Origin of the sequence: Pacificibacter marinus, from assembly GCF_900109555.1 — a bacterium.
Lineage (GTDB): Bacteria > Pseudomonadota > Alphaproteobacteria > Rhodobacterales > Rhodobacteraceae > Celeribacter > Celeribacter marinus_C.
On sequence record NZ_FNZV01000001.1, the window covers coordinates 632,543 to 674,142 of the forward strand.

A 41,600-nucleotide genomic window follows, 5' to 3' on the forward strand; every position below is an offset into this window, starting at 1 on the left:
CGATCCGTTCTCTGGCCAAAATGAATATGGCGATGAAAACAGCTGAGCCAAAGGCTTTAGGCTGACGAGAAACCCTTCGATAAAGGGCGCCAACATAAAGAACAAAAACACAGCGATACCACAGTAGATCCCGATCAGTTCGCGCCAGCTATAGCGGTTGATCATTATGCTGGTTTCTGAGGACTTGAAAAACTTACGTGCCATGGGTGTTCTTATGCCTTTTGTGCTGTCGCAAGTTTGCGGGTCATACGGAAATAAGCGATGCAAAACAGCGACAAGAAAATACAAATCACCACAGCGCGCGCTGCACCTTCGCCATACCTTTTGGATCCGATAGCGGTTTGATACGTGTCGATGATCATGGTTGTGGTGCTGCCGGACGGGCCGCCTTGGGTCAAAATCCAGATGATATCAAAGCTGTTGAACGTAGCGATCAACGAGAGCATGGACATTGTAATCATCGGGGGCATCATCAGTGGCAGTGTGATCCGGCGAAAGCGCATCCAACGGCTGGCACCATCGGTCCATGCTGCCTCATAGAGATCGCGTGGAATGGATTGGATCGCAGCCAAGAAATAGATGGTCACCATGGGGACGCCGATCCAAACATCCGTGACGATGGTCGCCCAATACGCCGATGTGCCGTAAGCCAGAAAAACAACGGGGCCGTCGGACAACCCAAACCGTTGAAGCAAGCCGGAAATCATCCCGAACTGACCGTTGTACATCCAACCCCACATGAAAATCCCGATTGCCATAGGCACGATCCACGGTGGCATCGTCAAAAGTCGGAATAGATTGCGACCAGGCACAGCGCAGTTCAGCAACACCGCGCCGAACGTTCCGATGACCATTTTCAGCAACACTGAAAAGAATGTCCATGTGAAGGTACGAATGATGATTTCCAAAAAGTCTTTGTCAAAGATCTTTAGATAGTTGCGCCAGCCTACATAATTCGTCGTTTTCCGCAGAGAGGCATCAGTGAAAGACAGCCGAAATGTTTCGATTAACGGCCAAGCTACAATCACCAAAACATATAAAATTGCGGGGGCCAGTAAAGCCCATGCAAAATACCAAGCTGCGCGATTCTGGGTCATGCTGAAGCTTTCCTGGTGATGAATGCATTGTCATATCGATCCCAGATCGGGCGCATATCAATCACTTGTTTTGTGCGACGCGCGTCATCCATCGTCAGTGCAAGAACACCGGCCTCAAGCGCATCAAGTGGTGACACAGGCAGCGGCCCACCATGCATTGTGTGGGCTATAACTTTCGATGCCATTTCTTCATCGGCACCGTAATGCTGGGACAATTTGCTTTCGCCGTAAACTTTATCAATCTTGGCTGTTTCAGTTATCACGTCTGTGACCTTGAACTTAGCACGGATAAAGTCGCCTTCGGCCTGACCCTTGGTGCCAAACACGGCAAAGCGGCGGAACTGGTCTGGGGCGTTCAGGTTGGTGTGAAAGTTCATACCAACACCATTTTCATATTCGATGATCGCAACTTGGTAATCAATGATATCGCCATCGTTATCAAAGACCTTATCGGACCCGTTCCAGCCAGATGGCTTGCGGTGATACAGCTCCAAATCGTTAGCGCCTTCGTTGCGTGGATCATTGGCTGGGATAAACGTTTTACGCCCGCCAAAACTGGCAACACGCTCGGGGCGCGCGCCGATCAAGCCGTTGTACAGGTCCAAATCATGGCAACATTTTTCCAGCATAAAGCTGCCGGACCATTTCTCATAGCGTCGCCAATCGCGCATAAAGAACGCCCCGTGATACGGGAAAATATGTTCGGCGGCTTCGACGGATACAATATCGCCAAGCATGCCAGCGTCACGCGCGGCAATCAGATCGCGGTACAGCGGCGCATAGCGCAACACCAAACCAACCATTAGATTTTCCGGCCCAAACTTGCCCATCAATGCTGCCAACTCATAGGTCTGCTCAATCGTTGACACGATAGGCTTTTCGGAAAACACTTTGTTTCCAGCCTCAAGGCCAAGACGAATGTGATCCAGATGCAGATGATTTGGTGAACCGATCATCAACAGGTCATACCCGCCCGCTTTGACCAGCTCTTCAGGAGACGCATAAGAGGTTCCAGCATGAATGCCATGCTCTTTTAATGTGGCCATGCCAGCCGGTGCAGGATCATAATATCCAACTATTTCAAAGTCAGGATCCATCTCACTAAAGACGTACCCAAGATACCCAAGACGGAAACCAAGACCGATGATGGCGACTCTCATGACGCACCTCTGTAAGAAATTCTTTTTCTTACTCTGGGTCATCAAGGCACGTACGGTCAAGAATTTTTCACATATTTGTGACAGGTTTCTCCGTTCTTGTAATTCCTTTTCACACCATGCCGAAAAAAAATGCAGGCCTGCACAGTAGAGTGCACTCCCTACAAGGCGGAGGCGCCATGCCGCTGCAACCCCAGAATAGCTGCCCCAACAAGGCCGGGCTCAATAGGGCATTCCGCAGGTACGACCAGTGATCGAGCGAATCGTTTTAGGCATTTTTCACGCACCGCGATATCCAGCGCCGCAATCAATCGTGACGAATTCGACATGCCGCCACCGATTGCGATAACCCCCGCTCCCAGCATATTTTCCATCACAGCCAAGGGGCCCGATAAAAGCGCAAGCCAGACCTCAACCGTTTTTGCGGCTATCGCGTCGCCCCTTTCCCATCCGGCCACAATCGCGCGGCTGTCCATGCGCACATCGTGCAGGTGCAAATGCAGTTTTTCTATTCCGCGCGCCGAACATACCGCATCCAAACACCCTGTCTGTCCGCACCCACATGCAAAGGCTGGCAACGTCACCGCAGGGTCATCGAACACCCGTTGTGCAATTGAGCCATGGCCCAATTCGCCCGCAAACCCGCCAGCACCGTTGATCAGTTGGCCATGAACAACCACGCCACCGCCGACACCCGTTCCAAGGATGAGACCAAAGACCACGTCGTGGCCGCGCCCAGCGCCGACCGTTGCCTCAGCCAACGCAAAGCAATCGGCGTCGTTCGCCAAAACCACAGGCAAACCCAAAATCGTTTCAAAGTCGATTTGCAAACGCCGCCCAGTTAAGCACGGGATGTTTGCGGCTGTCGCAATACCACTGTCGGAATCGATCACACCGGCCATCGAAAACGCCAAGACTTGAGGCCGGATTGTCGCACTGTCGATTGCAGTCTGCAGTACAGCGACAAAGCCGTCGAAATCGTCGGTCGGGGTCGCGATCCGCCCTTTGGGCACAACGTTTTCGGCACTATAGGCTTCGGCCACTTTGATGGTTGTGCCACCGATATCAAAACACAGGATCATGCAGTGCCTCCAACTTTACGTCCACCAATCCATGTGCTTGCCGCAGTTATCTCTGGGGTCAAACTCACAAAATCGGCATGAGCACCCTTTTCCAAATGTCCTCGGTCAGTGATCCCCATCGCGCGCGCAGGCGCCAATGCGGCAAGGTTTAGTGCTTCGCCAAGCGGCAACATCAGCGATTGGTGGACATAGCGCACCGCGTCAATCAACGCGATATCAGCCCCCGCAAGCGTTCCATCCGCCAGCGTCAATCGTCCGCCTGCTCGAAAAATCTGCCGACCGTTCAAAGTGAATTCCGTAAGATCACTGCCTATTGTTGACATAGCATCTGACACCAAAAACATCCCCGCCAGCCCCGCTTTGCCGCGCAAGGCGACTCGCATTGGCGCGTCTGCCACATGAAACCCATCTGCAATCAGTCCCGCCCACAGACGCCCATCATCCAACGCTGCTCCAACTAAATTTGGAGTGCGGTGCTCCATTTGCCCCATCGCGTTGAACAGATGCGTGACCATCGTCGCCCCGGCATCGGCATAGGCACGCGCGGTTGCGTGGTCGCACCCCGTGTGCCCAAGGCTGACCGTAATGCCAGCACGGGCAAGTGCTGCAACCTGATGTGTCGTGACAGATTCTGGTGCTACAGTGCAAATCAAATGATCCACTCCCTGTGCTGCCGAGACCAATACTGCCAAGTCGCAAGCATCCATCTGTCGGATTAACGCAGGATCGTGAGTGCCTTTGCGGGCAAGGTCCAAATGTGGCCCCTCTAAGTGCAGCCCCAAAAAACCGGGCGTGTTAAGTGCGGCGTGTCCCGCGTTGATCGCGGTTACCGTGGATTGCGCAGTGTCCGTGATCAACGTCACCATGACGGCTGTCGTTCCAAACTGCGCATGGGCGGTACAAATCGCGCCAATAGCATCAGTGGACAAATCGTTGTTAAACAACACACCGCCGCCACCATTAACCTGAAGATCAACCAACCCCGGCACAATTGCACCTGCAACCTGAGTGCCTTTAGGGGCATCCGTGGCAGGAACAATCCCCGCCACACGCCCCTGCGCAACAAGCAACGCAGCATTCGTGTGCCAAGTGGTCCCGTCGAAAATCCGAGCGGCGTGAAAAGCGGAGGTAGATGTCATATTGCAGACCTTACCAAACCGTGCCGCGCGCCGCTACGGGTTCAACGCGTGTGACGATGCCATCACGATGAAACACCATGTTGTCAAAAAGATTAGAGACGACACACGTGTGGTTTGGAATGACATGCACCTGCGCGCCCACAACGGGCAATGGCCCAGTGCAGTCGGTCAGATCAACGACAGCGTGCTCTTCGGACAATGACGTGATCCGCGCGCCAGGCAATCCAACAATTTCGCCATGGTCAGCGAACCCCAGTAAGTCAGAGGTCAACGCCTTTGATCCCGCGTCCAATACCGCTCGCGTCGGTGTCGGCCGTGACACAACGGTTGCCAGCACGTGCATGGCAAGGTCATCGACACCGCATTCACCGGCCCGCACCATAGAGCGGTCATTGTAAACATAGGTTCCTGCGCGGTGCTCGGTCGCGCTGGGCACCAGATGGGCGGAAAACAAATCGGGACTTCCGCCGTTGGACCGCATGGGGCAATCAATGCCAAGCTCGGAGAGCCGCGCCATAGTGTCTTGTAAAAAGGCCTCAACCGCTGCCGCGCCACCGACGGCAGGATAGGTCAAAAGTCCGCCAAACTGCAGACCTTTGGCATCTGTAATTTGCTGCGCCAAAGCAACGGCATCATTGGGCGATTGCACGCCGCACCGACCAGCACCCGTATCGCATTCGACCAAAACGATAAGTGGTTTTCCAGTTGTAAACGCCGCCGCCAGCCCTGTGATGGTTGTCGGATTATCCGCCACCACCCGCAATGTCGCCACTTGTTCATTGAGCGCTTTGAGGTGCGCGATCCGTGATGCGCCAAGGATATTATAGGTGATCAGGATGTCATCGAACCCTGCATCGGCAAAGACTTGAGCTTCTGTTACTTTTTGACAATTGATCCCAATGGCCCCCGCATCCAATTGCTGTTGGGCAACCGCAGGAATTTTATGGGTTTTGATATGGGGCCGAAACGCTTTGCCCTGCGCGCTCAGATAAGTTTGAGCACGGGCGATGTTCGCCGCAAGCCGATCTTCGTCGATCACAGGCATCGGGGTCAGCACATCCGTCAACGGAGTGCCCGCAGTGGGCCATGGGAAAGTCAAATCAGTCTTCCTTTGCAAAAGGGTTTTCGACGCGCGGCCAGATATCATCGCGCACGAAACGGTAAGGGTTGGTCGCAGGATCGTTTGGATAGGGTTTGCCCGCCGAACAATACAGAACCTCGGATGCGATAGGGGCAAAAGCCGCATAAAAGTGATTGGTGGATTTGATGACCAAAATCTTTTGCGCCAGCGGATCAATTCCAAGCGCGGTAAACAGCGACGGATCATAGCTTTGGGCGCGCACGGTGTTCAATATCACCTCGATCCCGATATCAACCCCGTCACCATCCAGCAATGCGATCCGTACAGCGGGCCCAAATGGCACCACGCTTTCGCCAAAGACCATGGCCGCATCTTCGGACACGGTGATAATTTTGACCAATGCATCCACGGGGTCCCCTGTCATCGGCGCAGATTTGGACCCAAAGCGCAGCGGGATCACCGCGCCTTCGCCTGCCGCCATGCAAAGCTTGACTGCAATCGGGTCCCAAATGGTGCCGATTGCCACATCAGTTGCGCCTTGGGCGATCAATTCGTGCAGTATCACTGTCGCATCCCCCGCGGTGCCACCGCCCGGATTGTCCCACATATCAGCTAACACGACAGGCCCATCATGAGGCTTCATCGCGGTAATCACAGCCATGCGTTCGTCCATTGACGGCATCATATGCTTGCCACGGTTCGCAAACAGTTCTTGACCCAGTTTTTCGGCCAACGCCGCACCATGCGCCGCATCACCATCCGTGACGACAACCATCTTGGTTCCCATTTCAGGCACATCGCCCGCCATGAAACCATGGACGGCAGACACCGACAGCACCTTGGGGTCTGTGTTTTCCAACGCGATCATCCGATCCACAAAGCTGCGCATCGGTTCGCGCGATGTCGGAAACACGTCGATCATCCGGCAGTCATACGTTGACATGACAGGTGTGATCTTGCCCTCAAGCGTATCCACGACCAACGCCCAAAGGTCTTGGGCGCGTTCTACAAAGTCAGTGTGCGGAAACTCTTTGAACACGACAAAGAAATCAGAGGCCGCCACACGTTTTGCGGTCAGGTGACTATGCGGGTCCAGTTCTGCACACACAAGAATGTCAGGGCCGACAATATCACGCACCCGCGCCAGCAAATCGCCCTCAGGGTCGATGCACCCTTGGGCCACCATCGCGCCATGCAATCCCAAAACAACCGCATCAACAGGCATCGCCGCCTTGAGTTGCTCTAAAATTTCATCACGCAACCCTTGGTGTGCTGGTCCTGACACAAGGCCCGCAGGATCAGCCCAAGCGGAACTTCCCTCGATCAGGGTCCAGCCCTGTTCGGCGCAAACCTTGCGGCCAACAGGAATCGGTGCCGTACATAATGTCGCCGTTGAGGGATGCATGCCGGGCGCTGCATAAAACGATTCCTCGAATGCGCGACGGTCAATGACGATGGGTGAAAACGTGTTGGTTTCTGTTGCCATCGCGGCCACAAAAATACGCTTTGAACTGGATGCGGTCATCATTATTCCTTGATATGCGGCAGGTACCCAACAAATCCTGCAATTTTCCAACGGCCATTTTGGCGACGACACCAATATAAGGTTTGCCAATTCATACGCTCATCTGGGCCATCTGTGCGTGCCAGATGCCCATCAAATTTTTTGCGGACCAATGCAGTGTCACCTGTAATTTCGATATCCTCCAAGCGTGTGGCGTTAAAGATACCTGCGCGCGGATCACCTGCATATACGCCCGCATCGTGCCCAACTCCAAACTCTTGCGCTTGCTTCAACCAATCCGTGCGGTAAGCCTCAAGCGTGGGATACGCCAGATCGAATTTGTTAGGGTCATCCTGAAAGTGACCGCTGACACCGGTAAAGTTCTCGGCAATGAAGTCTTCGGCCACAGCTGACCAGTCCGCCGCGATAAAGGCGTCGATGTCGCGCGGCACAAGCATGTCCCAGATCGCGGTACGATCTGTGTCACTGGCAGGAAATGGGTTGCGAAAAGGGTCACGCTGTGTCGTCATTTTAATCATCCTGTGAAATTCATTTCTACTTTGATACAATTTTACTGGAAAAATCCAGACGATTATGCCTGAATGAGCACAAATTACGAAAATGGATTTCGTAATCGGCTAAAATTTGATCTCGACACTGGGGCCTATAGTTCGATGCAGTCCCTGAAAATACGTGCATCGCGAAAGCGCGACAAGGAATAACATGAGCGATCCTTCAAAATTATCTCTTGCGGCAGGCACGACATCTGCCGGCAACCTGATTGTGGCACTTGCCGATGAAGATGGGAAGCTGTCCGCGATGGAACGAAAGCTCGCGGAATCGGTTTTGGCTGACGTGAACTACGCCACCAACGCGTCCATCATCGATATCGCTACACGTGCGGGCGTTTCGCCCCCCACAGTCACACGGTTCTGTCGCCGCTTGGGGTGCGCGTCCTTTTCAGATTTCAAAGTACAGTTGGCCAAAAGCGCCTATGTCGGCTTGCGCTATTTAAAACCTGAAGCTGTCACAACGACCCCAGCACAAGTCGCAGAAGATATCGTAACCAAAGCGCAAAACGCGCTTTATGAAATGCATCGCACGCTGGACTTGGATCGTGTCAATGCTGCGGTTGACCTGCTGTCAAAAGCGGAAATGATCTATGCCTTTGGCTCGGGCGGCAATTCATCGATGATTGTGAACGAGCTGCAAAACCGCTTGTTTCGATTGGGGGCGCGCATTTCAGCGTCAAATGATCACGGTATGAATCTGATGCTTTCAGCCGCAGCACAGCCTGGAACGGTTGTGTTTGGTTCATCAGTGTCAGGCCGCAACGAAGAATTGATAAGCTGCTTTGAGCTGTTGCGTGAGCGCGGCATTCCCACAATAGCGTTGACCCAAGACGGGTCGCCTTTGGCAGATGTGGCCGATGTGGTGATCCCGATCAACCTACCTGAGGGGCGCAATATTTTTCGCGCCACTTCCACGCGGTATGCGTCGCTGGCTGTGGTTGATATCATTGCCAATCTTGTCGCCTATCAAGATCGCGCCAAATCCACCCGCATTTTGCGCGGCATCAAAGAACAACTGGTCAAGCAACGAGATGGCGGCGACGACAGCCAAATCTTGGGCGATTAAACATGTCATTTGGCGTGTCAGCGGCTGCGCCAGTTTGATCCAATTTGCCGCGAACGAGGGATGAAATGTCATCACGTCTTGCTATCGTCACCGGAAGCGCCGGTGATATCGGTCGCGCTATCGCTGCGCGCCTGTCAAATGACCATGATATTATTATTTTGGCCGATCTTGATATCGACGCTGCCAAAAACGCCACCGCAAAGCTGGGTGATCAGTTTGTCCCGATGCAATTGGACGTCACCGATCCTGAAAGCTGTGCCGCACTGGCTGCGGCAACCGCGCCGATGGGCGACGTCGTGACACTGGTCAACAACGCTGGAGCGTCCTGTGCCGTCAGCTTGCAAAGTGCATCGCTTGAGGATTGGAAATTTGACCGCTCTCTTAATCTTGATGGCGCCTTTTTTGTGTTCAAGGCACTCGCCAAACAGTTGATCGCAGCCAAAGGTGCGGTTGTGAATATCGCCTCGGTCAATGGCATGGGCGTCTTTGGTCACCCAGCCTATTCCGCCGCCAAAGCAGGCATGATCCACCTGACCAAAATGATTGCTGTGGAATACGGTCAATACGGCATTCGCGCCAATACGGTTGCCCCTGGCACTGTGCGCACCCAAGCGTGGGAAGACCGCGCAGTCGCCAATCCCAAAGTTTTTGAAGAGGCCGCTGAACACTATGCCTTGGGCCGAATTGTGTTTCCTGCGGATGTGGCCGAGGCGGTTGGTTTTTTGGCCTCTCCGCTTGCCGCAGCAATTACAGGCGTTTGTTTGCCCGTGGATTGCGGGTTGACCGCAGGCATTCCGACACTCGCGCGCACGTTCAGCCAATCTGACGATTACAAAAAATAAGACCAACACCGACAGGACCAACCAATGACCTATTTTCTGGAAAATACGTGGCACCCCGACCCCGCGCCTGAAGGCACGTGGACCCTTAAGCTGACCAACCTGACGGATGCGCCACTTGCAGATTTCAAACTGTCGCTAACATCAATCACTCGCATCATGCCGACCCATGTTTTGACCGGTGCTAAATTTTTGCGCCGCGATGCTAATTTTCATGAATTTGCACCTGTCGATGCCACGCCCCTTGCTTCAGGCGACAGCTGGACGTTTGTTATCACAGGGATCAACCGGTCCCCATTCCACCGCAACGATGCCGCCAAAACGGCGTGGATCACGCACGCCGATGGTTCGCATACGACAGTTCAAGTCGGTGACCTAATGCATGCGGGTACGGCCCCCGTACGCCCTGAGTCCCGCTTACCAGAGGGCAAACTAACGCTGCCTTTTGCGCTTTTGCCATGGCCCAACACAATCACAGCCACTGCGAGCTCAGCCCCAGTCATCCTGCATGCTGTGGATGAGACATCGCTCGAAAACAAACGGTTGATGTTGCAAGTCGACGCGCTGCATTCACGGCTATTTCCTGCGGCTCAGCGCGCTTACCAACTGTCGCCTGCGCTTGGCAGTCGTGCGGTGCAATTCGCAGTTGATACCACTTTGCCTGACGAAGGTTACCGAATAGATTTTGCCCAAACTATCACCCTGACAGCCAATGCCGATGAAGGCCGCCGGTACGGATTAATAGCGCTTGCGCAAATGATGCACGGCACATTCACCGACCCTGAGTTTCAGTTTCCTGCAACAGGTGAGATTATTGATGCCCCGCGCTATGGTTGGCGCGGGTGCCATCTGGATGTGTCGCGACATTTTTGGACTTTTGACGAAGTTCTGCGCGTGGTCGATATGCTGGCATGGCACAAGATGAACATTTTCCACTGGCATTTGACCGACGACGAAGGCTGGCGTGCAGAAATCTTGGCCTACCCAGAACTGACCCAAGCAGGGGCGACACGCGGCGCTGACGTACCAAAAATGCTGCCGCAATTGTGCGAAGGCGCCGAAACACGTCACGGTTTTTATACCCAAGACCAGATGCGAGCGGTGGTTGCGCGAGCGCAAAGCCTTGGCATCGATGTGATGCCCGAAATCGAAACTCCTGGCCATGCCGCAGCCGTGCTTGCAGCCTTGCCGCAGCTTGTGGACCCAGATGAGCCAGCGAACAGCTACTATCCCGTTCAAGGATATTTCAACAATGCGTTGAACCCAGCAATGCCAGAGACCTTTAGCGTACTGGAAACCGTCTTTGACGAAATAGCCGCAATATTCCCGTCAAAATATATTCACATTGGTGGGGACGAGGTTGCGAATAACGCTTGGCTCACATCCCCCAGAGCACAGGCTTTGATGGCGTCCGAAAGCTTGTCAGGCACGTTTGAGTTGCAAAGTTGGTTCTTGCGCAAAGTCAAAGACATGCTGACAGCACGCGGCAAGATCATGGTGGGGTGGAACGAAATTGCCCATGGCGGCGGCGTACCCCCAGAAGGCACATTACTGATGGCTTGGGAAAATCCTCAAGTTGGCATTGAGCTGGCGAGCCAAGGCTACGACGTGGTGATGACCCCCGGCCAAGCGTATTATCTGGATATGGTACAAAGCGATGATTGGTTGGAAAATGGCGCGGGCTGGGCTGGTGCTGTCTCCCCAAAGCAAACCTACACCTATGAGGCCGAAGGCGACTTTCCTGAAGCCTTGCGCAACCAAATGCGCGGTATCCAAGCCTGTATCTGGAGCGAACATTTCGCTGATCGCCACTGGTTCAATGATCTTGTGTTTCCACGCCTCAGCGCTGTTGCAGAAGCGGCATGGACCGAAAAAGACAACAAAGATTGGTTGCGCTTTGCCCGTCAGGTACGACAGCACCCCGAACTCTAATCCATCTGAGCTGGGGCCGCAGTTGGCCCTACTCACACTGCTTTAAGCTCTCCCAAAGGAAAAGACCCATGCGCATCGTTGTTGGCGGTATCCATACCGAATGTTCGACCTACTCTCCTGTTCTGATGCAGCCCGATGACTTTGATGTCATGCGCGGTGACGCTCTAACCGCAGATCCGTATTTTGGGTTTTTGAATGATTTCCCTGCGACAGTGGCCCCATTACTGCATGCGCGTGCTGTGCCCGGCGGTCCGCTGGCGCACGACACGTATCAGGCCTTCAAGACAGAGTTCTTAGACAGGCTAGAAGCAGCGAAACCCTTTGATGCCGTTTATCTGGCAATGCACGGCGCGATGCATGTCGATGGCATGCTTGATGCCGAAGGCGATTGGATTTCTGCTGTGCGGGCAGCCGTCGGCCCCGACATGCTGATCGCGGTGAGCTATGATTTGCACGGCAATGTGTCACAAAAAATTATCGATCAAATCGACATTTTTGCAGCCTACCGCACCGCACCACATATCGACGTCACTGAAACCATGGCAGCATCCTACAAAATGTTATTGCAGGCGCTTGAAACAGGCACCCGACCCGGTGTTGTGCGCGTGCCTGTGCCACATCTTTTGCCCGGCGAACGCTCATCAACCGAAGACGAACCCGGGCAGTCGCTTTATGCAGCCTTGCCGTCTTTTGAAAGCGCTGATGTGTGGCGCACTGATCTGATGATTGGCTATGTGTGGGCGGATGAACCCCGCGCGACAGCCTGCGCAATTGTGACGGGCACCAATCGTGTTGCGGCACAAACGGCAGGTGCCGCTATTGCGCAATCGTTTTGGGATGCGCGCGACGGCTTTCAGTTTGGTCCTGTCACAGGTCCATTAGAGGCTATGCTTGATATCGCGGCAGCAGCTGACACACATCCTGTGATTTTGGCCGACAGTGGCGACAATCCAACGGGTGGTGGCGTTGGTGATCGCGGTGATGTTCTGGCTGCGCTGGTTGTACGTGATTGGCAAGATGCACTGGTCGCGGGCATCACGGATCGACCTGCAGTGGATGCCTGTTTTGCTGCGGGCGTCGGTGCGACACTCACGCTGGAAATCGGCGCATCACTTGATCCTGCGGGCGGGCGTATCGTCGCGGAGGCACATGTGATCACTTTAGACGCTGGGAACACAACGGCACAACGCCAAGCAGTTGTGAAAATCGGAGGCATAACTGTTGTGTTGGCCGCACGTCGTCGCCCCTATCACGATATTGCAGACTTCACATTGCTGGGACTAGACCCTACCGCGGTTTCATTGCTGGTCGTAAAGTCTGGATATTTGTCGCCAGAACTTGCGCCGATTGCGAACCCGAATTTGATGGCTTTGACAGATGGCGTCGTGAACCAAGACATCGCACGTTTGCCCAATGTTCATCGCGCCAAAGGCACCCTGCCCTTTGATGCCAACCCAGAATTCACGCCGGAACCAAAAGCCTCCGTCCGGTTCAAAGACTGACCATGAACGCTTGGATTTCAATTTTGCGCGACCACAAGGTTGTGCGTGCCTCTGCTGTTGCGATTTTCCTCTATGGTTTCGCTGGTGGGGCCACGTCGCCCTATCAGGCTGTGATCGGCATCCGTGAACTTGGGCTGTCAGACAATGCCTATGCCGCCGTGGCTTTTGCCGCCTCGATGGCACATGTGACGCTGGCGATTATCAGTGGTTATTTGTCCGACCGTTTCCAAAGCTACCGACGCCCGCTTTTGTTTGTGTCAGCCTTTGGAGTTATCGGCTACGGCACGGTCTGGTTGAATCCCACGCCGTTTACGTTTGTCATCGCAACAATCGGGCCGCTTGCATTATTTCACGCAACAAATTCCATGTTATTTGGAAATGTGCGCGCCCATACTGACAGTTTCGCCCCAGAAGAAGCCAGCATTGCCAATTCTTTGATGCGCATGATGGTATCGTTGTCTTGGGTCGTCGTGCCCGGAATTGTAGGATTGGTCCTTGCGACGCAAGACAGCATGATCTTAGCGTACCTCATTGCCGCTGCGGTATCCGGCGGGTGTTTTTTGATGATCTTGCTGGGGCTCGATACAGACAAAACGCCAAAGCAATCTGCGACCCCTGTCATCCGCACGCCTGCCTTGTTGGAATTCGCCAAAGTGCTGGCGCCGAAAACTGCGCTGCGCATTCTCAGTGTTGCCTTAATCACGCAGGTGCTGTCAGTGAATGCGGCCGTTTTACCGCTGATTGTGACGGGACGAGCCAATGGTGTGGCCGCAGATATTGGATTTCTTGTTGGCATGGTTGCCTTGCTTGAAGTTCTGTTCATCTTCTTTTGGGCTTGGGTCGTGCGTAAGATCAAACTCACCACAGCGCTTGTCATCACGGCCAGTCTGTATTTTGTCTATTTGGCATCGCTCGCCGTGGTCACAGCGCCATGGCAAGTTTATGGTGTCAGTATTCTCGCAGGTATCGCCGCGGCAGGGATTATTTCGTTGCCAATCAGCTATTTGTTAGACCTAATCAAAGACCGCCCCGGCATTTCTGCCTCTTTGATTGCGGTCAACATATTTCTTGGCGCAGCACTTGGCGCTATGTTTTTTGCGATTGGCACGTCCCTGGGCGGTTACGGGACAGCATCAATTTTAGGTGGGATCGGCGGCATTTTCGGTGCAGGCGGCCTTATGTATTTGGAAAGGACCCGCGCATGATTACGCTAGAGGTTTGCGTTGATAGTCTTGCCGGTATCTTTGCGGCGACCAAAGGTGGTGCGGACCGAATTGAACTGTGTTCCGCACTGGGATTGGGTGGTCTCACCCCATCGGCAGGATTAATCAAAATCGCGAGCGAAGCCCCGTTGCCAGCCATGGCGATGATCCGCCCGCGCGCTGGTGATTTTGTTTGGACGCGCGATGAACGTGCGGCACTGGTTGCGGAAATCCACGCGGTGCGTGACGCAGGTTTGGCTGGCGTGGTGATTGGCGCATCACTGCCCAACGGAGAATTAGATGGCGAAACGTTACAAGAATTGATGCAAGCGGCAATTGGTCTTGATGTTACATTACACCGCGCGATTGATTTGACGCCAGATGTAGATGCCGCACTGCAAATTTGCCGCGACTTGGGGATCAAACGCGTCTTGTCATCGGGCGGTGCAAAGACTGCGATGGCGGGACTTGAGCGGTTGGTGCAGATGGCCACTCATACGATTTCCGTGATGCCAGGCGGAGGAGTGACCGCCGAAAATGTGGCCGACTTGGCAGCCAGATTACCCCTGAGCGAAGTGCATGCCTCCTGTTCCGTTGTGGCGCCGATACCGCAAAATTCCAAAATTGCAGAATTTGGGTTCCAGCCGTCAGGTGCGCGGGCGACCGACACAAACAGCGTCATCGCCCTGCGCAAAGCGCTTGATCAAATCGTGGCAGCGCGGACTTCGGGGTGAACTTCTTCGTAATAGGCGCGCAACGCTAAAGCACTTGCTGCGGCTTCATCCAAAACAACCGTCACTTTGCGATGCATTTGCAATATCGACGCTGGGCACGCGGCAGATATTGGCCCCTCGATCATTTTTGCAACGACATTCGCTTTGCCTGCGCCAAACGCCAACAACACAATTTCATCGGACCGCATGATTGTGCCAATGCCCATGGTAATCGCCAAACGCGGCACATCTTCAAAAGTGTCAAAGTACCGCATATTTGCTTCACGGGTGGAACGGGTCAATGTTTTGATCCGAGTTTGCGACGACAAACTGGACGTTGGTTCATTGAATCCGATATGACCATTCGCGCCCAAACCCAGCAATTGCAGATCAATATCACCCGCCTTTAAAATCGCAGCCTCATATCGGGTCGCTTCAACTTCGGCATCTTGCGCATCCCCTTTTGGCAAAAACGAAAATTCTGGGCGCATATCTACATGATTGAACAGTTTTTCGCGCATGTAGTGCCAATAAGAACAGGGATGATCGGGGGATAGGCCGACGTATTCGTCCAAGTTAAACGACTGCGCCTGCGCCATCGACATTTCACCAGCTTCAAATCGCGCAATCAAACGGTCATAAACCGCTTCCATCGTGCCGCCTGTCGCCAGCCCCAAAACAGTTTCGGGTTGGCGCGCCAAGCGATCGGCAAACAGACCCGCAACGCAATCCGCGGCGGTCGCCTGTGTTTGGTGGATTAAAACCTTCATCAGATCAGTCCGCCTTTCATGCTTATAGCGGTTTCCAAGCAAGCACGTCGATTTCAACTTTTGCATCGACCATCAAACGGGATTCCACGGTAGAGCGCGCAGGCGGGTGTGCTAGAAAATGCTTTTCAAAAACCGCGTTGAAAGATGAAAAATCGCGTGCGTCGTCGAGCCAGCAATTCACTTTGATAATGTCTTCCATTCCGCAACTTGCCATCGCGAGAACTTCTTTAATGTTTTCAATCACTTGTTCGGTTTGAGTGATGATGCCGCCAGTTACAACTTCACCATTTACAGTCGGGACTTGGCCGGAAATGTGAACATAATCGCCAGCGCGAACGGCTTTGGCAAAGGGGCGCTTTTGACCACCCGCCTGGGTGTCGGCAGTGTCGTAACGGATAATGCGTTTCTCAGACATAAGATACTCCAATTAAAGGGATTTTTCTATATAAAACTATCCTAAAAACGGTCTCTACGGCAAGTAAATAAGGGCAATATATGTGCTCTTTTCCAATCGAATGCAGCACACTTAAACCTTTGTTGTGTCGTGACGCATATTCTACGACTTTGACCGCCAATCCAACACAACTTTCCCCGATTGCCCTGACTTCATCATCGTAAATCCTTTGACGTAATTATCGGCTACAAAGAGATGTGCCCGCCCATGACCATGGCCTCGACCATTTCATCAAGAGCTGCTTGATTGTCCGAAACGTCCAACCCAACATCAAAGCCTTGGGCGATTTTTAGCTGTGCTTGAACATCGATCAGATGATTTTTCGTCACATTCACCGGCGTCACATCCGCCACTTTGGCCCAAATTAGCCCGCTGACATTGCGCCTAAGTTCAACGATTTCCCCAGCACATTCGTGACCAGTTATGAGTGGATGGGTGCAGTTTTCTTGGCCCAATCGTCCCAATTTCATATGTGAATATCAGTCCCCAAAATGCCCATTTTATTGATGCGGAACAGCACATCATCAGGTCCTATTTCAGGGTCTGACGTGATTTACCCCCACCCTTCGCGGGAAAAATCCTTAACCAACCCTTTAATTTTATTGGTTATTTTATCACTCCGACAGCTTTACCTGCAATTTCAAATGTGCTTCAAGATCAGTCATGTCGGAATTGGCGTAACGGTAACGTTTGGCTTTGCACAGTCGAATGCCATCAATGATTGAAGCGTGATTCAAAGCGTCAGAAATAATGGCATCTTCTGGCCCAAGCAGAGGCTCAAACAACTCGCCGTTGGCATCAAAACAGGCCGCGAATAAGATAGAATCATCTTTGCCCAAAAACCGTGCCAATTGCGTTTCAAGGTCGCGGTGCAGATCTTGAGTGCCACAAATAAACTGGACCGACGCCATGCCAAACCCCTTGTTATTCATAGCACCTTTGGCAGCTTTAATAAGATCAGGGTGATCGGCCAACCCAAGGTAATTGTTCGCACAAAGGTTGATGACAGGTTTGCCATTCGCCGTAACTTTTGCCCCTTGCGGGGACGAAAACAAACGCTCTAGCTTTGTCATTTTCTCGGCGCAATCTGCGCAACAGTTTCGGCCATATGGGTCAAAAATACTGTGATCCTTGCGGTCTCCAATGTGGCGTGGATGTCATTCAAGTCATCATTCCCAATGACGGATATACGTCAAGGCACAAGAGTATCCTTTATACTAGATTTAGCCTCGCCACGAAGAAGGCAAGGCCGCTTAAACGCGCACTTAGGGCAGCACTAAAGCGTGACAGGTCCACAACAAATTTCGCTATATTAATACCGAGACCAATCACCACCATCAATATAAGCGAGCCAAGGATGGCCAACACACCCCGTATAGGATCGCGGCGCAGTTCAAAAATAGCGTTTTCGCCGAGGCGTGGCTCTGTATTCGCATGGGGGGCCTCAAGCTCCTGCCCGCTATCTCCAATTGCCTCTTGCAGGCAGGAGACAAAGGCATCCTCCAACGTGTCGGCCCCGCGTTTGGAAACGATGGTGCGCTCAAAAGGAGGTCGCAACACTTTAGTCTTTAGGCAAAGATGGAGTGTTCAAATGAAGTATCGTCGCCGTATTTATTGTTCGTCCTCGCAGCCGGCTGAGATTTGGGATCGCTGGCAACGCGGAGAATCTATGAAGTCGATTGGCCGCGTGTTTGACCGCCAATCCTCGTCGGTGTATTCCGTGATATCGCCAACAGGAGGCATCCGCCCTGCGGATAGCCATAAATCGTTGGGTTTTCTGGTGGAGAATGTCCAACTGGCTGTGGCCAGCACGCGACCTGCGTGTTCATCGCAACGAACCAATCATAACGTGCGACCTAGCGGCCTTAATTGATTGGGGTAAGACGGGCGTGAAATATCTTTTTGCAAGATACCAGTTTGCTCATAAAAGGCCAATCACTGACTACATTACAGCATTGGCCCCATAGGCGCGACACCTAGCTGTCTCGAGAAAATACCAGTGTGGTATCATCTGATTGCGATGCGTCCAATGCATACCCACCGGCATCAAATTCATGCAACTGTGGAATACTATTTACACGGTTTTCAACAATGAAACGCGCCATCGCACCCCGCGCTTTTTTGGCAAAAAAGCTGATGACCTTTTCTGTCCCATCACGGCGTTCAAGAAAAACAGGCGTGATGATTTTGGGGTGCAAGGCCTCTTTTGCGACAGCTGAAAAATATTCAGTTGAGGCACAGTTGACCACATACTGTGCACCGGCGGCTTGCGCACTTTCATTCAGGTTCAGGGCGATCTTGTTTCCCCAAAACTCATACAGGTTTTTCCCTTTTGACGTTGCAAGCCGACTTCCCATTTCCAAACGATAAGCTTGAGCGCCATCCAAAGGCCGTAGAATTCCGTACAGCCCTGACAGGATGCGCAAGTGATCTTGTGCATAGGCGACTGTGTCTGCGTCAAGGCTGCCTGCATCAAGTCCAGTATAGGTATCGCCCGCGAACATATACATGGCTTGCTTCACAGCATCGACATCAGGCGTTTCAGAAAATGCGGCAAAGCGTTCAACGTTCAGCTCAGCCAACTTTTCACTGATACTCATCAGTTTACGCAACGCCGGTACATCTAAATTTCGCGCGACATCAATCAGCTCTTTTGTCTCAGCAGCAAACGATGGAACTGTCCGTTCGATCCCAATAACTGGGTCCATATTCAGTTTTTTTGCAGGTGATATAACGGCTAACATTTTTGGTCCTTTGGTCTTTTCTCAGAAGGTTCAGTTCCCGAATTCACAGGTGACATCTTTTGGGCTGGTTTTACATCCGAATAAGAATACCTTAACCGAATGAAAGCACCTTTTTGGAGATATCGTAAATGAAAATTCGGGTTTGGATTGTGGGATGTACCGCTTTGATGGTTGCCGCTTGCACAGATGGGTTCAACACCTACACAGCGGATGGGATGCTGCAAGAGGTTCCAGAGGGCGTGCTTGCCATAGCAGCCACCAACCAAGATTTGACCGCCGTGCGGCTAAACCCTGATGATGGCTGCTATGTGTATCGCTATGTCGGCCCTGTGGAAACGACATTCCTGCCGCTGCGCACTGAAAATGGCAACCCGATCTGCACCCAAACTGCGGATGCGACGACGACAGGCTGACCATTTTAAACGCTGCATATATTTACAGATGAACCGCCTTAGCTTTGCGCCGTGACAGCATCTTCAGGTGCATACAACGTTGCTTTTGATCCTGTGCTCACGTTCTCATAGAGATCATTGATGTGAGGCATGATCATCCGCACGCAGCCAGAGCTTGCCCTGCCCCCGATTGATTTGGGGCTGGGCGAGCCATGAATGCGCAAGTAAGTGTCCCGATTTCCGACATAAAGATACAAAGCGCGCGACCCAAGCGGGTTTGTCGGCCCCCCGTTCATCCCGTCTGCGTGTTGTTTATATATTGGGTCACGCAGCATCATCGCAGACGTAGGGGTCCATGTTGGCCACTTCGCTTTGCGTCTGATTGAATAGGTCCCCGGCTCATACAGGTTCCCCCTCGCAATGGCGACGCCGTACCGCATTGCGGTGCCATCATCACGGATGTGATACAAATAGCGCGCAACGGCATCGACATGAATGTCTCCAGGCGTCAAGCCTGGGTTGGCTTCAACGATGCGGGGCAAGAACCGTTCTCCAACCCCCCAAGGATTAGACGTGCTGGGGTCATAGCTGGCAGGGGTGACCTGTGCATCCCAGAGTGCCCATTTTGACCGATCTGTCGTTGCCGCAGCAGCAGGCAAAACGGCAAGCGGTGCGGAAAACAGCGCTGCCGCAGAAATAATAAAATGACGCTTTGTCAGCATGGTTTCACGTTCCTATTCTTCGTTCGACTTTTCAATCTCTAGTTGAGATGTAGGGCCGCACAGGGCTTAGGACCAGTCATATGGCTGTGAAGTGCTTCAAAAGATGGGTGCAGTAGTGGCAAGGCAGCTACACTTTTAGGCGATTGGCCGCAATTTGTGGCTTTCGCACTGATCTATGGGCGCAAATAATTCAATCGACCTGCGCCATATCTGTCATTCGGTCAGCAAGCGCACCGATTGCTCTGTGCAACATCACCGTGAGCAACGCGAGCACAATCAAGCTTGCAAACATCAAATCCGTTTTGGCACGACCATTGGCCAACAACATCAAATATCCCAGACCTTTTGAAGCGCCGACCCATTCGCCGATCACCGCCCCTATGGGCGCATAAACTGCCGCAAGTTTAAGACCAGAGGCCAAAGACGGCACCGCATAAGGTATTTTGATCCGCAGCATAACTTGGGTTTTTTGTGCACCCACCGTTTTGGCCAAATCCAATAGCCCCTGCGGCGTGCGCATAAGCCCATCGAAAAACGCGCCCGTAACAGGAAAGTAGATGATCAATACAGCCATCACGATTTTCGATGCAATGCCATAACCAAACCAAAGCGTCAAAATCGGTGCCAAAGCGAAAACAGGCACCGCTTGCGTGAACACCAAAAGAGGTAAAACCATGCGCGCCAACTTTGGCGCAGCGGCAAGCTGTATGGCCGTCAGCGCCCCCAAAACAGCGCCAATCAACAACCCCAAAACGACCTCTGTCGTCGTGACCAAAGCGTGCTCAAAAATCAACGCACGGTTTTCAAACGCAGCCAGTGCGACACGGTGCGGTGCGGGTAAAATAAAATGCGGCACACCCGTGATCCACACCAACACTTGCCACAGACCAATGCCAATTAACGCCGCACACAGCGGATAGCGCAATCGGTTCATGATGCAGCTCGTAAATATGACAGCAACGCGGCCTGACTGCGCAACGTTTCAGGATCATCAACCGCGCGCACAGGTGTCGTTTTCGGTACAGGCCACGGCAAAATCCCCGCAGGTGTGAGCACCGCTATCTGATGCCCAAGGCGACACGCTTCGGCTGGATCGTGGGTGACCAACAAAACGGTTTTCCCTCTTAAAACTTGTGCCGCAAGACTTTGCATATCCGCGCGTGTGCCTGCATCCAGCGCCGAAAAAGGTTCGTCTAACAATACGATAGGTCGGTCTTCCATCAAACACCGCGCCAGCGCTGCACGTTGGCGCATCCCCCCCGACAGTGCCTTTGGTTTTTTGGTGTGATGCGCAGTTAACCCAACTTGTTCAATCATCGCATCAGCCTTGTCCAAGTCAGGTTTTTCGCCACGCAAACGCGCGCCAATCACGACGTTTTCACGCAAGCTCAACCATGGCAACAACAGATCTGATTGCGCCATATAACTGGCGCGTTCTGCAATCGGTTTGCCATCATCCGCTGTGAGCGTGCCATCAAATTTCCCCGCTGTTTCCAGCCCTAAGATCACTCGTAGGATTGTCGATTTTCCCACTCCAGATTTGCCAAGCAAACACGTCCACTGCCCTGCCTCGATGCGCAAAGATACCCCGTCGAAAAGCGGTGTGTGATCAATTTCGTATTTGCCATGCAAGGTGATCTCGGGGGCGTGGCTCATGCTGCGCGCAATCCCATATCCCAAAATCCAGCTTCTAGCTGAGTGGCTGTGGTAAATCGTTTTTGCAAAGCTGCCCAGCGCGGTGTGGCCGCAAAATCTGCCCCAAGACGGCGGATCACTGCGGCATCAAACATTTGACCAATCCCCACCATTACCTGCTGATAATCAGCATCTGCATAGGTCTTGATCCAATCCGCATAAGGCGTGTCGACAGCAGCCTCATCGGCCAATCGCAACCCAATTTCGCCATACCCAAAACAACAGGGCGCAAGGGCCGCGATCAAATCAAGAAAGTCACCTTGCAGCCCCGCGTCCATAACGTAGCGGGTGTAGGCAAGGTTGGCGACGTCTTCTTTGGCGGTGAACAAAGCCTCCTCATCAATGCCCTCAGCAGCGCAAGTTTTGACATGCAACGCCATCTCGTGATTGACGAGCGCATCCACAGTACGGGCGCAGATTTTCATCTCATCCAAAGTTTCGGCCTTAACAACGCCAAGCGACCACGCGCGGGCAAAATGGACAAGAAACACATAGTCTTGGACCAAATATTTCACGAATCCCCCGCGCGGCAGTGTTCCGTCGCAAAGCCCCGCAACAAAACGGTGATGTGTATAGGCCGCCCAATCCTCTGAGCACCCTGCGCGTAAAGTCGCAAACACGCGCCCATAATCAGCCACGCTCATGGCACGGTCACATCTGTTGCAATAACAGACACTTCATTGAGATTTGGGATCAAGCCTGCCGTATGCAAAAACGTCTCGAATTCGGCATAACGCCCATAGTCCATAGCCGTCGGACGCAGAGCAAAACGTGGCACGGTGTCGGCCCATGCGCGCGCATTCAACTCATCTTGCAACTCAGGCGCACTGGCGGCAAAAACCTCCCAACTGTCTTGCGGGTGATTGACGATGTATTGGGTCGCTTTTTCAGTCGCCGCAAAAAAGCGCGTGATCATATCGCGGTCCATCGTGTTGGGGTTGGCCACATAAATCAGCTCGTCATAGGCGGGCAGACCTTCTTCTTCGACATAAAAACAGTGTCCAGGCACGCCCTCAATATCCATTTGGTTCAACTCGAAATTGCGGAACGCGCCGATGACCGCATCCACCTGCCCTGACATAAGTGCAGGCGACAAAGACCAGTTCACGTTGACCAATTCGATGTCGTCCAGCGACAATCCATTGTGGCGCAAAATCGCATCCAAGACAGCTTCTTCAACGCCACCCACAGAAAACCCAACCTTGCGACCGGCAAGATCGGCGGGGGTTTTGATCGGGCCATCGTCCAACACCAACAAGCAATTCAGCGGTGTGGCCACCAAGGTGCCGACACGTTGCAACGGCAAGCCTTCGTGTATCTGCAAGTGCAACTGAGGTTGATATGAAATCGCCAAATCCGCCTGCCCCGCAGCCACCATTTTAGGGGGATCAGACGGATCAGCGGGGGCTATGATTTCGACCTCAAGATCAACTGCAGCAAAGTAACCTTTTTCTTGCGCAATAACGATAGGTCCGTGGTCAGGATTAACGAACCAATCCAGCATCAAGGTCATGTGATCTTGCGCGACGGCGGGCAAGGACAGCAGGCAAAAGGCGGTGGTCAAAGATGTAAGTTTCACGAGAATGACTTTCTATCGAGGATAAAACTGAGAAAAATGGTGTGTTGGTCCATGTCCAGAGCCAACATCAAGCTGATCAGCCCCTGCTATGGCCGTGGCCACATAAGCTTTGGCGGCAGCAACGGCATCAGGCAATGCGTGACCTTTGGCGATCTGTGCCGCCAATGCCGATGACAGTGTGCAACCCGTGCCATGGGTGTTTTGTGTGGCCAGACGCGGTGCCTCAAACCACTGAACGCCAGCTTGTGAGATCAAAGCATCAGGACTGTCTTGCCCGTCCAAATGCCCCCCTTTCATCAACACAGCCTTGGGTCCCAGTGCGCAAAGCGCTTGGCCTTGTGCGACCATTTCTTGGCGCGTTTTGGCATGTTGCCCCCCTAACAAATGGGCAGCTTCGGGCAGGTTGGGGGTCAAAACACTGGCCCGTGGCAGCAAAGCACGGCGTAACGCCAAAATGGCATCATCAACCAACAATTGTGCGCCGCCTTTCGCAATCATGACGGGGTCTAAAATGACAGGCACATCGGGATAGGGCGCAAGCGCCTCGGCCACGGCGCGCGCGATATCAGCCGTGGCGATCATCCCTATTTTGATGGCATCCACGCGAATATCGGCAAACACCGCTGCGATTTGATCTTTGACAAACGCGGGTGGCACCAAATGCACCCCGCTGACACCTTGGGTATTTTGCGCTGTGAGCGCAGTAATCGCGGCCATCGCAAAGGCTCCATTGGCCGAAATCGACTTGATGTCAGCCTGTATCCCTGCGCCACCAGACGGGTCCGACCCCGCAATTGCCAAAACATTTGCAATCATGACGCGCCTTCGATTCTGGTTTGAAAAAGCCGTGCGGCGGCCAGTGGATCATCTTGGCCGCAGATAGCGGAAACGACGGACATCCCGTCGGCGCCAGCAGCGGACACATCACTCACATGACTTGAATTAAGCCCGCCAATCGCCACCACAGGCAGATGCGTCATATCAATCATTTCAGCCAACCCTTGCAGTCCAATAGGTGCGGCGTGATCGGATTTTGTCCCTGTGGCAAAGACAGGTCCAAGCCCAAGATAGTCCACAGGTGCGGCGTTTGCTGCGATCACATGCTCAGGCGTCTCACAAGACAATCCCAAAATGCGATCAGGTCCCAGCAACGCACGCGCTTTTTGTGGTGAAATATCGCTTTGACCTATATGAACCCCATCAGCTTGCGACGCGGTGGCGGCCTCTAGATCATCATTTACGATCAACGGCACATTTGTGCCGTGAAGCACTTGTTTCAAAGCCACAGCCAACGCGATCCGTTGGTCTGTGGTTGCATCTTTGTCGCGCAATTGCACCATGCTGACACCGCCTGCTACAGCACGGCGCACGGTTTCAACGACACCCAAAGGGGTGCAAAGCGCCGTATCCGTCACCAGATACAAACGCAGTGATCCACGATTTAAAGCCATTGGACACGCGTATCGTCAGCAAGATCAGCAGGTTTGATCTGCGACAGAGCATCCAAGAAAGCAACTTGAAAACTGCCTGGACCTTGCGCTGTTGTTCCAGCCTGTGCTCCGGCTTGTGCAAACATCACAAGCGCTGCGACCGTTGCCTCTAGCGGTGGCGCAACAGATGCGAAGGCCCCCATCAATGCCGTCAAAGAGCACCCCAATGCAGTGACTTTTGGCATCAATGCACACCCACCTGAAATATGAGCGCTGCGTGTGCCGTCTGTGACGAAATCAATTTCACCCGTGACAGCCACAACGCAGCCTTGGGCTTTGGCCAAATGCGTTGCCGCGATTTGAGCATCCGCAACACTGTCACCACTGTCAGCCCCTTTGCCTGCAGCAGCAGCGCCGCTGAGCGCTAGAATTTCTGACGCATTGCCACGAATGATGGTGGGGCCACGCTCAACCAAATCTTGCGCAACAGACGCACGGTAAGGCGTGGCGAAATGGGCCACAGGATCCAACACCCACGGTTTTCCCGCAGCATTCGCTGCATCAGCCGCCTTTTGCATCGCAGTGACCCAAGACGAGGACAGTGTGCCTATATTGATCGTCAATGCTCCGCAAAGCGGCACAAAATCTGCAACCTCTTCGGTGGCGTGCAACATCGCAGGGGACGCCCCCGCAGCAAGAACCACGTTCGCTGCGATGTTCATGGCGACATAATTGGTGATGCAATGCACGAGTGGCGCTTGACTGTGTAGGGCAGCTAAAATGGTGTCAGTTTTCACGGTCAGTTCTCCGACCGGCGAAAAAAGGAAGACCACACATCTGTGGCTTCGACCCTCCCTCCGCCAGCATTATCTGGTTCAGGTTCAAAGGGTACTTCTCAGCCGTTAGGCGCCCCTGGTGCGCGCAACCTAGGCGAGCCGGTTAACAACTGTCAACCAAGACAATGGGGAGATTTTGGAAAACCGCATCACAGGGATATCAATTGGCTATGATGATCCCTGCGGGGCAGTTCAAATCAAATATATTTTACGCCGTATGCGCCCAAAGTCGCAGAGCGACAAAACGAAATTCAATCATACTTTCGACTGCGCGCCTGACAACGCTTCACCACTCACGCGCCTGTAATTCACAAAGGTATTCGCGCTGAGCACCACAAAGAAACTATCCATGTCGATCAACACCAGCCCTTCTTCAAAGCAGGCACGTGTTAGGGCTTGGGTGTCTTCGCTGTAAAGCCTTTTACGACCCAAAATTTCTCTGACCTGTTTGGATGCTATACGGAACCGACCCTTGGGTTTTCCGCCAAAGCTTGTGTTGTACAGATGTGCCAACTGATCCGCTGCTTTTTCATAAATAGACATCAATCACCCCATTGGTTATTTATATTTAACTATAGACAATAAATTATCACCTATGTAAAGAGACTGTAGACGTAATACATGAATCAGCATGCGCCATCTGCCTACACGGACCGCCAGCGCTAAACCGCGCAAACAACATGCCTGTGCTGATCAACGAAACTGAACAAGACCCGCCGTGACAACGGTCCATTTTTGACAACAGTCTCTCATAGGGCTGAATTAATTTTGGCGCTCAGCCTTGCAACGGTGCAGGTGCCATAGTTGGTGTAAAATGAATAAAACGAACAAACCAAAGCATGATCTTATGGTCATAGGCTGGATGGAACATCTGGGCCTGCCCGCACTTGGGCTACACCGGATTAAAGCCAAGATTGACACTGGCGCGCGCACCTCTGCGCTTCACGCCACCCGTATCGAGACGTTCATGCAAAACGATATCGAATGGGTCCGCTTTCAAGTGCAGATGAACGCGCATGCCCCAGAGCTTTGGGTCGAAACCCCTGTCCATGATAGGCGGCCGATCAAAAATACCAGTGGCATTCCGCAAGAACGGATTATCATACGCACAAAATTACAGTTGAAAAATCGCTCTTGGGACATCTCGGTGTCGCTTGCAGACCGCAAAAACATGCGATTTCCGCTGATTATAGGGCGCACTGCGCTGAAACATAAAAACATCGCAGTGCACACGCGCCGCGCAAATTTGACTGCTGGCTGAGTTCAGCAACGCCTCTTAGGCAGAAAGGGTTTTCATATGAAAATCGCAATGATGGCACGCAATGCCAATCTGTATTCCCACAAGCGCCTCAAAGAGGCTGCAGAAGAACGGGGCCACCAGCTCGATATCATCAACACACTGCGCTGCTACATGAACATCGCATCTCGCCGTCCTGAAATGTACTACAACGGTGAAAAACTCGAGGGCTACGATGCCGTCATTCCGCGCATCGGCACCTCGGTCACATTCTACGGACTGGCCGTTTTGCGCCAGTTTGAAATGATGGGCGTCTACCCATTGAACGAAAGCGTCGCCATTGGCCGCAGCCGTGACAAACTGCGCTCGATGCAGCTTTTGGCACGTGATGGGGTTGGCCTGCCTGTGACCACATTCGCCCATGATCCAAAGCAAACCGACGAAGTTTTAAAACTGGCGGGCGGTGCCCCTATTGTGATTAAACTGCTGGAAGGCACCCAAGGTTTGGGCGTGGTTTTGGCCGATACAGATCGCTCTGCCACATCAGTTGTTGAAGCGTTCCGCGCATCTGGGACCAACATCTTGTTGCAAGAGTTCATCAAAGAAGCCGGCGGCACAGATATCCGCGCAATCGTCGTTGGCGGTAAAGTGATCGCAGCGATGAAACGTACCGGAGCAGAAGGCGATTTCCGATCCAACCTACACCGCGGCGGTTCTGCGCAATTGATCAAATTGTCACCCGAGGAACGCTCAACAGCCATCCGTGCGGCAAAATCCATGGGCTTGAATGTCTGTGGCGTCGATATGCTGCGCGCCAACCACGGCCCCGTTGTGATGGAAGTGAACTCATCACCTGGCTTGGAAGGCGTTGAAAAGGCGACAGGCTTGGATGTGGCAGGCAAAATCATCGAACACATGGAAAAAAGCGTCGTTAAAGGCAACACAAAGACAAAAGGCAAAGGCTAATGGCACGTCGCGCAGCATTTGAAATGGGCGGTGCCAGCATTGCGGCTGGCACGCGGCAAACCGTTGATCTTCCGGTCAGTGTTTTGTCTGACCACACCCCTGTGTCTATGTCGGTTCATGTCATTCACGGCAAGTCCGACGGGCCAACCGTGTTCGTCAGTGCGGGTATCCATGGGGACGAAGTGATCGGGGTCGAAATCGTGCGACGCCTGCTCAGAGCACCCAATTTGAAATCGCTGCGCGGCACGCTGATCGTGATCCCGATTGTGAATGCATTCGGGTTCATCAACCACTCGCGCTATCTGCCGGACCGCCGTGATTTGAACCGCATGTTTCCCGGCACAGCAAGCGGATCGCTTGCATCTCGGTTGGCGCATTTGTTTCTGAACGAAGTCGTGGCCCGTTGCGATCTTGGCATCGATTTGCACTCTGCAGCCATTCATCGCACCAACTTTCCGCAAGTGCGCATATCGCCGAAAAATCCGTATTTGTCAGAATTGGCCGAGGTTTTCGGCGCACCAATCACCTTGGAATCGCCATTGCGCGACGGGTCTTTGCGCGGCGCGGCGCAAGACATCGGCAAAACCGTTTTACTGTATGAAGCGGGCGAAGGTCTGCGGTTTGATGAAATGTCGGTGCGCGCGGGTGTTGCTGGCATCTTGCGGGTTTTACGTCATGTTAAAATGCTGCCCGCAAAAGGCATCGCCAAACCCAAAGCCCCCGCGCAATATTGCACATCAAGCAAATGGTCACGGGCCCCTGCGGGTGGTCTTTTGCGTACCTTTAAGGCAGATGGCGAAGTGGTTGCCAAAGGCGAAGTGATGGGAGTTGTGGCCGATCCGTTTGGCGAAAAAGAAGAAGAAATTCTCGCGCCGTTCAATGGCATTATCATTGGCCGCGCCGTGCTTCCAGTCGTCAACGAAGGTGATGCTGTATTCCATTTGGCGCGCGTCAAATCCATGGCTGACGCCGAAGATGCGGTCGAAGATTTGAACGACCAACTGTCCGACGACCCTTTGTTTGACGAAGATGAAATCATCTAATTTCGCGAGGCCAAGCCATCCCACCTTGGCCTCGCAACACCACCTATCACGCCTGTTTTGTGATGTTTAGGATTAGATTTACAGATGAGTTCACCCGTGACGCGGTCGCGCAAGTGGTGGATCGTGAATATTCAGTTGCGGATATTTCAGAGCAATTAGAGGGTAATTAGGGGGCTAGATACAACGCTTAAGGCATATAGAGACGACTTCATTGATGTAAATTACTGCGCGGTCGTAATTACGGCCAAGTCCTGAAAAAACGTCTTCGAATTCGATGATCCCCCTTATCAACTCGATTGACGTTTTCGTTTGAAAAAGTCCTCAAAGATCACGGCATAATTGAGCGATGTAAGCACATCAGTTTGACGTTCCTGCGCTTTTAGAACAACGGAATCTGGCAAAATACCGCGTCGGGCTTCCAGTAGACCTGCCATGAAATCTGCAGTAAATTCTGGATGCGGTTGGATGGTTAGGGCAATGTCCCCATAAGCCAAAATCGCGTTTTCGCAAAACTCTGAAGAGCCGATCACCTTGGCACCTACTGGCCGCTCAACGACTTGGTCTTGGTGCCAGGCGATGATGGTTTGATCCTCTCCCTGAGCGTCCTGATAAGACGTTGGCCCAACGGACCAGCCACCGCTGAATTTCTCCACCTTGCCGCCGAGGGCTTGAGCAAGGATCTGGTGACCAAAACAGACGCCGATAATAGGACGCCCTGCGGCAAAGGCCTCGCGCAAGAAGTCTTCAAGCTTTGATATCCAATCAAGCTTTTCATAGACGCCATGCTTTGATCCCGTGATCAACCAGCCTTCAGCCTCGTTGCTGGACGCAGGCAAGACACCTGATAGCACATCGTATGTGATAAATTCAAATCCGCGGCCCGCCAATAAACGTTTGAAGAACGCGTCGTAATCGCCGTGTTCGTCGATTAACTCATCAGGCGTGCGTCCAGTTTTCAGAATGCCAATTTTCATGATATATCTCAGACTCGCCCCACTTCATGGGATGTCGCGCCTTTGTCTTTCGCCAGCAGGCACAACCAATCATGTGCCACAGTTGCCGCAGCGATCGCCGTAATTTCAGAATGATCAAAGGGGGGAGACACTTCGACAACATCCATGCCCACCAAGTGTAGACCACCCAAGCCGCGGATGAACTCAAGCGCTTGCCAAGAGGCCAGACCGCCCGGAACAGGTGTGCCGGTTCCAGGGGCGAACGCTGGGTCCATGCCATCCACGTCAAACGAGATGTAGACAGGGGCCCGCCCCGCGCGCTCGCGTGCAATCGCGATTGCCGCATCAATTCCGTTGCGGTGTATCCATGGGCTGGTCAAAATTTCAAACCCGAAATCTTCGTCATTATAGGTGCGTAAGCCCACTTGCGTTGATTTACTCACATCAATAATTCCCTCACGCGCGGCACGCAGGAACATGGTCCCATGATCCATCTGCACACCGTCATCGTCCCATGTATCGCAGTGGGCGTCGAACTGAATCAGAGCAATTGGTCCATGCTTCTTTGCATGCGCTTTAAGCAAGGGATAGGCGATCGAATGATCCCCTCCCAGCGTCAACATCTTCGCACCACTGGCCAATATTGCATCGGCATGGGCCTCAATTGAAGGGCGCACCGTTTCGGGGTGATGCGGGTCAATCATAACGTCACCGGCGTCCACAACCGACAACGTGTCAAAGGGGTCAAATCCGAACGGAAACGCTTTTAGCTCTGCCAGCTGTACCGATGCCGCGCGGATAGCTTGCGGCCCGAGACGGCAACCGGGGCGGAACGTCACCGAAGTATCAAACGGCACGCCGCTAACAGCAACATCTACACCGTTTAGGTCACGGCTGTAATTGCGGCGCAAAAAGCTAAGCGCGCCACCATAAGTCATTTCATGCCAACGACCCATCGTCGTGTCTTTGCGCATGAATGCTTGATCACCAGCGTTATCCATTTTTCTTACCTCTGTTCATTTGAAGGGCTGCAACAATGATACCGAGCGATACGATCCCGATAATTATTGTGGCAAGAGCATTCACATCAGGGCTGACCCCAAGACGTACTTTAGAGAAGATGACCATTGGAAGCGTCGATGCGCCGGGACCTGACACAAAGCTTGCGATCACAAGATCATCAAGGCTGAGAGTAAACGACAGCAACCAACCTGACATCAACGCAGGCGCTATAATCGGCAAGGTGATATCGAAAAATACACGCAGCGGCTTTGCACCCAAATCAAGCGCCGCTTCTTCGATGGACAGGTCCATATCAACCAATCGTGATTGTATCACGACGGCAGCATAAGCCGAGCCAAATGTCGCGTGGGCAATGATAATTGTCAGCATACCGCGCCCACTAGGCCAGCCGATCAGATTTTCCATCGCAACGAACAACAACAAAAGAGACAGGCCAATGATGACTTCGGGCATGACCAAGGGGGCCGTGATCATCATCGATAGCAACGCCTTTGATCGGAACTTTTTGAATCGGATCAACACGAATGACGCAACCGTCCCGATAATGATGGCCAATGTCGCACTGATAAACGCGATTTTTAGGCTGACCCAAGCAGCCTCAAGAATTTGTGGGTCGCGAAATAACTCCACGTACCACTTCGTAGAAAATCCGCCCCAGACCGTCACCAGTTTGCTTTCATTAAAACTGTAAACAACAAGCGAGATGATCGGAGCATAGAGAAAAATGAACCCCACCAGCCCCATAACCTTAAGAAACGTCGAAGGCCCCCTCATGATGCTGCCTCTTGTTCAGCGGCTTGCGCGCGGCGCAACAACATGATCGGGACAACCAAAACAAACAGCATCACGATGGCAACGGCAGATGCGATAGGCCAATCGCGGTTCGAGAAGAATTCGTTCCAAAGTATGCTTCCGATCATCAGTGTATCTGGTCCACCCAGCAATGCAGGAACAACAAATTCACCCACTGCTGGGATGAAAACCAACATGCAGCCTGCGATGATCCCGCTCATCGATAGGGGAAGCGTCACTGTGAAAAAGGATACAATAGGGCGCGCGCCCAAGTCTGACGCAGCTTCAAGGTAGGATGGATCGAGCTTCACCAGATTGGCATAGAGCGGTAGGATCATGAACGGCAGATACGTGTAAACGATACCGACGTAGACTGCGAAATCAGTTTGCAGCATGACGAACGGCTCATCAATCACCCCCATCGACATCAGGAAGTTATTGATGATCCCATTGCTTTTGAGGAACCCGATCCATGCATAAACCCGCAGCAGAAACGATGTCCAGAATGGCAGGATCACCAACATCAAAAGAAGATTGCGCGTATTTGGCGCTGAACGCGCAATGAGATAGGCCATCGGATAGCCAAGCAGCAGCGCAATAATTGTCGCGACCCCTGCGATTTTGACGGATTCCATATAGGCCGACAGATAAAGCGGATCTTCAAACAGGAACATGTAGTTCCCAAAGTTGAAGCTGAAGCTTAGGAAGCCGTCAGACCATTCCCAGATAGGAAGGTACGGAGGCCGCGCAATTGCGGCCTCGGACAAGGAAATTTTGGCCACGACCAAGAACGGGATAAGAAAGAACACCAGCAACCACAGGGTCGGGATTGCAATAACAAGACCACGTCCCCTAAACCCAAAACGGTTCAGGATACGGCCGATAAACTGCCCCGCGGGAAGCTTGCTTTCAATGTCTGGCGCACGATTCATTGCGACACCACGACGCCAGCTTGACCGGCCCAACCAACATATACTTCGTCTTCCCACGTCAGTGTATGCGCTCCACGGCGCGTGCGGTTGGGATGGGCCACACGCACACGCTTGCCGCTTTCCAACTGAACCTGATAGACGGACCTGTTGCCCATATAGGCAACCTCGGCGATAGTGCCTTTGATAACATTGCGCATGTCCGGCAATGGATCTTTACTAATAGTCATTTTTTCAGGTCGCACAGCAATGGCGACCTTTTGACCTACGGTTCCTGACACCCCATGAGCCACAAAGATGTCGGTATTCGTTTCACGTGACTGCACGACAACATAGTCTACCTCATCCTCGACGATACGACCTTCAAAGATATTCACCGACCCGATGAAATCTGCGACAAAACGGTTGGCGGGATATTCGTAGATTTCATGCGGCGTACCGGTTTGAACAATTTGCCCATCAGTCATCACGCCAATGCGACTGGACAGCGTCATGGCCTCTTCCTGATCGTGGGTCACAACAACAAAGGTAACGCCGAGGTTTTCCTGAATCTCCATCAGTTCGAACTGAGTTTCTTCGCGCAACTTCTTGTCGAGCGCACCAAGCGGTTCATCCAGCATCAACAATTTCGGCTTTTTCACCAAAGATCGCGCCAGAGCAACACGCTGTTGCTGTCCGCCAGACAGCTGATGCGGCTTTCGGTTCGCGAATTTGTCCAGTTGAACCAGAGAAATCATTTCCGAAACCCGTACCGCGACTTCATCACGCGGTAGGCCATCACGTTTCAGCCCATAGGCGATATTTTTCTCAACGGTCATATGCGGGAACAATGCGTAAGACTGAAACATCATGTTCGTTTGGCGAGCATAGGGGGCGACGCCAGCCTGATCCTGACCGTCAATAATAATCTGACCACTTGTCACATCTTCAAAGCCGGACAACATCCGCAAAAGCGTAGATTTTCCGCAACCGGACCCGCCCAACAGACAAAAAATCTCGCCTTTGTACACATCCAAGGACACATCACTGACCGCCGTGAAAGTGCCAAACTTCTTGGTGACATTTTTAACCTGCAGAAACGGAACTGCCTTTGGGTCGTTCCATGGCTGGGTGTCTGGTGTGGCGTTCTCATGTGACATCTTCGGCCCCTATATGTGCTGAAAGACAAGAAGGCCCACACGAGGGCCCTCTCATATCCTTTAGGTCTATTGTCCCGTTTTGATTGTCGTCCATGCACGAGTCAGCGAACGGTCATAGCGCGCTGAATGTGGTTTAAGCGAAAAAAGGTGTGCGCTGATCTCTGCGGATGGGTAAATGCCGGGGTCCGAGGCGACTTCTTCATCGACAAATTCCGTCGCCAGTGTGTTTGGGTTTGCGTAGTAGACGTAGTTTGTGATGGCAGCTGCGACCTCGGGTTCGAGAATGTAGTTGATAAACGCAAGCGCATTTTCAGGATTTGGTGCATCATCAGGGATCGCAAGCATGTCGAACCCAACCTGACCGCCTTCTGTTGGAATGGCATAGGCCACTTCAACGCCTTGACCTGCTTCTGCTGCACGATCACGGGCTTGCAGAACGTCACCAGAATAGCCGACCGCAACGCAGATATCACCGTTAGCAAGATCGTTGATGTACTGTGAGGAATGGAAGTAGCGGATATGCGGGCGCACAGACTGCATCAGCGCCACAGCTTGTTCCAAATCATCAGTATCTTCCGAATTCGGATCAAGACCAAGGTAGTTCAACGCAGGAGCAATCATCTCGGATGGGCTATCGAGTACAGCAACACCGCAATCGGCCAGCTTGGCGGCTGTTTTGGGATCAAATACCATGTCCCAGCTGCCGATCTGATCCGCCTCGATGCGCGATGCGACTTTAGTCACATTATAGCCGATGCCCGTCGTAAACATAGTATAGGGAACACCGAACGTGTTGTCGGGATCGTTAAGCGCGACGATGTTAAGAATGACCGGATCAAGATTGCCATAGTTGCTAAGCGCCTCCTTATCGATTGGAGAGAAGACACCCGCCTTAGCCTGTCGAGCTAAGAATTCGATGGATGGCACCACAAGGTCATACCCGCTGGAGCCAGTCAGCATTTTTGCCTCAAGAATTTCGTTGCTGTCGTAAACATCGTAATTGACGGAGATGCCAGTGGCTGCTTCGAAATTTGCGATCGTGTCTTCGGCAATATAGTCGGACCAGTTGTAAATGTTTAACTCGCCTTCGGCTACAGCAGCACCTGCGGTGATTGCCAATATAGACGTGAATGTTGATAATTTTTTCATCGTTTATTTTCCCTGTTTTAGTCACTCATGTTATTCTTTGTAGAGGCTTAAACCCCGAGCCTGTCTTTGAGCGCGTACCACCACGACCCCATCATGGAGTACGGCACACGTAGCGCGCGCCCACCAGGGAATGGGTACCAAGGCACATTTTCGAAAACGTCAAATCGTGTGAGGTCGCCATCGATGGCTTCGGACAAAATCCGGCCAAAGGTGTGCGATCCGGTCACGCCGTGCCCGGAATAGCCATGAGCAAAATATGTGTTATTCCCAATGCGCCCCATCTGCGGCACGCGGCTGAACGACAGCGCGAAATTGCCGCTCCATGCATGGTCGATTTGAACGCCTTTCAACTGGGGGAAAACCTTGACCATATTGCCAAACAGCTTGGCCTTGATGTCTTTGGGGTCGGTGCCGCCGTAGACTGTGCCACCGCCGAACAACATCCGCTTATCAGCCGACAGACGGAAGTAATCCAAGATGTAGCGGATGTCCTCGACACAGCCGTCACCTGGTATCAAAGAATTCGCGAGTTCCTCGCCGAGTGGAGCAGTCGCCATCATTTGTGTCGATACCGGCATGACCCGTGACGTCAGCGTTGGCACCACGTGGCCCAGATAAGCGTTGCCGCACAAAACCAAGGTCTTACAGGTCAATTGCCCGTCGCGGGTCTTCACCACCGGCTTAGCCGCGTCAGTATCAACCCCCGTGACCGGCGACATTTCGTAGATTATACCACCCAGTTTCTCAAAGGCTGCCGCCTCACCCAAAGCAAGGTTCAGCGGGTGCATGTGTCCACCGCTGTGGTCGATCAACCCGCCTTCGTAAAGGTCGGAATTTACATGATCACGCAACTGGTTTTTGTCCAGCATTTCCTGATTCTTAATACCATAGCTGTCCCAAAGCTTCATGCGTGCTTCAAGCTCGTCCATGTGGGCTTTGGTCAGTCCGGTAAAGACGTTCGTTTCCTTCAAGTCGCATTTGATATCGTAGGTTTTGATCCGCTCGCGGATGATCTCTCCACCCTCTTGAGCCAGACCTGCCACGAAATTTGCAGTGTCCTGACCGTAGCGCACCTTAATAGTCTGCAGACTGGCATTCAGCCCGTTTACGATTTGCCCGCCGTTACGCCCGGAAGCACCCCAGCCGACACGCGCCCCTTCGATGATCGCAACCTTGTAGCCCTTCTCAACCAAGTGCAAACCCGTCGAGAGACCACTGTAACCCGCTCCGACAATGCACACATCGATTTCGGTATTGCCGCTTAGTGCAGGGCGCTCAGGGCTCGCGTTGGCAGAAGCCGCATAATAGCTATCAACGTGCGAACCGTCGCCTGCATATGACCCCTTAAGTGCGCCCATCACACCACCTCCAGATACGAATGATATTCGAAGTTTGTGACCTCAAGAGCGAACTTGCGAAGCTCTTGTTTCTTGCACTCTACAAACATAGTTTGCAGCCTTTTTGAAAAAATAGATTGAATATTCTGACCCCGCTTGAAGGCATCAATCGCCGTTGCCCAATCCATAGGCAAATGCGGCAAGTTCAGGTCATATGCATCGCCTTTGATTGCGGGCGCAGGCGTAAGCTTTTCTTTGATACCAATCATTGCCCCCCCCAGCACGCTGGCGAGCACAAGGTAGGGATTCGCATCGGCACCAGCGACGCGGTGCTCAATACGTCGCGCCTTCGGGCTACCACCTGGGATACGAATCGCGGCGGTGCGGTTTTCGTACCCCCAAGCAACACCCGTTGGCGCATGCGAGCCTGGCAGCAAACGGCGGAATGAATTTTCATGGGGTGCAAAAGTCAGTGTGTTTTCTTGCATGGTTTCCAGCAGTCCAGCGACTGCGTTCAACATCAATTCTGTGCCTTCTTCGCCGCCATTGTCGAAAACATTCACACCGTTTTCGTCAACAAGCGAGAAATGCACGTGAAACCCGCTGCCGGCACGATCGCCATATGGCTTGGCCATGAACGTCCCCGCAAACCCGTGTTTGCGGGCAATGCCCCGCACAAGCCGCTTGAAAAGAATTGCATCATCGGCCGCCCGCACAGGGTCCGCCACATGCATCATGTTGATTTCGAATTGCCCTGCCCCGTTTTCGGAAATCGCGGCATCTGCGGGAATCCCTTGGGCTTTGCAGGCATCGTACACATCATTCAGAAAGGCATCGAAATGTTGTAATTCATCAACCGATAATGCCCCGTCAGAATCCAACCGCTTGCCAGTGACGGGAGAGCGCGGGGCCTGCGGGCGGTCCAATTCGGGGTCACACAGGTAGAATTCAAGCTCGGTCGCCACAACTGGGGTCAACCCCATTTCCTTATAGGTATCGACAACAGCAGCAAGCGCACGCCGAGGGTCACCCAAAAACGGAGTACCATCTTCTTGGCGCATCCAAAGCATCGCTAGGGCTGTCGGACGGCTGTTCCAAGTGATCGGAGACAAGGGACGCCCCACGAACTCGCACAAGCCGTCGGAATCGCCTGTTTCAAAAACCAGCTCGCTTTTTTCGACATCCTCTCCCCAGACATCAACATTGAGAACCGAAAGGGGCATCCGCAGCGCGCCTTCTGCCATCTTACCTGCCTGCGCGACGGGTATGCGCTTGCCGCGCATTGATCCGTTCAGATCACAAACACAGGCGAAAATTGAGTCGATCTCTGGGCGCTGTTCCAGCCAATCCGTAACACTTTGATCCGACATTTAGCATCCCATTCAAAAAATATTGTGATATCATTTTAATTAATGTGATTGCAGATTTTATTTAAGTCAATATATTTAACTCTATGATCACAATGTGGACGCTGATACTTTTGATTTTATGAGAAAAAATATCGAACTTAATATTCCCGAAATAGGGAAAGACGGCTTTGCTACGACACAAGAGTATGTGTACGAGCGACTGAAGAGTGCTGTCATGCTAGGGGCTATCCAGCCCGGAACATCCCTTACAATGCGCGGCCTTGCAGTTGAATTGGGCCTAAGCCCGACACCCATCCGCGACGCACTGCGCCGTCTGAGTTCTGAAAGTGCCGTCGAGATTTTAGGCAACCGACGCATGATAATCCCGACCATGTTGAGCCAACGGTTCGAAGAACTGGTAGCCCTACGGACAACGCTTGAAGTCCATGCCGCAAGGCGTGCAATGCCTTACATATCAGAAGTTCTAATCAATGAACTCATCAAAATCGACGATGAGATGGACCGCCAGATCGAACTCCAGAACCATGACCATCTCACTCTTCTCAACCAACAGTTCCATCGAACACTCTATACGGCGAACCCTAATCAAACAGTGATGCCCGCCATTAACAGTGTCTGGCTTCAACTCGGTCCGTTTCAAAGACAGGTGATTGAGAAGGTCGAGAAATACTACATCATCGACCGACACAAAGAAATCATCGCAGCGCTGAAGATACGGGACATAGAAATGCTTTCGAGTGCCGTCGAACGTGATGTCTTTGATGGCATTACACATTCAGGACGAGAACTGTTGAAAGCGCAAAATGCCGCATGACCGCCCTGTGAAGGCGCTGGGAATGCGCGCAGAATAAATATATCTGGCATGGCCACTCAATAATGTGATATCATTTTTAAAATAGTGATAACAAAAACGGAGCCACGCCATGACTGACATCACCAAGGTTGACTGGATTGCGAAGGCCGAAACCTTATCAATAAACGCGAAAGCTCTCATCGACGGGAAATTCGTAGACGCCGTTTCGGGAAAGACCTTTGCATCGACCAGCCCAATTGACGGGCGTCACCTTGCGGACGTAGCGCATTGCGGAACCCACGATGTGGACTTGGCTGTAGCGGCAGGTCGTCGCGCATTCGCCGATGGCCGCTGGGCCCATCAATCCCCAAGCGACCGCAAACTGGTGCTGCGTCGCCTCGCCACCCTCATTCGTGAAAACCGTGATGAACTTGCCTTGCTTGAAACGTTGGACATGGGCAAACCCATCGCTGACAGCACCTCAATTGACGTACGCGCTGTGGCCAATTGTTTTGACTGGTACGGCGAAGCCATCGATAAAATTTACGATGAGGTCGCCCCAACTGCCCGGAACACTCTGGCGCTTGTAACTAAAGAACCACTCGGCGTTGTCGCTGCAGTCGTGCCGTGGAATTTCCCGATGCTCATGGCCTCTTGGAAAGTCGCTCCTGCCCTCGCCATGGGAAACTCTGTGGTTTTGAAACCTGCCGAACAATCATCTCTATCCGCAATACGCTTGGCGGAACTTGCTCTCGAAGCTGGCGTTCCGGCCGGCGTCTTTAACGTCGTAACAGGCGACGGACCCGAAGTAGGCCAAGCCTTGGGCTTACACATGGATGTCGATGGGCTGTTCTTTACGGGGTCCACGCAGGTCGGCAAATATTTCATGGAATATTCTGCGAAATCCAATCTCAAACGGCTGGGTCTTGAACTGGGCGGTAAAAGCCCGAACATCATCCTGTCCAGCTACCATGCCACCAAACACGCTGCCGAAACCTCGGCACATTCTGCGTTTTTCAACCAAGGCGAAATGTGTACGTGCCCCAGCCGTTTGATCGTTGAGCGCAGCGTACACGAGGAAGTCGTCGAAACCTTGATTGAAGTCGCAAAATCCTATCAGCCGAACAACCCGTTGCTGCCTGAGACCACGATGGGTGCGATAGTCGATGAACGCCACACCAATCGCGTAATGGAGTTTGTGGACTACGCAAAAGAGGACGGCGCGCGGGTCGCGACAGGCGGAATCCGTGTCCGCCAAGACAGTGGTGGCTGCTATATCGAACCGACGATTTATGACAACGCGACAAATAGTATGCGGATCGCCCAAGAGGAGATTTTTGGGCCGATGCTTACTGTCATACCGGTCGATAGTGTTGATGAGGCGATTGAGGCTGCTAATGACAGTTGTTACGGTCTTGCGTCAGCGGTCTGGACAGACGATCTCACCACGGCCCACAAAGTATCCTCTAGCATCCGTGCTGGGTTGGTCTACGTTAACTGCTACGATTGCGACGATATGACGACACCATTTGGCGGTTTCAAGCAATCCGGCATTGGCCGAGACAAGTCTTTGCATGCTCTTGATAAATATGTTGAATTAAAGACCACATGGATGAATGTTGGAGGGGCAAGATAGCTCAATCACATCATGTCTGCGCCCTGCGGGACCGGCCCTGGGTTTCAGGCGCTACTCGACGCAGTTCACGCACGCGCATTTGACATCGTTCTGTTTGAACATGTCGATCGCCTTGGTCGTGATCTTGAACGGGCCTCGAACTTCTACAAGGCCGCGACCTTCGCAGACATTGAGCTTCACCAGTTGGGCAAAGGCAAACTCGGCCGGCTCGACATGGGCATTATGTCCACGATGGCACAGATGCTTATTGAAGACCTCGCCCTCAAAACACGGCGCGATCTGCGCGGAAAGTTTGAACGCGGCCAAAGCGCAGGCGGCAAATCTTACGGCTATGCCCCCCCGCATCGGACAAGACGATCTGGTTCAAAAAGGCCACGTCGATATTGACGACAACGAAGCCGCCATCGTGCGCCGCATCTTCACAGAAAACGCCCCCGGAGTGTCACCACTTAAAATCGCGGCACAGCTGAATGCTAACGGCATTCCATCTCCAGCAGCAAAAATGAGACGCAAGAACAGCAGCCACTGGCGCCAAACAACGATCAACGGCAAACCTTACCGTGGCAGGCAACGGCAAAGCGCGCCGCGACTACTGCGCCAACGCTAAAAAGAAAGGCGCATCCGTCTGTATCGGAATGCGTGACCTCCACACCTTCACCAAAGACAGCCGCAAGTTCAGCATCGAACCATTCCTTATTGGCCATCAAAATCACCTCGCGCATCGGCCCGTGCGGCGTTGGCAGCCAGGGATTATGCGGTCCTTCCGCCAAGCGCCGTTGGATATCTTTTTTGCGGTTCCGCGCTTCCAACTCCGCCGCAAAGTTCTGCGCCTTGATCTCAGCAATCTCAGCCAAAGCTTCAATTTGAGATCGCCCGTTTGCAGGAGGTGGTCGCGAATGACAACGAGGCCCCAGAACTGTTTGACGGGATAGACCTTTGGCACACACCGGAGGGCAAGCCCTACGCCTCAATAAAGCGTGGCAATAGTTCCGCCCCCCAAGCAGCCCCGTGGGAAACCTTCGCTTTGGAAAGCGCCGCGTTCAAACGGCTCTTGGCCCATGCCGCCTATCAAACGAGTGGCAAAGTGCCACCCGCTGCCAAGCTGGATGATCAAGTGCGGCAGATGATTGGGGAAGCCCTATTTGAGGGCGAACGGCGCGAGGTGTTCACCCGTATCGGCAGTGGCCCTGATACGTTAGGACCGCAAAGCATTGTTTTGGACCTTGGGCGGCCAGATTGGTCTACGGTACATATCACCTCGGATGGCTGGGCGATACGTAACGGGGCGATACAGTCCAAAACGGCACCGCGTTTTAAACGCACCCCAAGTATGGCCCCGCTGCCCGTACCGATAAAAGGCACCGCCGGAATTGATCTGCTACGCCCGTTTGTAAACGTGGCAACGGATGATGACTTTCGGCTTATGGTCGGCTGGCTCATGGGCTGCTTGCGCCCCAGTGGCCCCTACCCGCTTTTGATCCTAACAGGCGAACAAGGCAGCGCCAAAAGCACCACGTCCAAAGTGCTGCGAGCGTTGGTTGATCCGTCAACGCTGGCAACACGCAGCTTTCCAAGCGACGAGCGGGATTTGGTGATTGCAGCCCAAGGCGCGCATGTTCTGGCCTTTGATAATCTCTCGAAGGTCAAACCTGCGATGGCAGATGCGTTGTGCCGCTTGGCAACAGGCGGCGGCTTTGCCACCCGCAAACTGCACAGCGATGCGGA

The 41,600-nt window shown here is 52.9% G+C and carries 44 protein-coding genes, 4 pseudogenes and 1 riboswitch (1 of these 49 cut by a window edge); of the genes and pseudogenes, 16 read left to right on the forward strand and 32 right to left on the reverse strand.

The window, feature by feature from the left end; all coding sequences use genetic code 11:
- From BM025_RS02940 to BM025_RS02975, 8 genes are all read right to left on the reverse strand, one after another.
- A protein-coding gene (locus BM025_RS02940) for a carbohydrate ABC transporter permease (protein ID WP_085846991.1) crosses the window boundary here: on the reverse strand, nucleotides 1-204 show its 5' portion. It extends 678 nt beyond the left edge of the window; 204 of the gene's 882 nt are visible here — the first part of the coding sequence; it begins with the start codon at nucleotides 202-204; its stop codon lies beyond the left edge, outside the window.
- Nucleotides 205-212: 8 nt separating this feature from the next.
- On the reverse strand, nucleotides 213-1,097 hold the full coding sequence (locus BM025_RS02945; RefSeq protein WP_085846990.1) for a carbohydrate ABC transporter permease: 885 nt from the start codon (nucleotides 1,095-1,097) through the stop codon (nucleotides 213-215).
- Nucleotides 1,094-2,257: a Gfo/Idh/MocA family protein gene (locus tag BM025_RS02950; RefSeq protein WP_085846989.1), complete on the reverse strand. Its 1,164-nt coding sequence runs from the start codon at nucleotides 2,255-2,257 to the stop codon at nucleotides 1,094-1,096. The genes BM025_RS02945 and BM025_RS02950 overlap by 4 nt, the downstream gene beginning before the upstream one ends.
- A 158-nt stretch (nucleotides 2,258-2,415) precedes the next feature.
- Nucleotides 2,416-3,336 (reverse strand): ROK family protein, encoded by a 921-nt coding sequence (locus BM025_RS02955; RefSeq protein WP_085846988.1) that lies wholly within the window; start codon nucleotides 3,334-3,336, stop codon nucleotides 2,416-2,418.
- Nucleotides 3,333-4,475: an N-acetylglucosamine-6-phosphate deacetylase gene (gene nagA, locus BM025_RS02960; protein WP_085846987.1), complete on the reverse strand. Its 1,143-nt coding sequence runs from the start codon at nucleotides 4,473-4,475 to the stop codon at nucleotides 3,333-3,335. Before nagA ends, BM025_RS02955 begins: the two co-directional genes overlap by 4 nt.
- A 10-nt stretch (nucleotides 4,476-4,485) precedes the next feature.
- Nucleotides 4,486-5,574 (reverse strand): D-TA family PLP-dependent enzyme, encoded by a 1,089-nt coding sequence (locus BM025_RS02965; protein ID WP_244515409.1) that lies wholly within the window; start codon nucleotides 5,572-5,574, stop codon nucleotides 4,486-4,488.
- Nucleotide 5,575: 1 nt separating this feature from the next.
- On the reverse strand, nucleotides 5,576-7,081 hold the full coding sequence (locus BM025_RS02970) for a M81 family metallopeptidase (RefSeq protein ID WP_211753542.1): 1,506 nt from the start codon (nucleotides 7,079-7,081) through the stop codon (nucleotides 5,576-5,578).
- A 2-nt stretch (nucleotides 7,082-7,083) separates the two neighbouring features.
- Nucleotides 7,084-7,590, reverse strand: coding sequence for a hypothetical protein (locus BM025_RS02975; protein WP_085847528.1), 507 nt, complete (start codon nucleotides 7,588-7,590; stop codon nucleotides 7,084-7,086).
- A gap of 193 nt (nucleotides 7,591-7,783) precedes the next feature.
- Here BM025_RS02975 and BM025_RS02980 point away from each other — a divergent pair, with 193 nt between their 5' ends.
- The 6 genes from BM025_RS02980 to BM025_RS03005 all read left to right on the forward strand — a co-directional run bounded on the left by BM025_RS02980 (nucleotide 7,784) and on the right by BM025_RS03005 (nucleotide 14,907).
- Nucleotides 7,784-8,698, forward strand: coding sequence for a MurR/RpiR family transcriptional regulator (locus tag BM025_RS02980; protein WP_085846984.1), 915 nt, complete (start codon nucleotides 7,784-7,786; stop codon nucleotides 8,696-8,698).
- Between the two features lie 65 nt (nucleotides 8,699-8,763).
- Nucleotides 8,764-9,540, forward strand: a complete 777-nt coding sequence (locus BM025_RS02985; protein ID WP_085846983.1) for an SDR family oxidoreductase — start codon at nucleotides 8,764-8,766, stop codon at nucleotides 9,538-9,540.
- A gap of 24 nt (nucleotides 9,541-9,564) precedes the next feature.
- Nucleotides 9,565-11,469, forward strand: a complete 1,905-nt coding sequence (locus BM025_RS02990; protein WP_085846982.1) for a beta-N-acetylhexosaminidase — start codon at nucleotides 9,565-9,567, stop codon at nucleotides 11,467-11,469.
- Nucleotides 11,470-11,537: 68 nt separating this feature from the next.
- Nucleotides 11,538-12,971 carry a M81 family metallopeptidase gene (locus BM025_RS02995; RefSeq protein ID WP_085846981.1) on the forward strand — a complete coding sequence of 478 codons (1,434 nt, stop codon included), beginning with the start codon at nucleotides 11,538-11,540 and terminating at the stop codon, nucleotides 12,969-12,971.
- A 2-nt stretch (nucleotides 12,972-12,973) separates the two neighbouring features.
- On the forward strand, nucleotides 12,974-14,176 hold the full coding sequence (locus BM025_RS03000) for an MFS transporter (RefSeq protein ID WP_085846980.1): 1,203 nt from the start codon (nucleotides 12,974-12,976) through the stop codon (nucleotides 14,174-14,176).
- A complete protein-coding gene (locus BM025_RS03005; RefSeq protein ID WP_090875147.1) occupies nucleotides 14,173-14,907 on the forward strand; it encodes a copper homeostasis protein CutC in 735 nt (244 codons plus the stop codon). The genes BM025_RS03000 and BM025_RS03005 overlap by 4 nt, the downstream gene beginning before the upstream one ends.
- Here the strand turns inward: BM025_RS03005 and nagB are convergent.
- The 5 genes and pseudogenes from nagB to BM025_RS03030 all read right to left on the reverse strand — a co-directional run bounded on the left by nagB (nucleotide 14,877) and on the right by BM025_RS03030 (nucleotide 17,667).
- Nucleotides 14,877-15,656, reverse strand: coding sequence for a glucosamine-6-phosphate deaminase (gene nagB / locus BM025_RS03010; protein ID WP_085846979.1), 780 nt, complete (start codon nucleotides 15,654-15,656; stop codon nucleotides 14,877-14,879). The two genes, BM025_RS03005 and nagB, sit on opposite strands and share 31 nt — an antisense overlap.
- A 22-nt stretch (nucleotides 15,657-15,678) precedes the next feature.
- Nucleotides 15,679-16,071, reverse strand: coding sequence for a Rid family hydrolase (locus BM025_RS03015; RefSeq protein ID WP_085846978.1), 393 nt, complete (start codon nucleotides 16,069-16,071; stop codon nucleotides 15,679-15,681).
- Nucleotides 16,072-16,298: 227 nt separating this feature from the next.
- Nucleotides 16,299-16,663: pseudogene (locus BM025_RS03020) on the reverse strand (alcohol dehydrogenase catalytic domain-containing protein); the annotation flags it as partial.
- A gap of 85 nt (nucleotides 16,664-16,748) precedes the next feature.
- Nucleotides 16,749-17,218, reverse strand: a pseudogene (locus BM025_RS03025) (aminotransferase class I/II-fold pyridoxal phosphate-dependent enzyme); the annotation flags it as partial.
- A 104-nt stretch (nucleotides 17,219-17,322) separates the two neighbouring features.
- Entirely contained in the window at nucleotides 17,323-17,667 is a 345-nt protein-coding gene (locus BM025_RS03030) for a hypothetical protein (RefSeq protein ID WP_085846977.1), read from the reverse strand.
- 34 nt (nucleotides 17,668-17,701) lie between these two features.
- Here BM025_RS03030 and BM025_RS19695 point away from each other — a divergent pair.
- A pseudogene (locus BM025_RS19695) lies at nucleotides 17,702-17,878 on the forward strand (IS30 family transposase); the annotation flags it as partial.
- Between the two features lie 208 nt (nucleotides 17,879-18,086).
- Here BM025_RS19695 and yaaA read toward each other — a convergent pair.
- Nucleotides 18,087-18,854, reverse strand: coding sequence for a peroxide stress protein YaaA (gene yaaA / locus BM025_RS03040; protein WP_085846975.1), 768 nt, complete (start codon nucleotides 18,852-18,854; stop codon nucleotides 18,087-18,089).
- Between the two features lie 128 nt (nucleotides 18,855-18,982).
- Between yaaA and BM025_RS03045 the strand changes: the two genes are divergently transcribed.
- Complete coding sequence (locus BM025_RS03045; RefSeq protein WP_085846974.1) at nucleotides 18,983-19,267, forward strand: hypothetical protein; 285 nt, start codon at nucleotides 18,983-18,985, stop codon at nucleotides 19,265-19,267.
- A 38-nt stretch (nucleotides 19,268-19,305) separates the two neighbouring features.
- Here the strand turns inward: BM025_RS03045 and BM025_RS03050 are convergent, their stop codons facing one another.
- From BM025_RS03050 to BM025_RS03090, 9 genes are all read right to left on the reverse strand, one after another.
- Nucleotides 19,306-19,968, reverse strand: coding sequence for a L,D-transpeptidase (locus tag BM025_RS03050; protein WP_085846973.1), 663 nt, complete (start codon nucleotides 19,966-19,968; stop codon nucleotides 19,306-19,308).
- A gap of 190 nt (nucleotides 19,969-20,158) precedes the next feature.
- On the reverse strand, nucleotides 20,159-20,902 hold the full coding sequence (locus tag BM025_RS03055) for an ABC transporter permease (protein WP_085846972.1): 744 nt from the start codon (nucleotides 20,900-20,902) through the stop codon (nucleotides 20,159-20,161).
- The gene (locus BM025_RS03060; protein ID WP_085846971.1) at nucleotides 20,899-21,624 is read right to left on the reverse strand and encodes an ABC transporter ATP-binding protein; all 726 of its coding nucleotides are present in this window, start codon (nucleotides 21,622-21,624) and stop codon (nucleotides 20,899-20,901) included. Before BM025_RS03060 ends, BM025_RS03055 begins: the two co-directional genes overlap by 4 nt.
- The gene (gene tenA / locus BM025_RS03065) at nucleotides 21,621-22,307 is read right to left on the reverse strand and encodes a thiaminase II (RefSeq protein WP_085846970.1); all 687 of its coding nucleotides are present in this window, start codon (nucleotides 22,305-22,307) and stop codon (nucleotides 21,621-21,623) included. Before tenA ends, BM025_RS03060 begins: the two co-directional genes overlap by 4 nt.
- On the reverse strand, nucleotides 22,304-23,176 hold the full coding sequence (locus BM025_RS03070) for an ABC transporter substrate-binding protein (RefSeq protein ID WP_170842102.1): 873 nt from the start codon (nucleotides 23,174-23,176) through the stop codon (nucleotides 22,304-22,306). Before BM025_RS03070 ends, tenA begins: the two co-directional genes overlap by 4 nt.
- Before the next feature lie 78 nt (nucleotides 23,177-23,254).
- The gene (thiD, locus tag BM025_RS03075) at nucleotides 23,255-24,058 is read right to left on the reverse strand and encodes a bifunctional hydroxymethylpyrimidine kinase/phosphomethylpyrimidine kinase (protein ID WP_085846968.1); all 804 of its coding nucleotides are present in this window, start codon (nucleotides 24,056-24,058) and stop codon (nucleotides 23,255-23,257) included.
- Nucleotides 24,055-24,693 carry a thiamine phosphate synthase gene (gene thiE / locus BM025_RS03080; protein ID WP_085846967.1) on the reverse strand — a complete coding sequence of 213 codons (639 nt, stop codon included), beginning with the start codon at nucleotides 24,691-24,693 and terminating at the stop codon, nucleotides 24,055-24,057. The genes thiD and thiE overlap by 4 nt, the downstream gene beginning before the upstream one ends.
- Complete coding sequence (gene thiM, locus BM025_RS03085) at nucleotides 24,684-25,469, reverse strand: hydroxyethylthiazole kinase (protein ID WP_090875175.1); 786 nt, start codon at nucleotides 25,467-25,469, stop codon at nucleotides 24,684-24,686. Before thiM ends, thiE begins: the two co-directional genes overlap by 10 nt.
- A 38-nt stretch (nucleotides 25,470-25,507) precedes the next feature.
- A riboswitch (TPP riboswitch) is annotated at nucleotides 25,508-25,596 on the reverse strand.
- A 167-nt stretch (nucleotides 25,597-25,763) separates the two neighbouring features.
- Nucleotides 25,764-26,051 (reverse strand): hypothetical protein, encoded by a 288-nt coding sequence (locus BM025_RS03090; RefSeq protein ID WP_085846966.1) that lies wholly within the window; start codon nucleotides 26,049-26,051, stop codon nucleotides 25,764-25,766.
- Between the two features lie 271 nt (nucleotides 26,052-26,322).
- Here BM025_RS03090 and BM025_RS03095 point away from each other — a divergent pair, with 271 nt between their 5' ends.
- The 3 genes from BM025_RS03095 to BM025_RS03105 are packed head-to-tail and all read left to right on the forward strand — an operon-like array spanning nucleotide 26,323 to nucleotide 28,754.
- Nucleotides 26,323-26,769 (forward strand): ATP-dependent zinc protease family protein, encoded by a 447-nt coding sequence (locus BM025_RS03095; RefSeq protein WP_085846965.1) that lies wholly within the window; start codon nucleotides 26,323-26,325, stop codon nucleotides 26,767-26,769.
- A 36-nt stretch (nucleotides 26,770-26,805) separates the two neighbouring features.
- On the forward strand, nucleotides 26,806-27,711 hold the full coding sequence (gene rimK, locus BM025_RS03100) for a 30S ribosomal protein S6--L-glutamate ligase (RefSeq protein ID WP_085846964.1): 906 nt from the start codon (nucleotides 26,806-26,808) through the stop codon (nucleotides 27,709-27,711).
- Nucleotides 27,711-28,754, forward strand: a complete 1,044-nt coding sequence (locus BM025_RS03105; RefSeq protein ID WP_085846963.1) for a succinylglutamate desuccinylase/aspartoacylase family protein — start codon at nucleotides 27,711-27,713, stop codon at nucleotides 28,752-28,754. The genes rimK and BM025_RS03105 overlap by 1 nt, the downstream gene beginning before the upstream one ends.
- Nucleotides 28,755-29,041: 287 nt before the next feature.
- On the opposite strand, the gene BM025_RS03110 is transcribed toward BM025_RS03105, so the two are convergent.
- The 8 genes from BM025_RS03110 to BM025_RS03145 form a co-directional block, all read right to left on the reverse strand.
- Nucleotides 29,042-29,728 carry a type 1 glutamine amidotransferase gene (locus BM025_RS03110; protein WP_085846962.1) on the reverse strand — a complete coding sequence of 229 codons (687 nt, stop codon included), beginning with the start codon at nucleotides 29,726-29,728 and terminating at the stop codon, nucleotides 29,042-29,044.
- Nucleotides 29,729-29,736: 8 nt separating this feature from the next.
- The gene (gene speB, locus BM025_RS03115) at nucleotides 29,737-30,708 is read right to left on the reverse strand and encodes an agmatinase (protein WP_085846961.1); all 972 of its coding nucleotides are present in this window, start codon (nucleotides 30,706-30,708) and stop codon (nucleotides 29,737-29,739) included.
- Entirely contained in the window at nucleotides 30,701-31,504 is an 804-nt protein-coding gene (locus tag BM025_RS03120) for an ABC transporter permease subunit (RefSeq protein WP_085846960.1), read from the reverse strand. The genes speB and BM025_RS03120 overlap by 8 nt, the downstream gene beginning before the upstream one ends.
- Nucleotides 31,501-32,454 (reverse strand): ABC transporter permease subunit, encoded by a 954-nt coding sequence (locus BM025_RS03125; RefSeq protein ID WP_085846959.1) that lies wholly within the window; start codon nucleotides 32,452-32,454, stop codon nucleotides 31,501-31,503. The genes BM025_RS03120 and BM025_RS03125 overlap by 4 nt, the downstream gene beginning before the upstream one ends.
- A complete protein-coding gene (locus BM025_RS03130; protein WP_085846958.1) occupies nucleotides 32,451-33,590 on the reverse strand; it encodes an ABC transporter ATP-binding protein in 1,140 nt (379 codons plus the stop codon). Before BM025_RS03130 ends, BM025_RS03125 begins: the two co-directional genes overlap by 4 nt.
- Before the next feature lie 66 nt (nucleotides 33,591-33,656).
- On the reverse strand, nucleotides 33,657-34,739 hold the full coding sequence (locus BM025_RS03135) for a polyamine ABC transporter substrate-binding protein (protein WP_085846957.1): 1,083 nt from the start codon (nucleotides 34,737-34,739) through the stop codon (nucleotides 33,657-33,659).
- A gap of 47 nt (nucleotides 34,740-34,786) precedes the next feature.
- The gene (locus BM025_RS03140) at nucleotides 34,787-36,097 is read right to left on the reverse strand and encodes an NAD(P)/FAD-dependent oxidoreductase (protein WP_085846956.1); all 1,311 of its coding nucleotides are present in this window, start codon (nucleotides 36,095-36,097) and stop codon (nucleotides 34,787-34,789) included.
- The gene (locus BM025_RS03145) at nucleotides 36,097-37,446 is read right to left on the reverse strand and encodes a glutamine synthetase family protein (protein WP_085846955.1); all 1,350 of its coding nucleotides are present in this window, start codon (nucleotides 37,444-37,446) and stop codon (nucleotides 36,097-36,099) included. The genes BM025_RS03140 and BM025_RS03145 overlap by 1 nt, the downstream gene beginning before the upstream one ends.
- 94 nt (nucleotides 37,447-37,540) lie before the next feature.
- On the opposite strand from BM025_RS03145, the gene BM025_RS03150 reads away from it, so the two are divergent.
- The 4 genes from BM025_RS03150 (at nucleotide 37,541) to BM025_RS19700 (ending at nucleotide 40,482) form a co-directional block, all read left to right on the forward strand.
- Complete coding sequence (locus BM025_RS03150; RefSeq protein WP_244515412.1) at nucleotides 37,541-38,260, forward strand: GntR family transcriptional regulator; 720 nt, start codon at nucleotides 37,541-37,543, stop codon at nucleotides 38,258-38,260.
- A 109-nt stretch (nucleotides 38,261-38,369) separates the two neighbouring features.
- Nucleotides 38,370-39,875, forward strand: coding sequence for an aldehyde dehydrogenase (locus BM025_RS03155; RefSeq protein ID WP_085846954.1), 1,506 nt, complete (start codon nucleotides 38,370-38,372; stop codon nucleotides 39,873-39,875).
- A gap of 12 nt (nucleotides 39,876-39,887) precedes the next feature.
- The gene (locus BM025_RS19305; RefSeq protein WP_090875149.1) at nucleotides 39,888-40,262 is read left to right on the forward strand and encodes a recombinase family protein; all 375 of its coding nucleotides are present in this window, start codon (nucleotides 39,888-39,890) and stop codon (nucleotides 40,260-40,262) included.
- A complete protein-coding gene (locus BM025_RS19700; RefSeq protein WP_090875151.1) occupies nucleotides 40,207-40,482 on the forward strand; it encodes a recombinase family protein in 276 nt (91 codons plus the stop codon). Before BM025_RS19305 ends, BM025_RS19700 begins: the two co-directional genes overlap by 56 nt.
- Here the strand turns inward: BM025_RS19700 and BM025_RS19075 are convergent.
- On the reverse strand, nucleotides 40,418-40,729 hold the full coding sequence (locus BM025_RS19075) for a hypothetical protein (RefSeq protein WP_085846952.1): 312 nt from the start codon (nucleotides 40,727-40,729) through the stop codon (nucleotides 40,418-40,420). The genes BM025_RS19700 and BM025_RS19075 overlap by 65 nt on opposite strands.
- Before the next feature lie 23 nt (nucleotides 40,730-40,752).
- Here BM025_RS19075 and BM025_RS03170 point away from each other — a divergent pair.
- A pseudogene (locus BM025_RS03170) lies at nucleotides 40,753-41,600 on the forward strand (AAA family ATPase); the annotation flags it as partial.

Excerpts from the sequence above, each read along its gene's own strand:
- BM025_RS03155 (WP_085846954.1), top strand. The coding sequence starts at position 38,370 with ATGACTGACATCACCAAGGTTGACTGGATTGCGAAGGCCGAAACCTTA.
- nagB (WP_085846979.1), bottom strand. The coding sequence starts at position 15,656 with ATGAAGGTTTTAATCCACCAAACACAGGCGACCGCCGCGGATTGCGTT.
- BM025_RS19700 (WP_090875151.1), top strand. The coding sequence starts at position 40,207 with ATGCCCCCCCGCATCGGACAAGACGATCTGGTTCAAAAAGGCCACGTC.
- BM025_RS03090 (WP_085846966.1), bottom strand. The coding sequence starts at position 26,051 with ATGTCTATTTATGAAAAAGCAGCGGATCAGTTGGCACATCTGTACAAC.
- speB (WP_085846961.1), bottom strand. The coding sequence starts at position 30,708 with ATGGATAACGCTGGTGATCAAGCATTCATGCGCAAAGACACGACGATG.
- tenA (WP_085846970.1), bottom strand. The coding sequence starts at position 22,307 with ATGAGCGTGGCTGATTATGGGCGCGTGTTTGCGACTTTACGCGCAGGG.
- BM025_RS02945 (WP_085846990.1), bottom strand. The coding sequence starts at position 1,097 with ATGACCCAGAATCGCGCAGCTTGGTATTTTGCATGGGCTTTACTGGCC.
- BM025_RS03060 (WP_085846971.1), bottom strand. The coding sequence starts at position 21,624 with ATGAGCCACGCCCCCGAGATCACCTTGCATGGCAAATACGAAATTGAT.
- BM025_RS03005 (WP_090875147.1), top strand. The coding sequence starts at position 14,173 with ATGATTACGCTAGAGGTTTGCGTTGATAGTCTTGCCGGTATCTTTGCG.
- BM025_RS02970 (WP_211753542.1), bottom strand. The coding sequence starts at position 7,081 with ATGACCGCATCCAGTTCAAAGCGTATTTTTGTGGCCGCGATGGCAACA.
- BM025_RS03055 (WP_085846972.1), bottom strand. The coding sequence starts at position 20,902 with ATGAACCGATTGCGCTATCCGCTGTGTGCGGCGTTAATTGGCATTGGT.
- BM025_RS03000 (WP_085846980.1), top strand. The coding sequence starts at position 12,974 with ATGAACGCTTGGATTTCAATTTTGCGCGACCACAAGGTTGTGCGTGCC.
- BM025_RS03095 (WP_085846965.1), top strand. The coding sequence starts at position 26,323 with ATGAATAAAACGAACAAACCAAAGCATGATCTTATGGTCATAGGCTGG.
- BM025_RS02950 (WP_085846989.1), bottom strand. The coding sequence starts at position 2,257 with ATGAGAGTCGCCATCATCGGTCTTGGTTTCCGTCTTGGGTATCTTGGG.
- BM025_RS03135 (WP_085846957.1), bottom strand. The coding sequence starts at position 34,739 with ATGAAAAAATTATCAACATTCACGTCTATATTGGCAATCACCGCAGGT.
- BM025_RS03015 (WP_085846978.1), bottom strand. The coding sequence starts at position 16,071 with ATGTCTGAGAAACGCATTATCCGTTACGACACTGCCGACACCCAGGCG.
- BM025_RS02980 (WP_085846984.1), top strand. The coding sequence starts at position 7,784 with ATGAGCGATCCTTCAAAATTATCTCTTGCGGCAGGCACGACATCTGCC.
- nagA (WP_085846987.1), bottom strand. The coding sequence starts at position 4,475 with ATGACATCTACCTCCGCTTTTCACGCCGCTCGGATTTTCGACGGGACC.
- BM025_RS02955 (WP_085846988.1), bottom strand. The coding sequence starts at position 3,336 with ATGATCCTGTGTTTTGATATCGGTGGCACAACCATCAAAGTGGCCGAA.
- BM025_RS02985 (WP_085846983.1), top strand. The coding sequence starts at position 8,764 with ATGTCATCACGTCTTGCTATCGTCACCGGAAGCGCCGGTGATATCGGT.
- BM025_RS02975 (WP_085847528.1), bottom strand. The coding sequence starts at position 7,590 with ATGACGACACAGCGTGACCCTTTTCGCAACCCATTTCCTGCCAGTGAC.
- thiE (WP_085846967.1), bottom strand. The coding sequence starts at position 24,693 with ATGGCTTTAAATCGTGGATCACTGCGTTTGTATCTGGTGACGGATACG.
- BM025_RS03050 (WP_085846973.1), bottom strand. The coding sequence starts at position 19,968 with ATGCTGACAAAGCGTCATTTTATTATTTCTGCGGCAGCGCTGTTTTCC.
- BM025_RS03130 (WP_085846958.1), bottom strand. The coding sequence starts at position 33,590 with ATGTCACATGAGAACGCCACACCAGACACCCAGCCATGGAACGACCCA.
- BM025_RS03105 (WP_085846963.1), top strand. The coding sequence starts at position 27,711 with ATGGCACGTCGCGCAGCATTTGAAATGGGCGGTGCCAGCATTGCGGCT.
- BM025_RS03145 (WP_085846955.1), bottom strand. The coding sequence starts at position 37,446 with ATGTCGGATCAAAGTGTTACGGATTGGCTGGAACAGCGCCCAGAGATC.
- yaaA (WP_085846975.1), bottom strand. The coding sequence starts at position 18,854 with ATGTTAGCCGTTATATCACCTGCAAAAAAACTGAATATGGACCCAGTT.
- BM025_RS02995 (WP_085846981.1), top strand. The coding sequence starts at position 11,538 with ATGCGCATCGTTGTTGGCGGTATCCATACCGAATGTTCGACCTACTCT.
- BM025_RS03045 (WP_085846974.1), top strand. The coding sequence starts at position 18,983 with ATGAAAATTCGGGTTTGGATTGTGGGATGTACCGCTTTGATGGTTGCC.
- thiD (WP_085846968.1), bottom strand. The coding sequence starts at position 24,058 with ATGATTGCAAATGTTTTGGCAATTGCGGGGTCGGACCCGTCTGGTGGC.
- rimK (WP_085846964.1), top strand. The coding sequence starts at position 26,806 with ATGAAAATCGCAATGATGGCACGCAATGCCAATCTGTATTCCCACAAG.
- BM025_RS03110 (WP_085846962.1), bottom strand. The coding sequence starts at position 29,728 with ATGAAAATTGGCATTCTGAAAACTGGACGCACGCCTGATGAGTTAATC.
- BM025_RS19305 (WP_090875149.1), top strand. The coding sequence starts at position 39,888 with ATGTCTGCGCCCTGCGGGACCGGCCCTGGGTTTCAGGCGCTACTCGAC.
- BM025_RS03140 (WP_085846956.1), bottom strand. The coding sequence starts at position 36,097 with ATGGGCGCACTTAAGGGGTCATATGCAGGCGACGGTTCGCACGTTGAT.
- BM025_RS03120 (WP_085846960.1), bottom strand. The coding sequence starts at position 31,504 with ATGAGGGGGCCTTCGACGTTTCTTAAGGTTATGGGGCTGGTGGGGTTC.
- BM025_RS02990 (WP_085846982.1), top strand. The coding sequence starts at position 9,565 with ATGACCTATTTTCTGGAAAATACGTGGCACCCCGACCCCGCGCCTGAA.
- BM025_RS03125 (WP_085846959.1), bottom strand. The coding sequence starts at position 32,454 with ATGAATCGTGCGCCAGACATTGAAAGCAAGCTTCCCGCGGGGCAGTTT.
- BM025_RS03070 (WP_170842102.1), bottom strand. The coding sequence starts at position 23,176 with ATGACCTTGATGCTGGATTGGTTCGTTAATCCTGACCACGGACCTATC.